Annotated in this window: 34 protein-coding genes (1 of these 34 running past the window's edge); 26 read left to right on the top strand and 8 right to left on the bottom strand. The window is 65.1% G+C overall.

What is annotated here, in order from left to right; genetic code table 11:
* Positions 1–1,056, top strand: the 3' portion of a protein-coding gene (holA, locus tag ABXH26_RS18480) for a DNA polymerase III subunit delta (RefSeq protein WP_353568580.1). The gene continues 42 nt to the left of window position 1, outside the view; the window shows 1,056 of its 1,098 coding nt (coding positions 43–1,098); its start codon lies off the left edge, out of view; its stop codon occupies positions 1,054–1,056.
* 99 nt (positions 1,057–1,155) lie between these two features.
* Positions 1,156–1,428, top strand: a complete 273-nt coding sequence (locus tag ABXH26_RS18475; protein ID WP_353568579.1) for a type B 50S ribosomal protein L31 — start codon at positions 1,156–1,158, stop codon at positions 1,426–1,428.
* 99 nt (positions 1,429–1,527) lie between these two features.
* Here the strand turns inward: ABXH26_RS18475 and ABXH26_RS18470 are convergent, their stop codons facing one another.
* Positions 1,528–2,052 (bottom strand): hypothetical protein, encoded by a 525-nt coding sequence (locus tag ABXH26_RS18470; RefSeq protein WP_353568578.1) that lies wholly within the window; start codon positions 2,050–2,052, stop codon positions 1,528–1,530.
* Between the two features lie 262 nt (positions 2,053–2,314).
* Here ABXH26_RS18470 and ABXH26_RS18465 point away from each other — a divergent pair, with 262 nt between their 5' ends.
* The 4 genes from ABXH26_RS18465 (at position 2,315) to ABXH26_RS18450 (ending at position 9,285) form a co-directional block, all read left to right on the top strand.
* Positions 2,315–6,763, top strand: coding sequence for a chemotaxis protein CheB (locus tag ABXH26_RS18465; RefSeq protein ID WP_353568596.1), 4,449 nt, complete (start codon positions 2,315–2,317; stop codon positions 6,761–6,763).
* Complete coding sequence (locus ABXH26_RS18460) at positions 6,760–7,473, top strand: response regulator (protein WP_353568577.1); 714 nt, start codon at positions 6,760–6,762, stop codon at positions 7,471–7,473. Before ABXH26_RS18465 ends, ABXH26_RS18460 begins: the two co-directional genes overlap by 4 nt.
* An 82-nt stretch (positions 7,474–7,555) precedes the next feature.
* Positions 7,556–8,731 (top strand): GAF domain-containing sensor histidine kinase, encoded by a 1,176-nt coding sequence (locus ABXH26_RS18455; RefSeq protein ID WP_353568576.1) that lies wholly within the window; start codon positions 7,556–7,558, stop codon positions 8,729–8,731.
* Positions 8,728–9,285: a hypothetical protein gene (locus ABXH26_RS18450; RefSeq protein ID WP_353568575.1), complete on the top strand. Its 558-nt coding sequence runs from the start codon at positions 8,728–8,730 to the stop codon at positions 9,283–9,285. Before ABXH26_RS18455 ends, ABXH26_RS18450 begins: the two co-directional genes overlap by 4 nt.
* A 544-nt stretch (positions 9,286–9,829) precedes the next feature.
* Here ABXH26_RS18450 and rpsA read toward each other — a convergent pair.
* The gene (gene rpsA, locus ABXH26_RS18445) at positions 9,830–11,587 is read right to left on the bottom strand and encodes a 30S ribosomal protein S1 (RefSeq protein ID WP_353568595.1); all 1,758 of its coding nucleotides are present in this window, start codon (positions 11,585–11,587) and stop codon (positions 9,830–9,832) included.
* A gap of 469 nt (positions 11,588–12,056) precedes the next feature.
* On the opposite strand from rpsA, the gene ABXH26_RS18440 reads away from it, so the two are divergent.
* The 12 genes from ABXH26_RS18440 to ABXH26_RS18385 all read left to right on the top strand — a co-directional run bounded on the left by ABXH26_RS18440 (position 12,057) and on the right by ABXH26_RS18385 (position 37,058).
* Positions 12,057–14,600, top strand: a complete 2,544-nt coding sequence (locus tag ABXH26_RS18440; RefSeq protein WP_353568574.1) for an L-type lectin-domain containing protein — start codon at positions 12,057–12,059, stop codon at positions 14,598–14,600.
* 192 nt (positions 14,601–14,792) lie between these two features.
* A complete protein-coding gene (locus ABXH26_RS18435) occupies positions 14,793–17,336 on the top strand; it encodes a hypothetical protein (RefSeq protein WP_353568573.1) in 2,544 nt (847 codons plus the stop codon).
* Positions 17,337–17,415: 79 nt separating this feature from the next.
* Positions 17,416–21,393, top strand: a complete 3,978-nt coding sequence (locus tag ABXH26_RS18430) for a sulfatase-like hydrolase/transferase (RefSeq protein ID WP_353568572.1) — start codon at positions 17,416–17,418, stop codon at positions 21,391–21,393.
* Between the two features lie 435 nt (positions 21,394–21,828).
* Positions 21,829–22,716, top strand: a complete 888-nt coding sequence (gene hisG, locus ABXH26_RS18425; RefSeq protein ID WP_353568571.1) for an ATP phosphoribosyltransferase — start codon at positions 21,829–21,831, stop codon at positions 22,714–22,716.
* Positions 22,717–22,755: 39 nt separating this feature from the next.
* A complete protein-coding gene (locus tag ABXH26_RS18420; RefSeq protein ID WP_169454664.1) occupies positions 22,756–22,860 on the top strand; it encodes an AURKAIP1/COX24 domain-containing protein in 105 nt (34 codons plus the stop codon).
* A 165-nt stretch (positions 22,861–23,025) separates the two neighbouring features.
* The gene (locus tag ABXH26_RS18415) at positions 23,026–23,265 is read left to right on the top strand and encodes a DUF6922 domain-containing protein (protein ID WP_353568598.1); all 240 of its coding nucleotides are present in this window, start codon (positions 23,026–23,028) and stop codon (positions 23,263–23,265) included.
* Positions 23,180–23,605, top strand: a complete 426-nt coding sequence (locus tag ABXH26_RS18410; RefSeq protein WP_353568594.1) for a nucleotidyl transferase AbiEii/AbiGii toxin family protein — start codon at positions 23,180–23,182, stop codon at positions 23,603–23,605. The genes ABXH26_RS18415 and ABXH26_RS18410 overlap by 86 nt, the downstream gene beginning before the upstream one ends.
* 126 nt (positions 23,606–23,731) lie before the next feature.
* The gene (locus ABXH26_RS18405; RefSeq protein WP_353568570.1) at positions 23,732–24,301 is read left to right on the top strand and encodes an RNA polymerase sigma factor; all 570 of its coding nucleotides are present in this window, start codon (positions 23,732–23,734) and stop codon (positions 24,299–24,301) included.
* A 21-nt stretch (positions 24,302–24,322) separates the two neighbouring features.
* Positions 24,323–27,451, top strand: a complete 3,129-nt coding sequence (locus ABXH26_RS18400) for a YfbK domain-containing protein (protein WP_353568569.1) — start codon at positions 24,323–24,325, stop codon at positions 27,449–27,451.
* A 61-nt stretch (positions 27,452–27,512) separates the two neighbouring features.
* Positions 27,513–34,244 (top strand): hypothetical protein, encoded by a 6,732-nt coding sequence (locus ABXH26_RS18395; RefSeq protein WP_353568568.1) that lies wholly within the window; start codon positions 27,513–27,515, stop codon positions 34,242–34,244.
* Between the two features lie 107 nt (positions 34,245–34,351).
* Positions 34,352–34,873 carry a hypothetical protein gene (locus tag ABXH26_RS18390; protein WP_353568567.1) on the top strand — a complete coding sequence of 174 codons (522 nt, stop codon included), beginning with the start codon at positions 34,352–34,354 and terminating at the stop codon, positions 34,871–34,873.
* A gap of 70 nt (positions 34,874–34,943) precedes the next feature.
* Positions 34,944–37,058 carry a family 1 glycosylhydrolase gene (locus tag ABXH26_RS18385; RefSeq protein ID WP_353568566.1) on the top strand — a complete coding sequence of 705 codons (2,115 nt, stop codon included), beginning with the start codon at positions 34,944–34,946 and terminating at the stop codon, positions 37,056–37,058.
* Here ABXH26_RS18385 and ABXH26_RS18380 read toward each other — a convergent pair.
* Positions 37,053–37,589 carry a hypothetical protein gene (locus ABXH26_RS18380; RefSeq protein WP_353568565.1) on the bottom strand — a complete coding sequence of 179 codons (537 nt, stop codon included), beginning with the start codon at positions 37,587–37,589 and terminating at the stop codon, positions 37,053–37,055. The genes ABXH26_RS18385 and ABXH26_RS18380 overlap by 6 nt on opposite strands.
* A gap of 251 nt (positions 37,590–37,840) precedes the next feature.
* Between ABXH26_RS18380 and ABXH26_RS18375 the strand changes: the two genes are divergently transcribed.
* From ABXH26_RS18375 to ABXH26_RS18340, 8 genes are read left to right on the top strand one after another with little or no spacing between them, the layout of a single operon-like run.
* A complete protein-coding gene (locus ABXH26_RS18375; RefSeq protein WP_353568564.1) occupies positions 37,841–44,956 on the top strand; it encodes a hypothetical protein in 7,116 nt (2,371 codons plus the stop codon).
* 44 nt (positions 44,957–45,000) lie between these two features.
* Complete coding sequence (locus ABXH26_RS18370; protein ID WP_353568563.1) at positions 45,001–45,921, top strand: hypothetical protein; 921 nt, start codon at positions 45,001–45,003, stop codon at positions 45,919–45,921.
* Positions 45,922–45,963: 42 nt separating this feature from the next.
* The gene (locus ABXH26_RS18365; protein WP_353568562.1) at positions 45,964–47,304 is read left to right on the top strand and encodes a tetratricopeptide repeat protein; all 1,341 of its coding nucleotides are present in this window, start codon (positions 45,964–45,966) and stop codon (positions 47,302–47,304) included.
* Positions 47,305–47,357: 53 nt separating this feature from the next.
* Entirely contained in the window at positions 47,358–48,008 is a 651-nt protein-coding gene (locus ABXH26_RS18360; RefSeq protein ID WP_353568561.1) for a L,D-transpeptidase family protein, read from the top strand.
* Positions 48,009–48,065: 57 nt separating this feature from the next.
* Positions 48,066–50,336: a PAS domain-containing protein gene (locus tag ABXH26_RS18355; protein WP_353568560.1), complete on the top strand. Its 2,271-nt coding sequence runs from the start codon at positions 48,066–48,068 to the stop codon at positions 50,334–50,336.
* A gap of 47 nt (positions 50,337–50,383) precedes the next feature.
* Positions 50,384–50,773: a response regulator gene (locus ABXH26_RS18350; RefSeq protein WP_353568559.1), complete on the top strand. Its 390-nt coding sequence runs from the start codon at positions 50,384–50,386 to the stop codon at positions 50,771–50,773.
* Positions 50,774–50,825: 52 nt separating this feature from the next.
* Complete coding sequence (locus ABXH26_RS18345; protein ID WP_434783437.1) at positions 50,826–51,797, top strand: glycoside hydrolase family 43 protein; 972 nt, start codon at positions 50,826–50,828, stop codon at positions 51,795–51,797.
* 58 nt (positions 51,798–51,855) lie between these two features.
* A complete protein-coding gene (locus ABXH26_RS18340; RefSeq protein WP_353568558.1) occupies positions 51,856–53,784 on the top strand; it encodes a fructose-bisphosphatase class III in 1,929 nt (642 codons plus the stop codon).
* 710 nt (positions 53,785–54,494) lie between these two features.
* Here the strand turns inward: ABXH26_RS18340 and ABXH26_RS18335 are convergent.
* The 5 genes from ABXH26_RS18335 to ABXH26_RS18315 form a co-directional block, all read right to left on the bottom strand.
* Positions 54,495–54,707 carry an addiction module protein gene (locus tag ABXH26_RS18335; protein ID WP_353568557.1) on the bottom strand — a complete coding sequence of 71 codons (213 nt, stop codon included), beginning with the start codon at positions 54,705–54,707 and terminating at the stop codon, positions 54,495–54,497.
* Positions 54,708–54,883: 176 nt separating this feature from the next.
* Positions 54,884–55,186 carry a hypothetical protein gene (locus ABXH26_RS18330; protein WP_353568556.1) on the bottom strand — a complete coding sequence of 101 codons (303 nt, stop codon included), beginning with the start codon at positions 55,184–55,186 and terminating at the stop codon, positions 54,884–54,886.
* Positions 55,187–55,830: 644 nt separating this feature from the next.
* Positions 55,831–56,445: a transposase gene (locus ABXH26_RS18325; RefSeq protein ID WP_353568555.1), complete on the bottom strand. Its 615-nt coding sequence runs from the start codon at positions 56,443–56,445 to the stop codon at positions 55,831–55,833.
* 78 nt (positions 56,446–56,523) lie between these two features.
* Positions 56,524–56,961 (bottom strand): IS110 family transposase, encoded by a 438-nt coding sequence (locus tag ABXH26_RS18320; protein ID WP_353568554.1) that lies wholly within the window; start codon positions 56,959–56,961, stop codon positions 56,524–56,526.
* Positions 56,962–57,015: 54 nt separating this feature from the next.
* Positions 57,016–57,483 (bottom strand): hypothetical protein, encoded by a 468-nt coding sequence (locus tag ABXH26_RS18315; protein WP_353568553.1) that lies wholly within the window; start codon positions 57,481–57,483, stop codon positions 57,016–57,018.
* Between the last annotated feature and the right edge of the window lie 188 nt (positions 57,484–57,671).

Genomic DNA, 57,671 nt, shown 5'->3' with positions numbered 1-57,671 from the left:
GAAGCCCTGCGGCTCCATCGGGAGCTGACCGGCGGCAACGACGATGGTTTCACTCATGAGACGATCGACGGCACCGCGGACAACTCCGAGGGAGCCTTCCAAATCTGCCGGTCGGTCGTCGAAGCCCTGAACACGCTGCCGCTTTTCGGCGGCGAGAAGGTGGTCTGGCTGAAGTCGGCCACCTTTTTGATCGATGACGTGACCGGGCGCTCGGAGCGCACGCTGAGCGGAGTCGAGGCGCTGAAGGAGTGCCTCGACGCCGGCCTGGCGGAGGGCGTCACCTTTCTGCTCAGCGCGACCGGTATCGACAAGCGTCGCGCCTTCTGGAAGTTCCTCGAAAAGAGCGCCGAAGTGCGGAGCTACGACAAGATCGACACCTCGCGCGAAGGCTGGGAGGAGGAGGTCGCGCGGCTGGTGCAAGGCCGGGCGAAGGACCTTGGCCTGCGTTTCGAGGACGAGGCGCTGGAGCTGTTCGTGATGCAGGCTGGCGAGGCCACGCGGCAGATCGGCAGCGAGTTGGAGAAGCTCGACCTCTTCCTTGGGCCGGAGCGGCGGACGATCACCCTGGCCGACGTGCGGGCGATGGTGCCGATGAGCCGGGCGGGCATTGTTTTCGAGATCGGCAAGGCGCTGCAGACCGGCGACGCGGCGCGGGCCATCGAGCTGATCGACCGCTTGCTGACCAGCGGCGAGAGCGCGATCGGGCTGATGCGGGCCTCGATCATCCCCACGGTGAGGAATCTTTTCATGGCGCGGGTGGTGGCGGACATGGGCGTCCGCGGGGGCTCGTATTCCGCCTTTTCCGGCGCGCTCGACCGGCTGCCGGCGCTGAAAAAGGCGTGGCTGCCCCAGAAGAAATCCGGCGGCGTGAATGCCTACCCGCTGTTTCTGATGCAAGGGGCGGCCGGGGCCTTCTCGCAAGACAGCCTGCGTGGACTCATGGAATCCGCGCTGAAGGCCGACAAAGCGCTGGTCACGACCGGGCTCGATCACCGTCTGGTGCTCCACCGCTTCGTGGCGGAAATGAGCGCGGCGGTGGAGCGGAGGCGCGCCTGACACCGCGACCCGGGGCGCTGCCCTTGGCTTGACAGGGGGCCGGGGCCATGCATTCTCCCCGCCCCGCCGCGTTGGAACGTGGCGAACTCCCAACCTGCCATGAAAAAGGATCTTCATCCCAGCTACGCGCCCGCCTTGTTCGTCGACATGACGACCGGCGCGCGTTTCATCACCCGCTCGACCAAGACTTCCGACAAGAAGGAGACCATCGACGGTGTGGAATACAACGTCATCTCGATGGGCGTGACCTCGGACTCGCACCCGTTCTTCACGGGCCAGAAGCAGTTCGTCGATACCGAGGGCCGCATCGACAAATTCCAGAAGCGCTTCGGTTCCGTCCGCCGCGCCGGCAAGCCGAAGCTCAATGCCTGAGCCGGAAAGCCCGAAGGTTTTCATCAAAAAACGCCCGGTCGCATGCAGCGGCCGGGCGTTTTATGTTTTGGGGGGTGGGGGGCTTACGGGGAGAGGGATTTACCAGGGGCGCCCGTTGGCACGGACGAAATCGAGCTCGCCGATCAGCGCCAGGTCTTCGAGGAAGGCGGACATCTCGTGTTCGCCCGGCCCCCTGTCCTCGAAGTAGACGAGGGAACCGCCAGCGTTCGGCTGCTGGGTGATGACCGACCACAGCATGATCCGCCACATGGGCGGCAGATCGACGCTGGTGTCGATGCCGACGCAGATCACGGTCCGCAGCGCGCTCGGGCCGGGAAAGCGATCCTGAGACCGGGAGCGGAGGTCGTCGGCCGGCTCGGAGCTGCGTGCGTCCGGCAGGGTCGCGGCCTCTTCGATGGGATGGGAGCCCTTGCCTTCGGCGAGCTGGTTCAGCTCATAGCTGGAAAGCGAGGCGATCGGCCTGAGTGAGGATTCCACGAAGCTGCGCGCCATGCGCACGAAGCGGACGTGGTTGTGAAGGACCACCACGTTGACAGGTCCACCGGGGTTGCTGCGTCGAGACGGCTCGGGCCGGCGGTTTTTTGTCAGGAAGTCGAGGTTCACGTAATGGTTGGATGGACAGGCTTTCCGGGGGGAAGCGGCGTAGGAGAAGCATAGGCAGATGCCCACCCAACTTGTATATTGCCATCCCATCGGAAATTCACGCAGACAAAAACCTTAGATAACTAGTCAAACGTTTTAGTTATCGTAAAACTCGGTGGCCGGGCTGGCTTTTAGGCTGTTTCGGTGCGGTCCGGATTGCTAGGACGCCACGGTGACGAGCGATGAGGAGAATGCCGCCGACCGGGCGGCAAGCCACGACCCGATGGGGCAGCCGGACCGGCCGGAAACCGATTTCCCGGTGGTTGGGGTGGGCGCTTCCGCCGGGGGGTTGGAGGCTTTCCGCCGCTTGCTGTCAGCCCTTCCAGAGCGTCCCGGGATGGCGCTCGTGCTGGTCCAGCACCTCGATCCCGGCCGGCAGAGCCTGATGGCCGGATTGCTGGCCAAACACACGGCGCTGCCGGTGCGCGAGGTGGTCGATGACATGCTCGTGGAAAAAAATCACATCTATGCAATACCGCCCGGCAGGCGGCTGCAGGTCCGAGATGGGAAATTTCATCTCAGTGAGTTAGAGGGAAGCCGGGTGGTGCCCACCGTCATTGATCATTTTTTCTTCTCACTGGCGGAGGCTTGCGGTCCGCGCGCGATCTGCGTGGTGCTTTCCGGGCTGGGAGCGGATGGCTCGCGGGGACTGCGGGCGGTGAAGGCGGCCGGCGGATTGACGATCGCGGCGGATCCCGAGCAGGCCGCCTTTGATGGCATGCCGCGGTCGGCGATCGCGACCGGTCTGGCCGACTTCGTGCTGCCGGTGGAGAAGATCCCGCGTGTGCTGAAGCAGTGTGCGGAGCATCCGTATGTGGCGAGGGGGGGCGAGGAGCCGGCCGGGAATGGCGAAGGCCTGGAGACGGTGTTTTCACTGCTGCGGGCGAGAACGGGGCATGATTTCCGCAGCTACAAGCCGGGGACCGTCCGTCGCCGGATCGGCCGTCGGATGGGCATCTGCCACGTCGAGAGCCTGCGCGACTACTTGGAGGTCCTGCGTCGCGACTCGGGCGAGGTGCGCGCTCTGTTTCAGGACTTGCTGATCGGGGTGACGTCGTTTTTCCGCGACCCCGAATCGTGGGAGGTGCTGGAAAAGGAAGTGCTGGAACCCCTGATCCGGGACCTGCCGGCCGGAGAGCCGCTGCGGGTGTGGGTGCCGGGGTGTTCCTCCGGCGAGGAGGCCTATTCGGTGGCCATGGCGCTGGCGGAAGGATTCGAGCGGTGCGGCTGCCCGCCGCGGATGCAGGTGTTCGCCACGGACATCGACGACACCTCGGTGGCGCGCGGCCGGATGGCGGCGTATCCGAAGACGGTGCTGGCGGACATCCCGCCGAGCCGGGCCAGACGCTTCCTGGTGGAGGATGGCGAGCGGGTGCAGATTTCGAAAAGCCTGCGGGATTCGGTGGTGTTCGCGCGGCAGAACGTGATCGGCGATCCGCCGTTTTCCCGGCTGCACCTGATCTGTTGCCGCAACCTGATGATTTATCTGGATCAGGAAACGCAGCAGCGGATGGTCGAGCTGTTCCACTTCGCGCTGGTGCGGGGCGGCTGTCTGTTTCTCGGTTCGTCGGAATCGATCGGGCGCCAGGAGCGCTTGTTCCAGCCGGTGTCGAAGGTCGACCGGATCTTCCGCAGGCGGGAAACGGACGACATCCCCCGGCCGGGACTTCATTTCCAGCAGGGCGGGCCGCAGACATTCGAGCCGTCGAGGCCGAAGGACCCGGACCGGCCGCGAGGCGTGGCGGAGCTGGCCCGGCTGTCCCTGCTGGAGCACCACACGCCGGCGGCGGTGGTGGTGGACTCCACGGGCGAGGTGCGGTTTTTCCACGGGCCGGTCTCGCGCTACTTGGAGTTCCCGGTCGGCGAACCCACGCGGCAGGCGATCCGCTTGTGCCGCAAGAACCTCCGATCGGTGCTGCGGGCGGCGATCCACAGGGCCGAGACCAGCCTCCAGCCCGAGCAGATGACGGTGTGCCAGAAATCCGACCAGGGTGAGGTGGCCGTGACCTTGTCGGTCCGTCCGCTCGGAGATGGCGACGACGACCGCAAGCTGCTGATGGTCACCTTTTCCGAACGGCCGATGGAGGAACCTGAGGACGGCTTCGGACCGACGGGTGCCGAGGATTTGATCGGGCGGCTCGAGGCCGATCTGGAGGTGACGCGGGAGAGCCTGCAGAGCACCATCGAGGAGCAGGAAACGGCGAACGAGGAGCTGAAGGCCTCCCACGAGGAGGTGATGAGCATGAACGAGGAGCTCCAGAGCGCCAACGAGGAGCTGGAAACCAGCCGCGAGGAGCTGCAGAGCCTCAACGAGGAGCTGACGACGGTGAACGCCGAGCTGGAGGAAAAGGTGCGGGAGCTGGAGAGCGCCAATGACGACCTGGACAACCTGCTTTCCAGTACCGACATCGCGACCATTTTCCTCGACCCGGAGCTGGGCATCCGGCGTTTCACCCCGGCCACGCGGAAGCTCATCCACCTGATCCCGGCGGATGTGGGCCGGCCCTTGTCGGACATCGCGCCGCGGTTTCTGGACGAGCATATCTTTGAGGATGCGCGGCGCGTGCTGGAGACGCAGGAGCTGCAGGAAAAGGAGATCGCCGGCAGCGGGGGCGAATCCTACCTGCGCCGGATCGTGCCCTACCGGTCGGCCAGCGGGCGGATCGATGGGGTGGTGATCACGTTCTCCGACGTGAGCGACCTGCGCCGGCAGGCCCGCCAGCTGCAGGCCCGGGAGCGCCAGCAGGCGGCGATCGCGAAGCTGGGACAAAAGGCGCTGGCCGGGATGCCGCTGGCGGCGTTCTGCGGGGAGGTGGTGGAGGCGTGCGCCACCATGCTCGGGGTGCCGATGGTGAAGGTCCTGCGCAAGGAGGACGCGTCCGAGCTGCTGCTCTACGCCGGGATCGGCTGGCAGGAGGGCGCGGTGGGCGAGGTGCGGGTCGGCACCGACCTTGATTCGCAGGCGGGATACACGCTGAAGTCGAACGCTCCGGTGATCGTCCGCCGGCTGTCCGAGGAGACGCGTTTCCGGGGACCGGAACTGTTGCGCAGGCACGGGGTGGTCAGCGGGCTGAGCGTGATCATCGGCACCGAACAGGAGGCCTGGGGCGTGCTGGGCGCGCACAGCGATGAGGAGCGCGAATTCACCGGCGACGACATCCATTTCCTCCAAGCGCTGGCAAACATCATCTTCGAACTGGTGAAGCGCGACGAGGTGGTCGAGGAGCTGCGGGCGAGCCGACAGCGCTACCGGCTGGTCGCGGACTCGATGCCGGCCTTGCTGGCGATGTGCGATGCGGACGAGCGCTACGTTTTCGCCAACGCGGCCTACCGCGACTGGCTGGGGCTGGAGCCGGAGGAAATGATCGGCCGGACCGTGCTCGAGGTGGTCGGAGAAGAGGCCTACGCGGAGGTTGAAAAGCCGATCCGCGGGGTGCTGGCGGGTGAACGCCAGCGGTTCCGGGCGCACCTGGCCTATCGCCTCGGCAAGATCCACGACGTGGAGGTCGACTACCTGCCGGACATCCAGAACGGGGAGGTGGTCGGCTACTTCGCGATGATCCAGGACATCTCCGAGCGGCTGGCCGCGGAGCAGTTGATGGAGGACTCGAAGCGCCTCCTCGAATCCGAGGTGGCCAGCCGGACGGACCAGTTGCGGGTGCTCTCCGACAACGTGCCGGCCTTGTTCGCCTACATCGATCCCGAGCGCCGTTTCCGCTATCTGAACCGCCTCCACGAGGAGGAATTCCACATGAAGCCCGGCGAGTTCATCGGCCGGCCGGTGGCCGAGGCCTTCGGCGAGGAAAACTACGCCGCCATCGAGCCGTACCTCGAGGTCGCGCTGACCGGTGAGGAGCAGCATTTCGAGGTCTCGGTGGACCTGCCGCGCGATGGCGTGCGGGCCTACCGCGTCCACTACGTGCCGCACCTCGGCGGGGCAGGCGAGGTGCGGGGGATTTTCGCCTTGTCCGACGACGTGACGCGCATGCGGCAGCTCCAGAAAGATGTGCTGGAGGCCGCCGAGCGGGAGAAGGAAAGGATCGGCCGCGAGCTGCACGACAGCTTGTGCCAGGATCTCAGCGGGGTGGGGATGCTCGGCCAGGCCCTGAGTAAAAAACTGAGCCGCAACGATTCGCGCTACACCGCCGAGGTCGAGGGCTTGGTCCGGCGGATCAACAAGATCACCCATCAATCGCGGGAGATCGCCCGCGGCCTGTGTCCGGTGGCGCTGCAGGATCGGGGGCTGGGCACGGCCTTGGGTGAGTTCTGCGAGGTGGTGCCGGATTTGTTCGACGGCCTGAGCTGCGATTTCGAAGACCGGTTGGGCAATTTCACCGTCGAGGAGCCGGTGGCCACGCAGCTCTTCATCATTGCGCGGGAAGCCATTTTCAACGCGGCCCGCCATGCCAACGCCGAACTGGTGACGGTGACCCTCTCCCGCGAGGACCGCAAGCTGCTGCTGCGGGTGTGCGACGATGGCGATGGCCGGCTGGACGAGGTGACGGAGGGCCTCGGCATCCGGTCGATGCGCTATCGCGCGCTGACTTTGGGCGGGACTTTCTCGCTGCAGGAGGTCGAGCAGGGGACCGGCCTGCAAATGGACTGCACAATCCGGCTGGAAAGTGAACCGGTCCCGGCCGAGGATAGCGAAAACCCCGACCCCAACTCGTGAAATCCACCATGGAAATCCCCGGCTTTTCCCCTATCCGCGAACGCCAGGCCGGTATCTTCGTGATCGATGACCACCCGCTGATGCGCGAGGGGCTGGCCAAGGTCGTCGAGCTGGAGCCGGATATGCAAGTCACCGGGGAGACCGGCCAGGCCCGCGGCGCGGTCGATCGGCTGTTGGATGCCAAGCCGGACGCGGTGCTGCTGGACCTGTCGCTCAAGGACGGCAACGGGCTCGAGCTCATCAAGGACATCCGGGCCGCCGGCATCTCGGCGCCGATCCTGGTGTTGTCGATGCACGATGAGTCGCTTTACGCGGAGCGGGCGCTCAAGGCGGGAGCGAATGGTTACCTGATGAAGGACGAGGCCACGGATCAGGTCGTCGAGGGCCTGCGGCTCGTGTTGAGCGGCGAAGTCTATCTCAGTCCGCGCATGAACCGGCTGTTGCTCAAGCGCCTGAGTGGCGGGCGCGGGTCGGCGGACCAGGACCACGGGGTGACCCGGCTGACGGATCGGGAGCTGGAAATCCTGGAGTTGATCGGCCGCGGCCAACCCTCGGGGGCGATCGCGCAGACGCTCGGCATCAGCCCGCGGACGGTGGGCGCGCACCGCTCGAACATCCGTGAAAAGCTCGGTCTGGCCTCCGGTAGTGAGGTGGTGCGCTATGCCGTGCAGTGGGTGGATGCGGAAATGCCGGACTCTTTCCGGCCCTAACCGGGGGTGGGAATGATCCGGAAATTCCGCAGATTCTAGCACTTGCCCCGGGTGGGATCGTGGATCTAATAGCCACCCCACGATGGCATCCCGTCCCACACCGCCGGACCCGGTCCAAGATCCCTCACGGATCGAGGCGCTCCGCCGCACCGGTCTCCTCGGCATCCGGCAGGTCGATGAGTTCGATCGCATGACCGAGCTGGCCTCGGGGCTGTTGGACGTGCCCGTCTGCCTGGTGTCGCTGGTCGATGCCGACTGCCAGGTGTTTCCCGGCGCCTGTGGTTTGCCGGCGCCCTATGACGACGAGCGCCGGACCCCGCTGAGCCATTCCTTCTGCCAGCATGCCGTCCGCGAACGCGCCCCGCTGGTCATCCGCGATGCCACCCAGGACCCCCGCGTGGCCGATAACGGCGCGGTCCGGGACCTCGGCGTCATGGCCTATCTGGGATTCCCGATCGTCGGCCAGGACCATCACGCCTACGGCTCGTTCTGCGTCATCGATACCGAGCCCCGCGAGTGGACCTCGCACGAGATCCGGCTGGTGAGGGACTTCACCGCCATCGTGGCCGACCTGCTCGACCACTGGGTGGAGCGCGAGCGATTCCGCACGGATCTGGACCTGATCATCCACGATTTGAAGAACCCCCTGTCCGGCGTGACCATGGCGGCCTCGATCCTGGAATCCCGGACCGAGGACCTGCCCGTGGACCTGCGGCCGCTGGTCGATGCGCTGACGGATTCGGCGCGCCGCGGCGGAGAGCTGCTGTCCCGGATCGCGGCGGCGGACCGCGACCACGGGGAGGTCTGCGACGACCTGCTGGCGCGGATCGAGGAGGTGGTGGCCCGGCACCGTGGCCCGGCTTCGGAAAAGGGGCTCAACCTTCAGTTCATCCCCCCGCCGGAGAACCGGGCGGTGGCGGTGGCCGGCTGGGCGGTCGCGCAGATCGTCGAGAACCTGCTGACCAACGCCCTGAAATTCACGCCGACCGGCGGCACCGTGAGCATTTCGGTGGTGGAAACCACGCGCGACAGCCGGATCGAGATCGCCGACGAGGGGCCGGGCTTCTCGGACACCGACCGGGCCCGGCTTTTCAAGCGCTACGCCCGCCTCAGTGCCGAGCCGACGGCCGGCGAGGAATCGACCGGCCTGGGTCTTTCGATCGTGAAAAAGCTGGTCGACCAGGAGGGCGGCAGCATCGAGCTGGTCAGCAGACCGGGTGAGGGCGCCCGGTTCCGTCTGGTGTTCCCCCACGCATGAGCGGGCGGGTCGGTTTCTGGAATCTTTCCGGCGAACGCCGGGCCGTGAGCTACGGAGTGATCTTCGGAGTGTGGGCGGAAATCCTCGTTTACTGCGAGCTGCACGATCTCTTTCTGGCGCCCTTCGCGCCGGAGCATTTCACGGTCTATCATCCTCCGCTGTGGGGGATCGAAAACATCCACCTGCTGGGTGCGGCGTGGGCTTTCCGGGCTTCGATCGGACCGGGGATCCCGCTGGGCATTGCGGCCTTGTTCATCGGCCGCTCGGGCAAACGTCCGCCGCTGCCGGTGAAGACGATCCTGTGGAGGGTCTGGCCGGCGCTGGCGCTCACCGAGCTATGCGGGCTCGCGGCCGGGGCTTGGTCGTGGGTCACGGGAAAGCCGGTGTTTCCGGAAATCCTCTACCCGGGGCTGACGCGGGCACTGATCACCGCGCAGTCGATCCAGCTCACCTGCTATCTCGCCGGTGCCGTGACGGGGGTCGCCTACCTGATCGGACTGTGGCGAGCCCGGGGGGCGATGGCTCGCTTGCAAGCGCGCGGGGACTCCAGGTGAGGAACTGATCCACCCGGCGATGCGACGTCGGGATTTCCCCAGGTGCCTCTGCCAGGTGGCGGAAGGCGTTCGGGATTTTCCGAAGTGCCTTTTCCATGTGGCGGAAGGCGTTCGGAATTTTCCGAAGTGCCTTTTCCAGGTGGCGGGAGGCGTTCGGAATTTTCCGAAGTGCCTTTTCCAAGTGGCGGGAGGCATTCGGGATTTTCCGAAGTGCCTCTGCCATGTTGGGGGGAGTCGTTCGGAGTTTTCCGAAGGTCAAAGCCGGGATGGAAGGGGTGGGCGGGGAGTTTGGAATCAGGATGGAAAGGATTTTTGGGATGACGAATTGAGGAGGGCTGAGAAATGGAGGTGCGGGCCATCGGGTGGACAGGCAGGCGAGGGATTTCATTCTCACCTCCCACCCATCCGGGCCCATGATTCTCCCGAGCTTGATTGCCGTGGAAAGGTCCTGAATCCGGGGTTCCGAGCGGCAACGCAGGGATGAAAAAAGCCGGCCCCGACTGGCGGGACCGGCTTTTTGGGAAACCTTGCGGTTTTTCGAGGATCAATCCTCGTCGGACGGGCTCCACTCCTCGGCCGCGGCGGCAGCGAGGTTGAAGGCCTGTTCGAGGCCGACCATCTCGGAGGACGGGCGCAGGCTTTCGAAGCTGGCGCTCTCCTTCTTGAGCTCCTCTTCCGAGTAGCTGACGGCCTTGATCGAGAGACCGATGCGGCGCTCGACCTTGTCGACCTTGATGACGCGGGCTTCGATTTCGTCGCCGACCTTGATGACGTCCTTGACCTTCTCCACGTGATCCTCGCTGAGCTGCGAGATGTGGATGAGGCCGTCGATGTCGCCATCGAGGTTCACGAACGCGCCGAACGAGGCGATCTTCGCGACGGTGCCCTTGACCAGGTCGCCGACCTTGAAGCGGTCGTCGATGTGGCTCCATGGATCGTCCTCAAGCTGCTTGAGGCCGAGCGAGACACGCTGGTTGGCCTTGTCGATGGAAAGCACGATCGCCTCGACCTCGTCGTTCTTTTTGAGGACTTCGGACGGATGGTTGATCTTGCGGGTCCAGGACATGTCGGACACGTGGACCATGCCGTCGATGCCTTCCTCCAGCTCCACGAAGGCGCCGTAGGCGGTGAGGTTGCGGACCGGGCCCTTGATGGTGGCGCCGATCGGGTAGCGGACCTCGATCTCGTCCCACGGGTTGGGCTCGAGCTGGCGGACGCCGAGGGAGATCTTCTGCTCTTCGATCGAGATGCCGAGAACCACGGCCTCGATTTCCTGATCGAGCTCGAGCACGTCGCTCGGGCGGGTGATGCGCTTGACCCAGGAAAGCTCGGACACGTGGACCAGGCCTTCGACGCCGCGCTCGATTTCGACGAACGCACCGTAGGGCAGGAGCTTGGTGACCTTGCCGCGGACGGTGGTGCCGATGCCATACTTGGCCTCGATGTCCTCCCACGGGTTGTCGGTCATCTGCTTGAGGCCGAGGGAGACGCGCTCCTTCTCGCGGTCCACGTCGAGGATCATGACTTCGACCGACTGGCCGATCATGAGCATTTCCGACGGGTGGTTGATGCGGCCCCACGACATGTCGGTGACGTGAAGCAGGCCGTCCATGCCCTGCAGGTCGACGAACGCACCGAAGTCGGTGATGTTCTTGACCGCGCCGGTGACCTTGTCGCCGACCTTGACGGTGCGGAGGAACTGCTGGCGCAGCTCGGCGCGCTCGGCCTCGATGACCTCGCGGCGGGAAAGCACGATATTCTTCCGGTCGTCGTTCACCTTGACGATCTTGAACTCGTAGATGTTGCCGACGTACTCGGTGAGGTCCTTCGGCGGGATGATGTCCACCTGGGACCCCGGGAGGAAGGCTTCGACGCCGACGTTGACGGTCAGGCCGCCCTTGACGACGGACTTGACCTTGCCGCGGACCAGGCCGCCGTCCTCGTAAACGCGGACGATCTTTTCCCAGTTCTGCTTGTGGGCGGCCTTTTCCTTGGAAAGGACGACCATGCCTTCGTCGTTCTCGAGCTTCTCGAGGAGGACTTCGACTTCGTCGCCGACTTCGATTTCCTCGTCCTCGAACTCGGACGCCATGATCGTACCCTCGGACTTGTAGCCGATGTCGACGAGGACGACCTGCGGGCGGATCTCGATGATCGTGCCCTTGACGATGGTTCCTTCCTTGAACTCGACGAACTTGGAGTCGATCAGGTCGCTCAGTTCGGAGTTGGTGTTTTCAAGCACTGCAGTGCTCATGGTGGTTAGGGGTTGGTTGGTTTGGTTGACTCGCTTGCCTTTCCGAATTGCCCCGGTTTTTCGACTGGCGCGCTACGGGGCTCCGGCTGCGCGTCAGCTTCAGGAAAGAGAAACGGGCGGCGAACCTAGGAGGTGGCAGGCCGATGACAAGCGGAAAAGCCCGGTTTTCAGCGGGTTGCGGCCGATTGGGGCCGGCTGGGGCTCCATCCGGAGGACCGCAGGGCCGTTGCGCACCCGCGGGAGATCGTCGAGGAGAGGGGCCGCGGCGGGTTCGTGGGTTCCTCAGGAAAAAGTGCTACCTTGTCTGAGTCTGCGTATTTTCCGACAAAGAAAGGCTTCGTTTGCGCGAAATTGCCTCCTTCAAATGAAGGCCATTGATGGAGATCGGCCCGTTTCGGGAGTGAGGTAAATGGATTGGCGATGGAGAGCTCCCGGCATTGGCACATGGAGTGATACCCGCCCTCCATCCCACCGCCGGACCTCCTGGGTGGGGAACGTATCAACCCGATTGCAATACATGATCAGAAAACAATTCTACGAAGTGATCCGTCGAATCACCGCAGCAGTCGCTGTTCCGACTGTTGTGATCGGGACGGCGCACGCCGTTCCCCAAACGATGAGTTACCTTCGGTTCACTCCGCTGGGTATTCGAGGCACGGGGAACCTGATGCAGATTTCCGAACTGCTGCTTTACGACGCCTCGGGGAACCCGATTCCCACGGAAAACTCGGAGGTCGTTTCCGCCACCGGAGATTCTCCCGCGGCTGAAGTGCCGGCCAACGCCTTTGATGGGGTCACCACCAACAAGTGGTTGGATCCCACGTTCAGCGACGCTGAATTGATCATCAAGTTCCTCGATCCGGAAGGCACCTCGGGAGAAACGCGCGAGGTCACGGTAGGGAGCTACAACTATGTGACGGGAAATGACGCGACCGGCCGCGACCCCGTCAGCTGGACGATCGAGAAGTCGGACGACGGCTTCACCTGGGAGCCGATCGATGTGGTCTATGGCTTCGTACCGGACACGGGCCGGAACGTCGAGGCAACGGCGACGCCGCGAGAGTTCCCAACGGCGTTCCCACCGGTTCTGGACACCCTGTGGTTCGACAATCCGGACTTCATTTCGCCCCTGGCGGTGGTGCCGAACGGAAGCGTCGACTTCTTCGTGGACGCCATGTTTGCCACCGACCTCTCCTTTATGGTGGAGGGGGGGGCAACGGTCCCGGCCGTCGATGAGGACGTCACCTCGGTTCCCTTCCCGGATGATAGCGACTCGAAGGTCACGCTGACCCTTTCACGGGACGGAGCTTCGATCCAAGCCCCCCCCATGACGGTCCGCACGGTGACGCCCGTGACCCGCACCGTGAACCAGGTGAGGTTCACGCCGGTGAAAAGACGGTCTTCGGGTGACATTCAGTTGAGCGAATTCCAATTTTTCGATTCCTATGGTGACTTGGCGAACCCGGTTACGCCGACTGACGTTCTCGATGACAATGGAACCAACGCTCCCGATGCCGGTGAAGGGGCGCTGAAACTCATTGACGGAGACATCACGACCAAATGGTACAGCGGCAACTCGGCTCCCATCACCTTCGTGTTTCCTGAAGGGACGACCATTGGTGCCTACTCGTTCGCAACAGCCAATGATTTCGATGGTCGAGATCCAATTCAGTGGGTTCTCGAGGGTAGTTCTGACGGCGGACTGACTTGGGACTACATTGATTCGATGCTTGGGCTGTCCTATCCGACTCCGACCGCGCGGAACACATTCACTCAAGAGTTCCCGCTACCGGCGGATGGCACAATGACGCCTTGGATCACCTGGTTCACCATCGACTTCAGTTCGGTGGCCACGGTCACCCCAGGGGGAGTCGCCGAGCTGGACTGGACGGTTGAAAATGCCGACACGGTGACCATTCTGCCGGAGCCGGGTGAGGTGGCGAATCATGACGACTTCGCAGAGGTGACGGTGAATGAGGAAACCACCTACACTCTGACCGCGAGCGCCGCCACGGGAAACCGCAAGGCGACTGCAGCGGTCAAGGCCTTCCTGCCTTTGCCCTACGACGGGACTCTGGATTATCCGAATTTCGACAACGGAGGGGGCATCATCGTTAATGGCACCGCGGAGATCCTCAATGCCTTCGGGAACTTCCCCAATGATCCGGATGCTGCACGGCTTCGCATCACCGGATTGGCCAATGGTCAGAATAACTCAGCCTTCTACTATGAACCGGTTGATCTCTCGGGAGGTTTTTCGACCAGCTTCACGGCGGAAATCACCGCCAGCGGGCTCAACGGAGCGGACGATCTGGTCTTCCTCGTTCAAAACACCACACAAGGAGAGTTTTACGTTCCGAACGGTCAAACTCCTGATCCCACCACTTCGGGACCGTCAATGGCGGTGGTGATTGATACCTACAAGAATGACGGGGATCTCGGCTTCTCCACCGTGAAGGTCATTGTCAATGGAGAGCTGATCCAACAGGTGGATCTCTCAGAATTCACCGACGACATCAACATGTATTATTATGCGGGAACACCCGGTGAATTTTACAGCGATGCCTATTTCCTTCACGATCCGGTTGGCGGAGGAACCGGCTACGACCTTCAGATCGATTACTACCCAGGTGCGCTCACGGTGACGATGGAGGGAGCGACGATTCTCGACCGGGTTCCCGTCGATCTCGGCGCCACGGGGTCGGCGGTGCTCGATTCCGAAGGCAAGGCCTATGTGGGCTTCACCGGCCGCACCGGGGGGCTGTCGCAGAATGGAGATATCTTGAATTGGTATTTCACCACCGAGGGCATCGTGCCGCCGGCCAATGGCTTGGCGCTGACCGGCTACACCTTCGACATGGCCGCCACTCCGGCGACGCTGACGCTGACCTGGGATTCGACCACCGGGATGTTCTACGACGTGACTTCCTCGACCACTCTGGGCGATTGGTCGCCGGTGATGGAGGACATCGAGGCCACCGGTAGCTCGACTTCGGTGACCATCGATCTGCCCGGCGGTCCGGCCGGGTTCTTCCGGGTGGAAGAGGTGCCGGCACCTTGAGGCCGGTCTCCCTCGAGTCATCATCATTCCAAGCCCGGCGGGAATTCTCCCGCCGGGCTTTTTCGTGCCCGCGGCCGGGGACTTTGGAGGGACTGGCGAAAATGGAGGTAACATCCCGGCCGCCCGGAAGATTACCTGATGCTCCGGGGCGTGATCATGGCCGTGGGGCGAAAACCCACTTCTTCCAAACCCATGAAAACACCCCGACTTCTCCTTGTCGCGGCCTGGTGGACCTGTATCGCCGGCAGCGGCTCGGCCCAGGTTCTGTTCTCGGACAGCTTCGACCGCGCGGACAGCCGCAATATCGACGCGACCCTCGACGGCATCACCGACAACACCGGTTCGAACCTCGCCGCGGGTGGCGTCTATTCCCTGCCCCACCTCGATCCCAACAACGCCGCGCCGACCTTCGGGGAGCCGGATGCCGATGCGGCCAATGGCGGCGGCGCGCGGATCATCGGCAACGCCCTCCAGCTGGCGACCGGGCCCGGCACGTCGAACGCCGCCATCAACCACAACTTCATCAATCCGGAAATCCTGGCCGCGGGCGGCTTCAGCGTGAGCCTGGACGTCACCGCCTATCCCAACACTCTTTTCGAATATGGCGGGGCCTTCGCGATCGGCATGTCGCAGACGGAAATCGCGACCGCAGGGGATGCCATCACCGGCACCTCCCGCATGACGGGCGCCTTCGGCCAAGGGATCGGGGCCGCCGTGCCGACTGCGGCGCTGGCGGATTTCTGGATCGCCGTCCGCGGCAACAACACCCTGGCCTGGGGATCGAACACCGGACTGGTGCAGGGCGTGACCGGCCTCGGCACCCGCACCGGAACGATCCGGGTGAAATTCGAAGTTCCCGACTTCAACCTCGGGAGCACCGTGAACTACGAGGTTTTCTTCAACGGCGTCTCCCGGGGCATCGGCAGCTTCGTGTGGAGCGGGACGGACGAAAACTACATCGGCATCGACTCGCGCGATGGCACGGGCGTGACCTTCGATAACCTCGAGATCAAAACGCTCAGCACGGAGATCTTGATGTCGGCCGCGCCGCTCACGGTCTCGAGCTTCGGCGCGAGCGAAACGGTGCTGCTGGACTGGTCGGTCGATGGCGACCTGCCGAGCGGCGCCACCTACCGGATCCTCAATGGCGATCTCGCGTTGATCGACTCGGGTTCCGCGGCCACGGGTTCCGGGTTTTTCGAAACGCAGATCGACGGCCGTGAGGGCGACGAAACGTTCACCATCGAGCTCCTTGATACCTCGCTGAGCCTGGTGGCCACCACCACCGCGACGGTGATCGCCACGGCGCCGCAGATCGACGTCACCCAAAGCGCGGTGCGGCTGGACGCCAACGGTCCCGCCGGACTGGTCACGATCCTCTACGATGGCTCCCTTTTTCCCGCCGACGGCAGTTATGAAATCACCGACGACAACGCGGCGGCGGTGGAATACCTCATCCCGACCACCGGAGCCCTCGAGCCGCCATTGTATTTCGACATGAACGTCGATCCCGCGCAGGGCTCGGTGACCTTCACCGTCGTGTTCAAGGATGTCGACGGAACCGTCTTCGACACGCGCGAGTTCACGGTGGCCGCCGCCGCCTCGGCACCGGCGGTTTCGACCGTGCTGTTCGCCGATGACTACAGCCGCTACGCCGACTCGCCGGATCCCTTCGACATCGATTCCTCCACGACCGGCATGAGCGGTTCCCTCGCTCCGCTGGATTACCTCGAAGTCTATGAGGCCAACGACCAGAGCGCCGAGGGCCTTCCCAAGCCGGATTCGATCCAGATCTCCACCTTCGACTCGCTGCAGGTCGCGTCCGGACCCGGCATGTCGTGCTGGGCGTTGGACCACAACTTCATCGACTCTCAGATCGCGGCCGATGGCACGCTGAGCATTTCCGCCGTGACCTATTCGATCGTGCAGGACCCGCCGGACGACATGCCCGACCGCTATTTCGGATTCGGCATGGGGATGAGCGCCGACGAGGTGGCGTTGATGGGCGACGAGGCGGGGACCGCCAACATCGGTCCTCGTGGAAGCGTCGCCGTCAACGTAAGCCGGGGGATGTCGGACTTCCACGTCTCGGTCGCAGCCACCGACATGGTGCAGGTGTTCGCCAACGGGATCCTGGTCGCGGACTTCCCGGTCGATGGCGACGGAATTTTCGGAAACGGTGGCGTCGAGCCGTCCGGCGTGGCCTTGCGGGCCGACATCGCGTTTGAGGATCCGGTGAATCTCGCGGCGGGGACTTTCGCTTTCTACAAGGTGTATTGCGACGGGTTGCTGGTCACTTCCGGCTACTTCAAGCTCACCCATTCCGCCGCCAACTATGTGGTCTTCAGCGGTCGGGCGATGAGCCATGTGGAAATGGACGACCTGGTGATCGGCACCGTCTCGTCCGCCGACCTCGCCTATCCTGGAAATCCGGCGGACGACCTGCCGGCGGTGGCGATCGGCAATGCCGTGACGGCCGGTGGCGTGGTGACCGGCTTCGATCTCGCGGTGGGTGGCGCGCCCGGTGTTTTTTACGAGCTTCAGAAAAGCCCGGACCTTGCCGGATTCACCGGCTGGGGCACGCCGGGAGACGGCGTGGGCGGGTATCCGAGCGCCACCATTTCCGGCGCCGCGGACGGATCCGGGGAGCTGCTGTTTCCCAATGTGGCGCCCCGCGCGGGAGCCGGGACCACCGGCTTCATCCGCGCGGTTTCCTTCCACTGGCCCGCGCCCTGAGCGAAGCCGCTTTTTCCATCAACCCAAGACGGGCGGCCGGGCCTGAAAACCCCGGGTTCGGTCGCCACACCCCGACTCCATGAAGTTCCTGATCCCCGCCTTGATCGGGCTCTCGCTCGCGCAGGGCCAGACCGTCCTTTTTTCCGACACCTTCGACCGGCCGGACAGCCGCCACATCGATGCCACACTCGGCGGCATCACTGACGCCACCGGTTCGAACCTGGTGGCGGGCGGCGTTTATTCGCTGCCGTATGTGGACCCTAACAACGCCGCGCCGATCTTTGGTGCCCAGGATGCCGACTCGACCAACGGCGGCGGCACCCGCATCCTCGGCAACGCGCTGCAGCTTGCGGTCGGGGCCGGGACCTCGAACGCCGCCATCCGGCACAACTTCATCAACCCTGAAATCCTCACCGCGGGGGGCTTCAGCGTGAGCCTGGACGTGGTGGGATTCGCGAACACGAGCTTTGAATTCGGCGGAGCGTTCGCGATCGGGATGTCGGAAAACGAAGCCGCCTCGGCCGGCGATGCCCTCAGCGGCGCCGCGCGCATGACGGGCGCCTTCGGCCAGGCCATCGGGGCGGCGGTCCCGGCCGCGGTGGTCTCGGATTTCTGGATCGCGCTGCGCGGAAACAACTCGCTCGCCTGGGGTTCGGGCACCGGCCTGGTTCAAGGGTCCACCAACCTCGGCGTCAAAACCGGCACCGTGCGGATCGAGTTCGCGGTCGAGGACTTCAACGCGGGCAGCACCGTGGGCTACGAGGTTTTCCTGAACGACGTCTCGCGCGGATCGGGGACCTTCACCTGGAGCGGGACGGACGAGAACTTGATCGCCCTCGATGCCCGCGATGGCACCGCGGTGTCATTCGACAACCTGGTCATCGCCACGCTTCCCGCGCCGCGGCCGACCGCTTCCTTGGAAGCCTTGCCGAAGCAGGTGCCCGGCGACGATCCTGCCGCGGCCGTCACGCTGAGCTGGTCCGGCGAGCGTTTGCCGGCCGGCACGACCTACGAGATCACCGCCACGCCGTCGGCGGTGTTTCCCAACGACGACGCGTCCGGCGACGCGAGCGCCGGCTCAGGTACGGTGGATGTCGTAGTCGACGGCACCGCGGGCGACACCGAGTTCGGCCTGCGTTTCCTGAACGGCGGCTCCGAAATCGCCGCGGCCACCTTCACCGTCCGCCGCCAGCGCACCAACGTGTTGCTCATCCTGCTCGATGACATGGGCTTCTCGGACTGGGGCTGCTATGGCTCGGAGATCCGCACGCCGACGATCGACTCGCTCGGCGCCACCGGCCTGCGCTACCGGAATTTCTACAACACCGCCCGCTGCTCGACCACCCGCTGCGCACTGCTTTCCGGCCTCTACACCCAGCAGGTCGCGGCCAATCCAGGTGCCTCGCTGCCGGACCTGCGGGAGGACAACAACGTGTCCATCCCCGAACTGCTCTCGACCACCGGCTACCGCAGCTACATGGCGGGGAAATGGCACACCGGCACCAGCGACACCCGCTCGCCGATCGGTCGCGGCTTCCCGAACGTCTTCGGCCACCGCGGCGGCGGCAACTACCCGCACAACCTCGTCGATGGCAGCAATCACGACTCGTTCTGGAAGGAGTCGAACTTCGGCTTCTACTCGGAGAACAACGAGATCCCCGCCATCGATTACTCCGGCACGCAGTTCCACCAGACCACCGCCATCGGGGATTATGCAGTCCGTTTCATCGATCATCATGTGTCGAAAAACGATGGTGCCCCCTTCTTCCTCTATCTTCCCTTCAACGCCCAGCACTGGCCGATCAACGCGCCGGCGGAAATGGCCGACCGCTACACCGATTCCGGAGATTTCACGCCCGACGGACTGACCGCCGACGACGGCAGCGATGGCGGCGATTATTTCCACTATGAAGTCGGCTGGGATGCGGTGCGTGCCGGCCGCCTGGCGAAACAAAAGGCGCTCGGCGTGCTGCCGGCCGCCACCACCCTTTCGCCGCGCAGCCCGGCGATCAACTCGGATGGCACGGACAGCCCCGATCCGAGCATCGTCGTCGACATTCCGGCCTGGGACACGCTTTCCAGCGACCGCCAGGGCGACCTGGCCCGGCGCATGGCGGTGTATGCGGCCATGCTCGAAATGATCGACGACAACATCAAGAAGGTCGTCGATCACCTGGCCGAGACCGGCCTGCTGGACGACACCCTCATTTTCGTGCTGGCCGACAACGGCGGCAACTACGAGGGCGGGCTCTACGGGCGCACGCGGGGCGTGATCAATGCCGCGCCGCTGACCACTACCGCCGACCTCGCCTCGATGGGCCAGCCCGATCATCCCGACCTGCGCCTCGGCGGCGGCTGGGCGAACGTCAACAACACGCCCTTCCGGCTGTTCAAGCACTACCAGCATGAAGGCGGCATCCGCACGCCCTGCATCATCCACTGGACCAACGGCATCAGCTCACCGGGGCGCTGGATCGATGACCGCGGTCACTTGATCGACATCATGGCCACCATTTCGGAAGTCACCGAAACCCCGTGGCCCGGCACCTGGCCCGGCCGCACCCTGCTGCCCTGGGAGGGCGAGTCGCTGGTGCCGCATTTCAAACCGGAGACCGTCGCCGACTTCCCGGAGCGCTCGATCGGGTTCGAGCACGAAAGCAACCGCGCCTGGTTCAAGGGCAAATACAAGTTCGTGACCAAGCACTTCTCGTATCCGGATGGCTCGTCGCCGCAGAACGAGCTGGAACTCTACGACCTGAGCGTGGATCCGACCGAGCTGAACAACCTCGCGCCCACCAAGCCGGTGCTGTTGGCGGAGATGATCGATGAATGGAACGCCTGGGCCCAGCACGTCGGGGTGCCCGCCGCGCGCCTGATCGCGCCGCCGGTGCCCCAGCTCGACCCCGCGCCGCTGGCGGGCGACTTGTTCGTCGATACGTTCAACCGCGCCGATGACGGCGATCCGGATGCTTCGGCCACCGGCATGTCCGGGGCGTTCGTGCCCCCGCTGGGAGTCGGCGCGGCGTATTACGATTCCTGGGAAGAGGGCTCGACCGAGGTGTCGGGAAGCAACCTGCTGATGGCCAATGGCTCCGGCATGACGGAAGCCGCATTGCGGCACAACTTCGTGGATCCTGAAATCCTGGCCGCCGGGGGATTCTCGATGCAGGTCAGGATCGATGAGATCAATTCGACCGGCGGCGATGAGGCCAATCGCTACGCCGGCCTCGCGCTCGGCCTCAGTGCGGGCGAGGCGCAATCGTCGAATGACATCGGACAAGCGGGCCCTCCGACCTCCTTCCGCGGTACGCCGGGCAGCGTCGCCGGCACGGCCGATGCCTTCATCGAGCTCGATCAGAACGGCAACGTGAAGTGCTGGATCGGAGGTGCCGTCGTGGAAACCATCCCGGTCGGAAGCCTTCGCGGCACGCTGCTCGTTTCCTGCGAAACCGCCTCCTTCGCCGCCGGCGGCGGGGCCACCCTGCGGGCTTGGTTCGATGGCCGGCCGCTCGATCTCGACAGCGCCTCGTCCGCCATCACGCGGAGTTTCACCTGGAGCCGGACGGATCAGAACTACCTCGGCCTCAGCGCCCGCGCGAGCGGCTACGTGAAGCTCGACAACTTCGCGGTGCGCCTGCTGCCGCTCAGCGCCACCCTGGCCAGCGAGTATGCGATGGCCGCCGGGCTGTCCGGAAGCGACACCGCCCCGGAAGCCGATCCGGACGGCGACGGCGACGACAACTTCGTCGAGTGGCTGAAGGCCGGCAGCCCGGATGGCTCGGATGCCGGAACCCGCCTGTTGTCGGTCGCGCCGTCGGCGGACGGCGTCTTCCGTTTCAGCTACGCGCACCTGAATGATGCCGAGGCTGCCGGCCTCACCTACACCTTCCACTACTCCGCGGATCTCAGCGGGGAAATCAGCACCTGGCCGGAGTTCACGCCGCAGCCGGTTTCCTCGCAGCCGCTGGGTGACCGCCACGAAGTCCGTCTCGTTTCCCTGCCCGATGAGCTGGCGGCGGGAAATGCCCAGCTGTTCATCGTGGTGGAGGTGAAATGACGGAGGTTTGCAAATGGAAAGTTGTCGTCGATTGGGTTGCGACGGGTCCGTCGGGGGTGGCCGTGCCGCCGGCGGGCCGACTTTTCCGCCATCGCGGAATGGTGGCATGACCGACGGCCGGGCAGCTTCACAGGCCTCCCGGCGAGGAAGGGGAGCGGATCCTACGCGATCCCGTAGGCGTGATCGCGGAATGGGAGACATGGCGGATTCCCTTATGTTGAGTCCAGAACTGAGCGCCAAGGCGCTGCCGGAACCTCCGGCATCAGCACGGCAGTTCGGTTCGGGACAACAAAACAAAGGGAATAAAGGGGTGGCTCGATGACTTCCGGGGGGATGTCGCTGGGCCACCCCCTTTGTTTTCAGGGATTTCCGGTCGATTCGGACCAAAACTTCCCTTGCGTCCGGCGCTCCGCGGCGCTATCCCCGCCGCCCGCGATGTCCGAGACCGCCGAGAAATCCCTGAAGCTGGCCTTGCCGAAAGGCAGCCTGCAGCAACCGACCCTCGACCTGTTCGAGAAGGCCGGATTCAACATCTACGTCTCGTCCCGCGGCTACCGGCCGTCCTCCGACGACAACGACCTCGACCTGTTCCTGATCCGGGCGCAGGAAATCGGGCGCTACATCGGCCAGGGCTTCATCGACTGCGGCATCACCGGGCTCGACTGGGCTTCGGAAGCCCGCACCGAGCTGGTCGACCTCGCCGAGCTGCCCTACTCCCGCGCCACCGTCCGGCCGACCCGCTGGGTACTGGTGGTGCCGGAAGATTCGCCGATCAAGAAGCCCGAGGATCTCGAAGGAAAACGCATCGCCACCGAAGGCGTCGGCATCACCGAGCGCTACCTCGCGGAAAAAGGCATCAAGGCCGAGGTCGAGTTCTCCTGGGGCGCGACCGAAGTGAAGGTCCCCGAGTTGGTCGATGCCATCGTCGACGTCACCGAGACCGGCTCCTCGCTCAAGGCGAACAAGCTGCGCATCGTCGATACGCTGCTCACTTCCTTTCCCCACTTCTACGCCTCTCCGGCGGCCGCGGCCGACGAGTGGAAGCGTGAGAAAATGGACCGCATCTGCATGATGCTCAAAGCCGCCCTCGATGCCCGCGACAAGGTCGGCCTGAAGATGAACCTGCCCGCCGACAAGCTGTCGAAGATGCTCGAGCGGCTGCCCTCGCTGCGCCGGCCGACCGTTTCCCAGCTGTCCGAGGAGGGCTGGGTCGCCGTCGAGGTGGTGATCGAGGAAAAGGTCGTCCGCCACATCATCCCGGAGCTGAAGCTCCTCGGAGCCGAAGGCATCATCGAGTATCCGCTGAACAAGCTCGTCTCCTGAATTTCCAAGCCAAACACGTAACCCCAACCTGTCACGATCATGGGATCGCTCAAAAAGCGCCGTAAGACCAAGATCAACAAGCACAAGCGCAAGAAGCGCATGAAGCAGAACCGCCACAAGAAGCGGCTCCGCTACAAGTCCTGACCTGAGCGTCAGCGACCGCTTGTTCTGATCCAAGCCAACCAATCCAAGCAGGGGTCCGGGAAACCGGGTCCCTCGTTTGGCGTACGGACTTGGCAATCAGCTGGTAGCATGGCGGGTCGCACGTGTCAGCTTGAGATGGGACTGGCGCCATGGCATGAATTCGCCATGCCGCCGTTCTCACCGCACCTATTCTGGGACACCGACCCGGCTGGAGTCGATGTGGAGCGGCACGCCCCGTGGTTGGTCAAGCGAGTGCTGGAATATGGTCGGTGGCGTGACTGGCAGCTTCTGCTGGAAACCTACGGCAAGCCCCGTGTTCATGAGATCGCAAGCGGGATCCGATCGCTCGACTCCAAGGCCGCCGCTTTCGTGCGGGCTTATTTTCCGCCTCCTACCACCGACTGAGATGCTTCATTTCGAGTCGCTTCCTGGACCTGTCGAAAAGTCAGGGCCGGCTCGATTGTTGTCTCTCGCCGACGTTGTTGCGATGAAGCTCAATGCGATCACCAACCGTGGAGCCAAGAAGGATTTCTTCGATCTGGTCAGGATCCTTGACGAGATGAGTTTGGAACAAGCCCTCGAACTCTTCGAGGGGAAGTATTCCAACACCGATCGCTTCGTCGCGATCCGCTGCCTCGCTTGGTTCGCGGACGCCGAGTCCGAACCTGATCCCGTGACGCCAGCGGGACCGACGTGGTTGGAGGTGAAGCGGCGAATCTCCGCTGCTCTCGCCCGGTTGACCTAATTCCTTTTACCTGCGGAAATCGCGGATGCTTGGCTGATGGTGCATCGACAAAAAATGTCGGAAATCTTCCAAGGGATTCCGCGGCGGGGTGTCATCCCAGTGAAACGATGAGCCTGAAACGCCGTCATGAACTCCGTCAGCCAGCCGATCGCCACGCCGGGAGCTGACAAGCTGCTCTCCTTTTCCCCCATGAAATCGGAGAAGCCGACCCTGCGCGAAGTCTTCGAGTCCGAAGAAGGGCCGCTGCTCCGCTTCGCGTGGGGGATGCTCGGCCGGCGCGAGGTGGCGGAGGATCTGGTGCAGGAGGCCTTCCTGCGGCTGCACGCGCATTGGGACGAAGTCGCCAACCCGCGAGCCTGGCTTTTCCGCTCCGTCCGCAACCTCGCCCTCAACCATCTGCGGAACCACCGCCGCGAAACGGTGACCGACGAACCGCCGGAGTGGGATGCCGCCGGCGGCCCCGGGGAGCAGCTCTCCCGACTCGAGGCCGCCGGCGCCGTCCGTCTCCTGCTCGCCGAGCTGGGCGATGACGACCGCGCCCTGCTTTCCCTGAAGTACGATGACGACCTGAAATACGCCCAGATCAGCGAACGCACCGGCCTCACGGTCGGCAATGTCGGCTACAAACTCCACCACCTGCTCAAGGGCCTCGCCGACAGCCTGCGCCGGATGGGCATCGAGAGTGCCGAGGGATGAACTTGCACCTTTTCCAATCCGATGAGTGATCACGATAAACCGCTCGAAGCCTTGGGCGACGAAGCCTTGGAAGCAAGGGTCGTCGCCTGGGTGCTGGGCGAGGCCACGGACTTCGACGCGGAAGAGCTGCAGCAACGCTGCGACCGCGAGCCCGAGTTGGCCCTTTTCGCCAAGCGCGTGCGCGAGGTGCATGGACTGATCGGGGAAAGCCGCCAGCCCGCCGGTGAGGAGTGGCGGCTTTCGGAAGCGCGGCGTCGCAAGGTGACGGACTTGCTGGGCGTCGATCCGCCGCAGCGGAAAACATCGGCGCCGTGGCGGAAAGCCGTGCTTGCCCTCGCTGCGTGCGTGCTGGCGGCGCTCATCGCTTCACCGCTTTTCATGAGGAAGGTGTCGGTGACGCGCGAAGCGCCGGTCATCGCCAGCTACTCCGCGCCGGCGTCGCCGAAACCCAGTGAGCCCGCTTTGGAACAGCCACGCGTTGCTGGCCGGCCCATGGTCGAAACGAGGTCCGTGTCCAGGTATTCGACCTTGAACGATGATTCGGCGTGGGACGAGAAAGAGATCAGCTCGCCTTCGGACATCACCTTGGACATGAAGCCGGCTCCCGCCTTGGCGACTCCGGAAGAGCTTCCGGCGCTGGGGCAGTTGTTCCGCAAGCAGGAGGTGGGCAAATCTCCCGCGATGGCGGACGTGCTGGGTCGGGCGAATCGGGCGGACGACCATGTCGAGTCGACCCCCGCAGGCATGGCAGGAGGAAGCTTCGGAGTCGCTTCCGATGCAGGTTTGGGAAACCCCTTACTGGAAGGGTTCCAACAGCCGGATGTGGCGACTTACGGTGGCTACCAGTACTCACGTGGATTAGAGTCCAGTCCCGAGGTGATTGACGATCTCGGATTGGCGGGCGTCGAGCTTGGAGAGCAAGCCAAGGACGAGCATGACATCCGCAAAGATCTTTACCAGGCGCAGAGTTATTATGATCTGGGACAGCTTGAGGAGGCGAACCAAGCCTACGAGAAAGTCCTCGAGAAGGATCGCTACAACACCGCGGCCCGCCGTGGGATGGAGCAGGTCAATGCTGCGAAATCCAGTTATGACCGGGCCGCCTATGATCAGACTCGGGCCGAACTTTTGGCCGAGGTGGATAAAGCCTGGCAGCTCGATCTTCCAGCGGACAAACCGAATCAGCTCGACGAAATCCATGATCGGGTCGTCGCCTTGGAGGACTTGGTGGAAGAGAAACGGCAGGCTCTGACGAGGCTGACGCGGACTGAGACAATCCCTTATGTCCCGAATCAGTCCGGCGTGGATGACGCCAGAGGTGCTGCCGAGCGATATGCTAACCTTGAGGCAGAGAAGATCCGCTTGCAGAGCCAAATCGAAACACTGCTTCGCTCTGATGGAGATCAACTGATGACCTACGCTTCCGGTCTCAACGTTCCCGAGAACGTGGTTCGCACCCTTTATCCGAAATACTTGGAAGCACGAAGAGCCCTCAATGCTTTGGAGGTGACGGGTCTGGGGGAAAATCACCCTGGCTACAAACAGCAGAAGGAGATCGTTGATCAGTTGGAAACTCAGGTCACCGAAGGAGTCACCGCTTTACGAGAAGTCCTGCGCACCGAACTTGATACGGTCCGTAAGCAGACCCGCCGCCACAAGGAAGCTGCTGAAACAACCGGGGAGGCGGGAATCGCCCGGAAGGGTTTCGACGAGGCTCGGCGAGAGTTCGAAGAGGCCCGGGAGGCACTCGAAGCATTGCAGGCTCAGCAGATACAGATCGAGCACGAGTCGAGAAACAAACCCGATCCCGCAGTCGCTTTCCGCGTGCTGGATCTGATGAAGGAAACGCCGGCGGGTGAGGAACCCTATTCCACCTTCTCCCTGAATGTCAGCGATGCCTCCTTCAAGCTCGCCGCGGCGGCGATCGAGCGGGGCGAAGTGCCCGCCCCGGAAAGCATCCGCCCGGAGGAGTTTTACAATGCCTTCGACTACGGCGACCCCTCGCCGGCGACCGGTGAGCCGGTGGCCTGTGCGATCGAACAAGCGGCACATCTGGTTTTTCCCCAGCGCAACCTGCTGCGGATCGGCGTGAAGACCGGCAGCGAAGGGCGCCTGCCGACCAGCCCTCTGAACCTCACGGTGCTGATCGACAACTCCGGCTCGATGGAGCGGCCGGATCGCCAGCTCGGCGTGCAGCAGGCGGTGGCCAGCCTGGCTTCGTTGCTGAAGGCCGGCGACACGGTGACGCTCGCGTCGTTCGCGCGTCAGCCGCGCTTGCTGGCGGACCGGATCGATGGCGCCGATGCCGCCAAGCTCAACGAAGCGGTGCTGCAAACTCCGAGCGAGGGCGGCACCAACCTCGAAGAAGCGCTGAAGCTCGGCGAGGAGTTTTCCGTCCGGCAGTTTTCGCCGCAGGCGCAGAACCGGCTGGTGCTCTTTACCGACGGGGCGGCGAATCTCGGCGATGCCGACCCGGAATCGCTCCAGAAGATCGTGGAAAACCTGCGCCAGCAGGGGATCGCTTTCGATGCCGCGGGTTTCGGCGCCGATGGCCTGAACGATCGCCTGCTCGAACGCCTGTCGCGCGATGGCAACGGCCGCTACACCGTGATCGACGATCCCGCCGAGGCTGGGCCCGAGTTCGCCCGGCAGCTGGCGGGCGCGTTCCGTCCGGCGGCGGAAAACGTGAAGGTGCAGGTGAAGTTCAATCCCGCCCGGGTTGGTCGCTACAAGCTGATCGGCTTCGACGAGCACCGGCTCAAGCAGGAGGATTTCCGCAACGATGCGGTGGATGCCGCGGAAATGGCGGCCGAGGAGGCAGGCGTGGCGCTCTATCAGGTGGAAGTCCTGCCGGAAGGCAGCGGCGAGGTCGGCGAGGTGAGCGTGCGTTTCCGCGACGCGGCCGATGGCTCGATGGTCGAGCGGAGCTGGACGATTCCCTACGACCCGCAGGCCCCGGCTTTCGACCAGGCTCCGGCGAGTCTCCGGCTGGCCGGCGTGTCGGCGATGTTGGCGGAAAAGCTGCGCCAGGCACCGATGGCGGAGGCGATTGATCTCGAACCGCTGCGGGCGGTGCTGGCCGGCGTGAGCGAGGATTTCGACAAGAGCGGGCGGGTGGCCCAGCTAGCCCGGATGCTCGCCGCGGAGTGAGCGGATTTTACCGAGCGTTTACCCCGCTCCGGCCGGAGGTGGCGCTACAACCCCAGATACCATGAAGACGAAAAGGATCGGATGGATGCGGTGGATGGCGATGATCGCGGCCATGGTCGGCACGGTCGCCGCCCAGCAGCTCGGCAACGGACTGGCCGTGGTGCCGGTGGATCGGGTGAAGCCGGAGGTGCCGGTGTTTTATACCGTGGATGGCGACACGACGGCCGCCGTCTCGGAAGGTCGGGCGGAGGTGACGATGCAGCTTGGGGCGCACCTGCTTCAAGGACGGCCGGAGACGATCACCGTCGGTCTCTCGGGTGAGGGGAAAGTGACCGAGGTGACCGGTCCGGAGCTGGTTTCCTGGGCGGTTCGAACCGAGTCCGATGGATCGCGCTTTCTCGACCTGAAACCACGGCTTCCCGAGCTGCCGGCGTGGAACTTCGCCGCCCCGACGCCCTTGGTGGACCCGGCGCAGGATTTTTCATTTACGGTGAAAATCGTACATGAGGGCGATGAGTTCGCGCTGGCTCTGCCGGGGCCCGGCAAGGCGGTGGGCTTCACGTCGATGGTGTCGATCCAGGAAACGGAGTGGTTCAAGGCGCGGCTGTTGGAGGTCGGCGGGCTGAGCCGGATCGAGAACGATCGCTTCGAGGGCAACGGCGAGGCGAAGCTGCGGATGAAGATCATCCCCGTGGGTGGGGAAACGCCGGACATCGAGCTGGTCGATCCGGTGCTCGTCGGTCGGTTCGAGGGCGATGCCATGGATTTCGTGCTGCGGGGAAACGTTCGGGTTTCAGAAGCGGGCGCAGCGCTGGAGTTGTTCCGCGGCGTGGCGCTGGGACCGGTGACGTCGGGGGCGAATTGGTTCGTGCGGGTGGTGAAGAAGGGCGACGACTGGGTTCACGAACTGGTCGGCACCGGACCCGGCGAGTCGGGTCTCGAGCTGCCCTTCACGGCCGACGTTTCGCCGCAAGGCGACGCGCGGAAGATCGGCTTCGCGCTGCCGGCCGGAACGATCGTGCCGGTGCGGATCGAGGGCCTCGGCGAGCGGGTCAGCTTCGAAGCCGACCATGCGCTGCGGCCGGTGTGGCGGGACGGCGCTTGGCAGGGTTTCCTCAATGCCGAGGGCCGGGTGGAGATGGCGTGGAAGGAGGGAGGCAGCGAGGCGGATGGCACCTTGTTCTTTTCCTCGAATGAAACGACCGACATCCGGGTCGGGGCTGGCTTGCTACGGCAAACGTCGGAGTTGGAGCTGCGGGTGTTGCAGGGCAGCCTCGACCAACTCGATCTTGAACTCGGCGGCGAAGGTGAGGTGCTGTCGGTTTCCGGCGATCCGGTGCTTGGCTGGAAGGTGGTCGAGGAGGAGGGGAAAAAACGGCTTCGCATTGACCTCAGCCGCCCGATCGAGGACCTCGGTGCATTGACGATCCGCTCGCAATCGCCGCTCGGGGGCTTCCCGGCGCAGGTCGAGCCGTTGCGTTGGACGCCGGTGGGAACGATCCGCCACAGCGGCCACGTGCGCATCGCCAACGAAGGCGCGGTGCGGCTGGAGGTGCCCGGTTCGGAAGGCATGATGCAGCTCTCGCCGGATCAATTTCCGGGTGAGGCGATCGACCGCCGACAGGTCTTCGTATTCCGCTTTCCGTCGGCCGAGCATGCTTGCCGGATCGCGGCGGATCGCGTGCTGCCCGAGGTGTCGGTGTCGGAGGTGACCGTCCACGAGATGGGCGAAACCGACCGGCTCATCACGAGCGAGATCGAACTCGATGTCCGCGAGGCACCGATCCGCGACTGGACGCTGCGCATCCCGGCCGACTTCGCCGTGGCGGCGGTCGGCGGCGCGGCGGTGGCCGACTACAGCGTGGCGAGCGAGGCGGAGGATGGCTCACGGAGCTTGAAGATCCTGTTCAGCGGGCCGGTTTCGGGCCGGCAGTTGGTTTCCCTGCGGCTGGAGAAAAACGAGCCGGCGGCGGCGGGCGAGTGGGCGTTGCCGGTGTTGCGTTTTCCCGGGGCGAGGTCGTCGCGCGGCTATCTCGGTGTCGCGACCGCGCCAGGCTATCGGGCCGTGACCGCCAGCAGCGAGGGCCTCGCGGAAACGCCGGTCGATTATTTCCCGCGCAAGCAGGCGCGCCTGCAGCAGGCTTTCCGCATCCGTGAAGCCGAGTGGTCGGCCGCGATGCAGGTCGAGGCGCTCGGCCAGAGCGTGCAGGCCGATGTTTTCCACCTCTACTCGCTCAAGGAAGGCGTGGCGTATGGCAGCGTGGTGGTGAACTACTTCGTGGTCGGCGCGCCCTCGAACGAATGGCGGCTGCGGCTGCCGGAGGGCGTCGGTAACGTGGCGGTGACGGGCCAGGGCGTGGGTCGCGATTGGCGGCAGGAGGGGGAAACCCTGATCGTGCCGCTAGTGCGTGCGGCGCTCGGGGCCTCGACGCTGCTGGTGACATTCGAGCAGCCGATGGGCGCGCAGGGCGGCGAGATCCGGCCGGGGCAGGTGAGGCCGCTCGGCGTGCAGTCGGAGCGGGGCTTCGTCCAGGTGACCAGCCCGCTGCAGATGAAGACCAGCGTGATCACGAGCGAGGGCTCGGTTTTGAAAATCGACGCCTCCGAGCTGCCAACTGAATACCGTCTGCTGTCGAGCGCGCCGACCCTGCAGGCGTGGCAATACACGGCCAGCGACGTGGATCTGGCGATGAAGGTCGAGCTCTACGAGAGCGCGGAAACGGCGGGCGAGATCATCGACTTCGCGGCGCTCGAAAGCCATGTGTCGCGCGACGGACAGGTGGCGACGACGGCGCGGTTTTTTGTCCGGACGAAGTCGACCCCGAGCCTGGAAGTCTCGCTGCCCGCAGGCGCGAACCTGTGGGAGGCCGAGGTGGCGGGCGAGCGGGTGAACGCCCGCCAGGATGGCGAGCTGACGCTCGTGCCCTTGCCCGCCGGAGCCGATGCCAACGAGCCGGTCGAGGTGGTGCTGCGCTACGGCCAGGCGCTGGGCGAAGGGAAGATCGAGCTGGCCGCTCCGCGGATCGGCACGGCCACGGCGGTGACCCGCTGGGAAATCACCGGCGACGATGGCAGTCGCCTGGTTCCCACCGGTGGCACGGCGGAGCTGGTGCGGCCGGTGAGGACGGAGACCGGCTTCGAGTGGCTGGCGGTGCGGGGGCGGATGGCGGCTTCGCTGGTGCTGTTCCTCGCGGCGCTCGGGCTGGTGCTTCGTCGGGTGAAAACGGTGGCCGTGCTGGGCTGGATCTCGCTCGCCGGGGCGGTGGCGTGGTCGTTCGGTCTGGCGTGGAAGGCGTGGGTCGAGCGACGCGCGAATCTCGGCACGCTCGAATTTACGGCGCCTGCCGTACTTCCGGGCGAAGGCCTGACGGTCGGCCTGAAGATCACGGACCTCTTCGGCGCGATGGTCCATGGCACCGGCGTGGTGCTGGCGGTGCTGGGCGTTGCCTTGCTGGTCTGGGCGCTGCTGCGTGCGGTGGGCCGGGATCGATTCGTCGGGCTCTGCGTGACCGGAGGGCTGGCGCTGATCAGCTACGGCCTGCTCGCCCAGCATGGCGGGGCGGTGCTGTTCTTTGCGGCTTTCGGGCTGGCGCTGCTGTTCGGGCTGCTGCTGCCGTGGACGGTCGGGTTTTTCCGCGGTCGCGGAAAGGTGCCCGTCGAAGCCGCGGCGGTGCTGCTGCTGCTGGCATTCATGCCGCGGGTCGAGGCGGCGGACGCGGTGGAGTCGATGACGCACCGCTGGACGCTCCATGAAACACGCCTGAGCGGGACGATCGAGGTCAAGATCCGCGCCGACGAGGCGGGCGAACGTTTCCTGCTGCTGCGTCCGCCGGCGGTGTTGACCGGGTTCGAGGGCGAGGGGCTGAAAGTCACCAAGGAGCAGGATGGCTACTACCTCGTGGCCGGGGCCGCCGGCGTGGCCGCGGGCGTGGCGGACTTCGAGCTGGCGATCGCGAATCCGCGCGACGGCTGGACGGTGCCGACCGGGCCGGCGGCGGCCCAGCGGATCGAGATTTCGACGGCGGGAAATGGCTGGGAGTTCCACGCCGATCCGGCGGCGAGGGTGGAGAACGTGGTGGTCGAGGGCGCCACGCAGGCGCGCATCGACCTGCTACCCGGAGCTGAGGCGAGGGTCTGGGTCGAGCCGCGGCAGCGCGATGCGGCGCAGGAGGAAACGCGGTTCTACAGCGAGTTGGCGGATCTTTTTGTGCCGGGTCCGGGCGTGGTGAACGGTGTGCTTCGGGTGAAGATCCGTCCGGCCCAGGGGCGGGTGAAGGAGCTGCGGTTGCAGGTGTCGGAGGGGTTCATGATCGGCGAAGTCGCCGATGGTCCGGTCGGCCGGTGGCGTTTCAATCCGGAGAGCCGCGAGTTGCGTGTGACGATGGATCCGGCGCAGGAAACCCCGTTCGAGTTCACCGTTTCCAGCCAGCGCGCGATCGGGGCGCTGCCCGTGGACACGCAGCTCGCGCCGCTGCGCGTGATGGACACGGCGGGCGAGGTCGGCCTGCTTGCGCTCGCCTTCGGCGGCGAGGCGCAGCCGGAGAATCTGAAAGTCGCGGGCATGAGCGAGGTGAACCCGGACGACTTCGATGCCAGCTTGCTGCCCGGCGACGGCGTGGTGTTGCAAAAGGTCTATCGCTATGGCGCGGACGAGGCCTCGCTGATGCTGCGGGTGGCACCGGTGGCCCCGGAAATCCGGGCCGTGTGGGCGCAGACCCTTTCGCTCGGCGAGGACCGGATCGTGCTGGCGGCGGACCTTTTGGCGAACATCACCCGGGCCGGTGTGTTCAAGTTGGCGATCGAGCTGCCGGAGTCACTGGAAATCGAGGCGGTGACCGGCGGCGCGCTGTCCCACTGGACGGAGTCGCGGGACGGCGATCGCCGGCTGCTGACGCTGCACCTGAACGGCAAGACCCTCGGCGAGCAGAAGTTTTCGCTGTCGCTCACCGCACCTGCGCCGGGCGACCAGGACTCGTGGCCGGTGCCGCGGCTGACCTTGCTCGATGCCGCGCGCCAGCAGGGTACGATGACCGTCGTACCCGGCCGCGGCTTGCAGGTGCGGGCGGTTTCGCGGACGCATGCCTCGCAGCTCGATCCAGGCGAGGCCTCCGTGCCGCAGCCGGGCGCGCTGGCTTTCCGGCTGCTACAGGACGACTGGGCGCTCGGCCTGGCGATCAAGCGGCTCGACGCCTGGGTGACGGCGCAGGTGCTGCATGAGGTCACGCTGCGCGAAGGCCAGTCGCTGACGCGGGCCACGGTCGTGTTCAAGATTGAGAACGCGGCGGAGAAGTCGCTGCGGGTGCGGGTGCCGGGCTTGGATGAGGCGGCGGCCTCGACCGTGCGGGCCAGCGGGCCGGCGGTGGGGGATTTCGTGCCGGTCGAGGGCGAGGACAGCTTGTGGGAGATCCGCTTCCAGCGCGGCGTGGCCGGGGAAACGACGGTCAACATCGAGTTCGAGCAGGTCACCGATGCAGAGACGCGCGAGGTGGCGGTGATCGGGCTGGAAGAAGTACGGCAGACGACGTATTTCGTGGGCGTGCGGACGGCGGGCCGGCTGGTGGCGGACGAGCCCCCTCCGCCACGCGGCTGGCGCAAGGCGGAATGGGCGATGGTGCCGGGCTCCCTGCGGGCGGATCATCGGGGCGAGCTGCCGGAGTTCGTTTATCGAGTGGCCGAGTCCGAGGGGCCGCTGTCGGTTCCGGTCGCCTGGCACGAGCTGGCGGGCGCGGAGAGCCTGCGGGTGCTGGACGGCCGGCTGGCGACCTTGATTTCCGTGGAGGGCAGCTCGATCACGCGGGTCGAGCTGAGTCTCGATGCCAAGGTGGAGTCGACCCTTTCCCTGACGCTGCCGGACGGCGCGGTGCCCTTCAGCCTGCTGGTCAATGGCGAGGGCGTGCCGCTGGTGCGCGATGGCGAGGCGTGGAAGTTCTACGTGGCGCCGTCGCCGCTGCCGGACCAGCCCGCGGTGGTGCGTTTCGCCTACGGGCTGGAGAGCGGGGCGCAGGGCCACCTGTTGGCGCCGAGCTTGAGCGTGCCGCTCACGAACCTGGTGTGGGACGTGTATGTGCCGGAGGGCTGGAAGCTTGCCGACAGCGCGGGGGATTTCGAGCCGGCCGGCTCGGGCGCGGTGCCGGACACCGGGCTGGAACCGTATCTGGCGGCGATGGCCCGGCGGAAAAAAGAGGGAGAGGCGCTGGCGGTTCGCGAGCTGGACCAGGGGATCCAGTGGTTGAATGCCGGCCGCCAGGACAGGGCGGGCGAGGTGCTCGGCAAGGCGGCGCGCAATGGTTTCCTCGACGAAGCTTCGAACGAGGACGCGCGGGTGCAGTTCCGCAACCTGAGGATGCAGCAGGCGGTGCTGGGGCTGAACACGCGCCGGCAGCGCATGTATCTCGACAACCGTTCGAACGGGCTCGATTTCGGCAACGCGCAGATCGAGCAGGCGGCGGAGGAGAACCCGATCCTGCGCGGCGATGCCAACTACGATCCGCGCGAATTCGACCGGCTGATGGTCGGGAACTCGGCCGAGGAAACGACCTCGCTGAAGGCGATCGCCGGCCGCATCGTCGACCAGCAGATCCAGATCGACGGCGCGCGCGAGGCGCTCGATGTCGAGCTGCTCGAACTGGGCACACGCTACCGTTTCACCCGCAGCCTGCAGGTCGAGGGCGGTCGGCCGATGGCGCTCGACCTCGACCTCGAGCGGGACCGGAGGCGCGGCTGGTGGTTCGGCGGGATCGTCGGGTTGCTGGCTTCGGGCGTATGCGTGGTGGGGGTGAAACGCCGGCCCTGATCCGAGCTTTCGACTTCCCTTGGCCCATCGGTTCCGCTAGATGATCGGCGATTGGGCCGGTGGCGTTGTCCTCGGCCCGACCTTGTCATCCCAAGCTGAGAAAAATCATGAAGACCCTCGCGTTGTTTGCCGCCTCGCTTTTCCTCGTCGCGCTGCCCGCCGGGGCGGCGGAGAAGACCGCCTTTCCGAAGTCGGACCCCATGATCACGCTCGAGTTTCCGGAAGGCTGGGAGACGACCGCGGAGGGCGACTACCTGATCGCCAATCCGAAGGACGACGAGGATTTCTTCGTCGAGCTGACGCCGCTCGAAGCCGCGCCGGACGATGGCGAGGCGGTGCTGAAGGAGGCGAAGGAGTCGATATCCGAAAGCTTCGAGGACGCCGAATACGGCGAACTGAGGAAGGCCCGCTACACCGATCTCGGCGTGGTGCTGATGGACGGCACCGCCAAGGACGAGGATGGCGAGGTGACGCTTTCGGTGGCGCTATTCGTGGATGAAAAGGCGGGCAAGGTGGTGATGATGCTGCGGGTCGCCTCACCGCAGAGCCTGGAGAAACACAAGGACGCGTGGGGGAAGATCGTCTCGTCGGTCGCCGCGGCCGGGAAAGCCGGCGAAGCGGACGAGTGAGGCGCTGCTTTCCCCCGAACGCGCTGTCCGGGGGTTGCCACGACTGGCGGGGTGTCGGATGCTCACGGGCGTGGCATTTCCTGATGACTTCCTTTTCGGCACCGCCAATGCGGATCATCAGGTCGAGGCCCACGATCCCCGGCGCGAGGACGTCTGGGACATGTGGGAGCGGTCGCAGGACCTGACACCGCGCGGGCGGGCGACGGATTTCGAGAACCGCTACCGGGAGGACATCGCCAAGGCGGCGGCGATGGGCTGCAGGTTGTTCCGTTTTTCCATCGCCTGGGCGCGGGTGGAGCCGGAGTGCGGCCACTTCGATCCCGCGGCCCTGGCGCACTACCTCCGCCTCGCCAAGTGCGTGGAAAGCCACGGCATGCAGGTGATGGTGACGCTGCATCACTTCGTCTGGCCACTGTGGCTGGAGCGCGACCACGGCGGGATGATCGGCGAGTCGTTTCCCGATCTGTTCGCGCGCTACGCCGACCGCGTGGCGGAAACGATGGGCGATCGGGTCGACTGGTGGATCACCTTCAACGAGCCGAGCCAGCTGGTTTTCGGCTACATCAAGCCGTGGTGGCAGAGCCGCTACTACATGCCGCCGGGGATGCCGCGCGGGTCGTCGGTCGATGCCGAGGCCGAGGCGGTGGGAAGGCTGGTGCCGAACCTGTTCCGCGCGCATACGCGGGCGCGGCGGCTGATCCGCACCCGGCGGGCGGGGGCGCGGGTGGGGGTGAACCCGCTGGTCACCGGCTTCCCCGGCTGGCTGCAGCACCTCATGGACTGGGGCGCGTGCCACCGCGGGCTGTCGGAGGCCCTTTTCAAGTTCACCACCCGCAGCGCGCTGGTGCCGGAGCGCTCGCAGGTGGACCTGGTCATCGGCGGCATCAGCGGCGCGGACCAGACGCGGTATGAGATCAGTCATCCCTATCTTCACACCGGCAAGGCGGTGTTGGTGCGGCATGACTTTGCCGGAGGGGAAAAGGAGCTGCTCGCAGGCCGTCGGGTCGGTGTGGTGGGCGTGGGAAACCAGGAAGTCTCGTGGCGCCGCGATCTGCCCGAGGGCGTCAGGCGGATCATCTTTTCCAACTACGATGACGCTCGTACCAGCCTGCGCGAGGGTACGGTGGATGCGCTGTATGGGGATGCCTTCTACCTGCAGCCGGAGGGGCTCACGGATGCCGGCCATTTCCGCTGGCTGGCGGAGAGGCTGACGGATGAGCACTACGTGGTGGCCGCGTCTCACGGCCACTCGCGGCTGATGAAGCTGGTCAACAAGGTGGTGGCCGAACTGCGCGGGGCGGAGGGCGTGTGGCCGGATCACCCGGGAATGCCCGCGACCTCGCTGCATGAGGTTTTCCGTGGTGGCGATAGCCTGCCGGACCGCATGTCGAGTGCCCGCGGCTTGCGGAAGGTGAAACGCCGGGGGCGGCTGAGGGTCGGCTTCCGCACGGATGCGGCCGGGCTTTCCCCGCAGTGCCCGGAAGAGGGCACGGAAATGGAGCTGGCCCGGCGGATCGCGGAGGCCATCCTGGGCGACCGGACGGCGGTCGAGTTCATCCCGCTGGAGCCGGCGAAACGGCTGGAGGTGCTGGAGTCGAAAACCACGTGGCTGAACTGGGCGTGGCGCTTCTGGGGGACGACGAGCCTGATCGCCAACGCCAACTGGTGGTACCTCGGAATGCTCGGCCGCCTGCCCGAGGAACTGTGTCCGCAGGAGGCGGTGGGCGCGCAGGACTTCATCGGGCTCGACTACTATTGGGGGCTGCCGACGTGGAACCTGCATCAGTTCCGCCTGCTGGAAGAAGCGGCGCACGGCCGTTTCCTGAGGGCGCCGGTGTGGCCGCGCGGGCTGCGCAACGCGTTGCGCCGGTTCTCCGAGTGGTTTCCCGGCAAGGAACTGCTGATCGTGGAGAACGGTTGCCCGCCCGAGGCCGGTGGCATGAAACGCGGCGACTACATGGATGCGCACCTGCGCGAGGTGGAGCTGGCGATCGAGGAAGGCGTTCCGGTAAAAGCCTACAACTGGTGGTCGGTCACCTCCAACCGCGAGTGGGGCCACGCCTTCGATCCGAACACGGATTTCGGCCTGTATTTCGTGGACCTCGACAAGGACCCGGAGCTGGAACGCCGGGCGACGCCGGAGGTCGAGCGCTACCGGCAGTGGATCGCGGGGGAGCGATCATAATCCGGCCAGATCCGCCTCGCCGGGCCAGCCGAGGAATTCCAGTGAACGTCGTACTTCGTCGCGGTCTGGAATGGTGATGCTCTCGCGCTGGATCTGGTGGAGGTCGCGGGGAAATTCATCGGCCGGCAGGATTTCTTCGGCGAGGTGCAGGCAGGCCCATGCGCGGGCCGAGCGCACTTCACGTCGCACGCCCTTGACGCGGGTGGCGAGGTGCTGGAAATGCCGGACCGGATTGCCGAGGAAGCGGCCGTCGGGGCGGTGTTCGAGCATCCAGCGCAGCGCGGCGTAGGGCGGGGGGAGCGGGGTGAGCACGGCGGCATCGCCGGCGAGATCGGCGCCGAAGGCGCGATCGATCTGGAGAATCGCCTGGGCCGGCAGGCCGCGACGCCAGAGAACCTGCGCGTAGGTGAGAGCGGTGTGGTAGAACCGGCCGTCGCGGTTTTTTCCAAGGATCCGCAGGTCATGGAAGCTCATGCCAGGCCGCGCCTTGGGAAGGTGCGGGCACGGGTCGCAGAGCCAGGGCGCGGACATGGGTCCAAGCGATCATCTCTCGCCGTCAGGTAAAGCGCTTTTCCAGAGTCCCGCCTCAATCCGCGCGGAGCTTTCCGCTGAATCCGCGTGGCGCATGGCATGGGATTTCGCAAACGTGCTACGCGAAGGAGACGGCGATGAAGGCGGATGATGGACTCGATCCGTCCGCGGACTGGCGAGGCGCGCACCCCCGATGCCAGTGGCTGCGGACGAGGGACGGACTTTGGGCGCGGAGGTGCGGACGCGCATTGATGCTGGCCGCGGGGCTGTGGGGCCAGGCGGCTTCGGGCTGGACCGACGACTTCGAGGCGGGCGCGGGAAACTGGAGCTTCACGGGCACCTGGGGTGTCTCGTCGGAGACGGCCAATTCGCCGACGCATGCGCTCAGCGATTCGCCGGGAAGATACTATGTGAGTAGTAGCGACAGCGCGGCGGCGATGGCGGTCGACATCGACCTGTCGGCATCGCTGCGGCCGGTGCTTGCGTTCCAGCACCGGCATTCGCTGGAAATGGGCTACGACTTCGGCCGGGTCGAGGTTTCCACGGACAGCGGCGCGAGCTGGGAGACGGCGGCGCTCGCGGAATTCACGGGTGACCTGGCATGGATGAAACGCGAGCAGTTCGACCTGTCGGCCTACGCCGGCGAGCCGCTGGTGCGCTTCCGTTTCCGGCTGCTGACCGATGGCTCGGTGGTGAAGGACGGCTGGTGGATCGATGACGTGGTCGTCGGCGAGGCCCCCGCGCCGGTGACCTTGGCGACGCCGGGCGCGGCGGAGATCGGACGCAATCATGTGGATCTCTCCTGGACCCAGGCGGCGGGCGACTTCGCGGCCTACGTGGTGATGCGCGGGATGCCGGGCACGGAGCCGGTGGAGATCGGCCGGATCGAAGACGTGGAGACGGTTTCGTGGACCGACATTTCCGCCAATCCGAAGTCGAGCTACCGCTACCAGGTGTGGGTGGAAAGCGCGGCCGGCTTGGTCGGGGCGAGCAACGAGGTCACGGCGGTCACGCCGGCGGGAATGGATTTTCCTTTCATCGACGATGGCGAAGGCGGTGGCGGAACCTGGGTGGCGGATGCGCCTTGGGCGCTGAGCGACGAGGCGGCGAAGCGCGGCGCGATGGCGTGGTCGGACTCGCCCGGGGGCGACTATGCCAGCTCGCTTTCCGGGCAGTCGCTGACGCTCTCGGCCCCGATCGATCTCAGTGCGACGGTTTCACCGGCCCTCTGTTTTGCCCACCAGCTCGCCCTCGGCAGCGGCGATAGCGCACTGGTGGAGGTGTCGGACGACCTCGGCACCTCTTGGGCGACCCTGGCGAGCTACAGTGCCGCGACCGCGCCGGTCGACTGGCGGTCGGTAAGGCTTTCGTTGTCGGACCACCGGGTGGCCGCGGTGCTGGTGCGCTTTCGCCTGACCACCGACAGTTCCGCGACGGCGGACGGCTGGCACGTGGATGACATTTGCATCGCCGAGTCGCCCGCGGCGGTGCCGACGCCGGTGGCCGGCGAGATCGGCTCGTCGTCGGTGCGGGTCCACTGGGCCGCGAGCAGCCATCCGCAGGTGGCTTTCTACGAGGTGTATCGTAGCAACGGATCGGACGTGGGGTTGAAATCCAGGCCCGCCGGGGAAACGACGGGCACGAGCTATTCGGACGGCGGGCTTTTCCTGAACACCGACTATTTCTACCGGGTGTTCGCGGTGACGCACTATCGTTGCTACTCGGCACCCACGGAGGCGGCGTTGCCGGTGCACACGCTGAGCAATCCGATTCCGTGGGGTGACGGCTTCGAGGCCCCGCTGGCGAACTGGGTGGCGGACGGTAACAGCGGCACAAGCGCCTGGGGCATCGGACCCGGCGAAGGAGCGGGCGGGGGCGCGGCGCTTTCCGACAGTCCCGACGCGGCCTACCTGGCCGGCAGCGACACATGGATGGAAACCTCCATCGACCTGACCGGCGCGGAGTGGCCGGTTTTGAGCTTCCACGACAAGCTCGAGCTCGGCGCGGGCGACTGGGTGAGGCTGGAGGTGAGCGCGCCGGGGTACCCCGCGGAAAACCTTTATGGCTGCTACGAGGGCGGACATGCCGAGTGGCGCGAACAGCGGGTGGATCTTTCCCGATGGAAGGGTTCGCCAGCGGTGAAGCTGCGGTTCCGGCTGTATGCCAACTCCGACGCTTATCTCGGCGACGGCTGGCGCCTGGACGACCTGGAGGTGGTCGAAAACCCGGAAGGCTCGACGCCGATGAACTTGCCAGCCACGGAGGACTTCGAGGGTGGCCTCGATGGCTGGCTGGCAGCCGGCTGGCACGTCGCGGACGACGCGGCGGCCGCCGACGGAACGAAGTCGGTGAAGTCGGTCGATGGCACGCGGATCCCGGCGGACACGATCCACTGCCTGGTCCTGCCGCGTCCGGTCGAGCTGGCCGCTGGCTCGAAGGTGCAGGCGACTTACTGGATGAAGGGCAAGGCCACCAATTATGGCTATCTGCGATTCCAGTATTCGCAGAACGGGGGAACGAGCTGGAGCGATCTTTCCGCAGTCAACGTGAGCAGCAGCTGGGACTACCCGGACTACGTGCGCTACCAGGCGGATCTCAGCTCGCTGGCGGGAAAGACGGTGCGGCTGCGGATTTACGCGAACGGCGACTATCACGCGCCGACGCTGGACCTGAGGATCGACAAGCTGACCTTGGCGGAAATGCCGGCGGCGGTGAACCTGCTCTCCGCGGTGCCGGCCCTGCGCTCGGTGGATCTCGGGTGGAGTGAAACGACGCTCGGTGGCGAGTTCGTGAGGTATGAACTGTGGCGCTCGACCAGCGCGGGCGTGAGTCTGACGAACGGCGAGAAGGTGTTCGAAACCGCCAATCCACTGGAAACGTCGTACATCGACACCGGTCTGAACATCGGCGGTGCCTACTACTATAAAGTGTTCAGCGTGGACCAGCGCGATACCTACATCCCCTCGAACGAGCTGGGGACGACCACGGTGCCGGTGGAGCTGCCGTTTGCCGACACCATGGACACGCTGGAGAACTGGGTAAGCGGGACCAACAACACGCTCGCGCCGACCTGGGGCATTGACGCGGACGATCCGCACGAGGGCACGGGCTGCGTGGCGGTGGCTCCGGACGGGCACTACGTCGCCGGCACCGACAGTTATGTCGAAACGGCGGTCGATCTGAGCACCGCGGCGTGGCCGGTGCTGACCTTCTGGGACAAACTCGATCTGAACAGCGGCGACTGGGTCCGGCTGGAGGTGAGCGCCACGGGCTATGCCACGGAAAACCTCTACGGCAGCTACGAAGGCGGGCATGTGGATTGGCGCGAGCAAAGGGTGGACCTGTCGCGCTGGAAGGGCTCGTCGAACGTGCGGCTGAGGTTCCGGTTCTACAGCGACGCGCAGCCGACCACCGCGACAGGTTGGTTCATCGACGAGGTAAGCGTCGCGGAAAACCCGGACGGCAGCGTGCTGGCGACCTTGCCGATCGAGGAAGACTTCGAGGCCGGCCTTGATGGCTGGCTGGCGGCCGGTTGGCATGTGGTGGGAGATGAGTCGTTGAAGTCGGTCGACGGCACGCGGATCTCGGCGGACACGATCCACTGCCTGACCTTATCGCACCCGGTGGCGCTGGCGGCGGGGTCAAATGTCCAAGCGACTTACTGGATGAAGGGCAAGGCCACCAATTATGGCTATCTGCGATTCCAGTATTCGCAGAACGGGGGAACGAGCTGGAGCGATCTTTCCGCAGTCAACGTGAGCAGCAGCTGGGACTACCCGGACTACGTCCGCTACCAGGCGGATCTCAGCTCGCTGGCGGGAAAGACGGTGCGGCTGCGGATTTACGCGAACGGCGACTATCACGCGCCGACGCTGGACCTGAGGATCGACAAGCTGACCTTGGCGGAAATGCCGGCGGCGGTGAACCTGCTCTCCGCGGTGCCGGCCCTGCGCTCGGTGGATCTGGGGTGGAGTGAAACGACGCTCGGCGGCGAGTTCGTGAGGTATGAGCTGTGGCGCTCGACCAGCGCGGGCGTGAGTCTGACGAACGGCGAGAAGGTGTTCGAAACCGCCAATCCACTGGAAACGTCGTACATCGACACCGGTCTGAACATCGGCGGTGCCTACTACTACAAGGTGTTCAGCGTGGACCAGCGCGATACCTACATCCCCTCGAACGAGCTGGGGACGACCACGGTGCCGGTGGAGCTGCCGTTTGCCGACACCATGGACACGCTGGAGAACTGGGTAGGCGGGACCAACAACACGCTCGCGCCGACCTGGGGCATTGACGCGGACGACCCGCACGAGGGCACGGGCTGCATCGCAGTGGCTCCGGACGGGCACTACGTCGCCGGCACCGACAGTTATGTCGAGACGGCGGTCGATCTGAGCACCGCGGCGTGGCCGGTGCTGAGCTTCTGGGACAAGCTCGATCTGAACAGCGGCGACTGGGTCCGGCTGGAGGTGAGCGCCACGGGCTATGCCACGGAAAACCTCTACGGCAGCTACGAAGGCGGGCATGTGGATTGGCGCCCGCAGCAGATCGACCTGTCGCGCTGGAAGGGCTCGGCGAACGTGCGGCTGAGGTTCCGGTTCTACAGCGACGCGCAGCCGACCACGGCGACAGGTTGGTTCATCGACGAGGTAAGCGTCGCGGAAAACCCGGACGGCAGCGTGCTGGCGACCTTGCCGATCGAGGAAGACTTCGAGGCCGGCCTTGATGGCTGGCTGGCGGCCGGTTGGCATGTGGCGGGAGATGAGTCGTTGAAGTCGGTCGACGGCACGCGGATCTCGGCGGACACGATCCACTGCCTGACCTTGCCGCACCCGGTGGAGTTGGCCGCGGGCTCGAAGGTGCAGGCAACCTACTGGATGAAGGGCAAGGTGACGAACTATGGCTACCTGCGCTTCCAGTATTCCGAAAACGAGGGCGTGAGCTGGAGTGATATCTCCGCCGTCAACGTCAGCAGCAGCTGGGACTACCCCGACTACGTCCGCTACCAGGCGGATCTCAGCTCGCTGGCCGGCAAGACGGTGCGACTGCGGCTCTACGCCAGCGCCGACTATCACGCGCCGACGCTGGACCTGCGCATCGACAAACTGACGATCGCAGAAATGCCGGCGCCGGTGCTGGCGCTGCCGATCGATGAGATCGCGGCGACCTCGATGCGCCTGCGCTGGCAGCCGACCACGCTGTCATCCTTTGCGAACTACCGTATCTATCGTAGTTCGACTGCCACGGTGACGCCGGACGCGACGCTGGTGGCGGAGATTTCCGATCCGTCGGTGGGCGAGTTCACCGACACCGGGCTCGATACGCGGACGACCTATTATTACAAGGTGTTCGTCATCGATGACCGGGACACCTACAGCCCCTCGGGCCTGATGACGGGGATGACGCTCGGAGTTTCCCTGCCGCTGGCGGAGGACTTCGAGGACGGGCTGCCGGGCTGGACGGTGACCGGCGATTGGCAGGCGATGCCCGGCACCGGGCGGGGCGGCGGCGCGGCTTTGGTTGACTCACCGGGCGACTACCTGGCCAGCACCGACACGAACGCGCGCTTCGCGGTCGACCTGCGGGGGATGGATTGGCCGGTGCTGCGGTTCTGGGATCACTTCGCCTTTGCGGGAGGGAGTTATGGGGAAATGGAGGTTTCCACCAATGGCAGCAGCTGGACGGTGCTCTATGACGCCACCGGCATCCGCACCGCGTGGCGCGAGCAGGCGATCGACCTCTCGACGTGGAAGAACGAAGAGCGGCTCTTCATCCGTTTCCGCCGCGCGGCGGACGGCAATGTGGCGGACGGCTGGACGATCGACGACCTCAGCGTGACCGATCACGACTCCGCGCCGGGCTATCCGGTGTGGGCCGATGCGGACACCGACGCCGGGCCATGGCTGGCTTCGCGCTGGACCAGCGTGGCGGGCGAACTTCACGACAGTCCGGAGGATCGCTACGGCCCGAACGGCAAGCGGCAGCTGGTGCTTTCCCATGAGCTCGACCTGACCGCGGCGGTCGATCCGAAGCTGACCTTCTTCCTCCGCGGGACTTTGGGAAACTATAGCTACTTCCGCGTCCACGTCTCCACCGATGGCGGCGTGACCTGGTCGGAGATCTCCTCGCTCAACCGCAACTCCGGCTACAACCAAACCACCGCGGAAAAGATGCAGGCCTCGCTGGTGCCGTGGCTCGGCCAGCGGATCCGACTGCGTTTCGAGACCAGCAACGACTACCACCAGCCGACCTCGTGGATTGATGTCGACCGGATCGGAATGGGCGAGGAGCCGCCGGGAGCGCCCGTGGCGGTGTCGCCTGTCGATCAGGCCATCGTCACCGAGCTGCGGCCGACCTTGACCCTCGACAACGCCATCGACCCGCAGAGCGACCCGCTGACCTATCGCTTCGAGGTCTATGCGGACGAGGCGCTGACCCAGCTCGTCGCGCAGGTGCCGGCGGTGGCGGCGGGTAGCGGGACCAGCTCGTGGAAGGTCGACATCAACCTGCCGGACAACCATTTCTACTGGTGGCGTAGTAGGGCGGACGATGGCGACGACCTCGGCCCGTGGAGCGAGGTGGCGACCTTCGCGGTGAACGAAATCAACAACCTGCCGGACGTGCCGGTGCTCGTCTCGCCGCTCAACGGGACCACCATCTACAGCCTGAGCGAACTGCTGATCTGGCGCACGACCGAGGATCCGGATCCGGGCGACCGGATCATCGACTACCACCTCCAGATCGCCGGCACGGCCGATTTCGCCACGCCGCTAGTCGATGTGGAGGGCATCGAGGTGCTCGGTTTGCCGGAGGGCGCCGGCTATCTGGTCGGCGTGCCGTTCGCGGAGCTGGCGGGGATCGAGGGCGTGCGAGCCGGCGGCTGGTTCTGGCGGATCCGCGCGCGGGACAGCCGCTTCGGCTACGGCGATTGGTCCGGGCAGGAAGGTTACTTCCGGATGATCAGCGACTGGGAACGCTGGCTCAACGACGCCTTCACGCCCGCCCAGCGGCTCGATCCGCAGGTCAGCGGGGAAAACGTCGATCCGGATGGCGACGGCTTCGGCCTGATGATCGAGTTCGCCTGCGGGATGGACATGGAAACGAACAGTCGCGAGGGCGGTCCGGCGATGACTGAGGTCGAAGGCGAAGACGGGCGGCACCTGGCCTTCGAGTTCGACCGCAAGATCGGCACCGACCTCGTCTTCACGCTGCAGCGCACGATTCACCTCGGAGACGGCTGGAGCGACAGCGGCGCGGCGGTGGAAGTGCTCGGGCCGATCGATGCGCAACGCGAGCGCTGCCGGCTGACGGATCCCGATCCGATCGGCACCGGCCGGCGTTTCCTGCGCGTGGCCGTAGACGTGCCGTGATGGCGGAATGACCGGCAGGCCCGGCTGCGGCTAGCCTGCCGGACATGGAGCAGTGCACGATCGTTTCGGCCGCGGACGGGAACTATTTCTGGGGCCTGCTGCTGCTGACCGCCTCGGCGCGGAAGGCGGGGCTGAAGTGCCCGGTGCACCTGCTGGTGCGCGATCTGAGCGCGGCGCAGACGGCGTCGTTGAAGGCGCTGGGAAATGTCAGCATCGAGGAAATGGACCCGGCCAACCGGCGGAATCCCTGCACCTGGAAGCCGGCGGCCCTGCGCGGCGCGAAGACGGACTACATCGCCTGGATGGACGCCGACTGCGCGGTCATCGGCGACATCAGCGAGCTGCTCGTGCCGGACAACGACGAGTTCCAGATCCGGGTCCGTGATGCGGCGGAAAACGCGCGCGCTTACTCGCGGCTCTACGCCGAGGGCGATCCGCGCGGACCGGTGCCGGCCGGCGTTTTGGAAACGTGGCGCCGGGACGTGGCGGACCTCGACGAGCCGCACCTCGACAAGGCGGTGGTGACGAACTGCCTGGTGCTGCACCGGCGTCACCTGCCCTTCATCGAACTGTGGCACGAGCAGATCGAGAAAGTCATGCCCGCTGGTGATGGCGGCGTGGTGAACCGCGACCAGCCGGCTTACTTCATGACGGACGAGTCGGTGTTTTCCTCGCTGCTGGCCTTTTCCTCGCTGGCACCACCGATCGCGGAGTTCCAGCTGAACAAGATCCCGGAGAAGCACGTGGCGCATTTCGGCGTGCGGCCGAAGCCGTGGAACGGGTGGACCAAGCCGACCTGGTATGCCTACGACGAGATGATGGCGGTGGTGGATTTCGCGGTGCGGCACTGCCCGGAGCTGCCCGAGCTGCCGCCGGCGCTGCGCCGGAAGAATCGCGGTCGCTACCTGCTGGAGTCGCGCGGTCGCGACATCGTCCAGCGGGCGAAGCAGCTGGTGCGGGGGTAGTCGGGCCTCGCCAAGCCGCGGTGGCGGGTCGATGATCCGGCTGTGAATGGCCGGCTGCTGCTGATCTTGCTGTCCGCTCCGCTGATGGCGGGGCCGCGGGAGGATTTCGCGCGCGGCGTGCTGGAGGCGGCGCGGGGAAAGGATCCGATCGACTGGTATCAGAAGGCGCTGGCGGCGGATCCGGAGGCCTGGCCGCTGGTGCGGAAAGTGGCGGGGCTGGAGACGGCGCGGGGCGGGATCGAGGCGGCGTCGACGCTCTACCGCGAGTTCGCCGCACGGCATCCGGAGCGGTTGGAGGCTCAGCTGGCGTATGCGGACTTTCTCGGGGAGGTTTCGCCGCGCGACGACTTCGCCGCGAAGCTGGCGGGCGAGAGTTTGGAAAAGGCGCTCGTGCGTTTTCCAGGCAGCATCGGCGTGCGGCGCCGGCTTTTCCGAAGCTACGAGCAGCGCGGGATGCGCGAGCGCTCGCTGGCGATGTTTGACGAGGTGGAAAAGTCCGAATCGCCGGGCATGGCGCGGTTCGGCCTGGAGCTGGCGCGGAATCTTTTCGAGGCCGACGACCAGCAGGCCCAGTCCCGGGTGGACGCGATGCTCGACCGGGCGATGGCTTCATTTCCGGGAAACGCGGGCCTGGCCAAGGCGGCGAGCGAGTATTTCCGGACCTCCGGGCGGCTCGATCGGGCGGTGGCGGTGCTGGAGCAGCACGTGGCTGCCGCGCCGTCGTCGCTGGAGCTGCGGACGCGGCTGGGCATCCTGCTTTTCGCGGCCGACCGCGGTGAGGAGGGCGTGCGGGTGCTGCGGGAGGTGCTGGAGATCGATCCCCGCCGCTGGCTGGCTCATCAAGCGCTGGCGAAGTATTTCCGCAAAGTCGATCGTCCCGAAGAAGCCCGCGCGCATGCGGCCGAGCGGCTGAAGCTGCGCGGCGGCGATGCCTCGGAGTTCGCCGAGCTGGCGCAGGAGTGGCTGGATGCGGACGAGCCGCGAAATGCCCGCCTGCTGCTGGAGAAGGGGGTTTTCGATGCCCCGGAGGACGCGGAGCTGGCGGCTTTGTTGGCGGTGGCGACGCGCCGCGATCCGGAGACCGCCTCGCGCGCGGCGGGTCGTTTCCGCGAAGCGGAGGCCCTGTCGGGAAACGATGGCCCGGCCGCCCAGCCGGACTTCCAGCTGGCCTTCGCCGGCTACCTGATCGAGTCCGGCAAGCCCGAGCTGGCCGAGGCGAAGCTGCGGTCGGCGATCAAGGGCTACCCGCCGGAAGCGCGCGAGGAAACGGCCGCCGCGCTGCGCCAGCTGGCGGATCTGTGGGACGCGCAGGGGAAGAACGAGGCGGCGGCGAAGTCGCTGCGGCGGCGGGCGGAGGCCCTGATTCCCGCCGAATCCAAATGATTGCCACCCCGGGCGGGGGAGGCTATAGCCCCCGTCCAACCCCCGGTTGACCTATGAAGAAATTGTGGATCAAGGCCTTGTCGCTCGCGTTTCTTTCCCTCCTGGTGGCGAACTGCGCCAAGGAGCCCGAGGTCAAGCTCGGTGCGGACGGCAAGCCCGTGAACGACAAGGGCGAGCCCGTGAACCCCTACGAGCCGGGTACCTACGAGCACTTCAAGGCCGAGCGCAGCTACCCGAAGACCTCCAAGGTCTGGAAAAACGAGGCGCTGCTCTCGCTGACGACCCCCGAGAACTCCCACCTCATCATTTCCCGCAAGCTCCAACGCGCGTTCCTGATGAAGGGCGACGAAGTGGTCGTCGACTACCCTGTTTCCACCGGCAAGAGCGGCTACGCCACGCCGGCCGGGGACTACACCATCCTCGAGAAGACGATCGACAAGAAGTCGAACTCCTACGGCAGCGTCTACGATGAGAACGGCGACCGCGTTTCCGGCGTGGAAAAACCGTCGCAGGTCCCCGAAGGCGGACGTTTTTCCGGCGCGCCGATGCCCTACTGGATGCGCCTCAGCAACGACGGGGTGGGCCACCACATCGGCAACGTGCCCCGCTACCCGGCCTCCCATGGCTGCATCCGCGGCCCGCGCGCGATCATGCCCACGATCTACCGCAAGGTGAAGATCGGCACGCCGGTGACGGTCGAGTGACCCGCCGCGCGTTCGCGCATTGCGCGTTCCTCCCCGGCGTGGTTGGTTAGGGAGGGTATGGATGAACCGGATGCCGACACGGTGGCCGACCGCGACGATCCTTCGCGGTCGTTCCGGATGGCGCTGGCCTTCTGCGGGCTGCTGGGAATCGGCATCCTGGCGACCATGCCCGATCATCCCGCGGTGCGCGTGGCCGCAGCTTCCGTGGGCGCGCTTTCGATCGTGACCCTCTCGTGGAACCTCCGCCGCAAGGCCGGCGTGACCAGCCGCGAGGCGGAAATCCTGGCCGAAAAGCTGGTCGAGGACGTCGATGAGCTGCAGACCAAGCTGGCCATCGAGCGCGACGAGCGGATGGTCATCGAGCGCTATTTCGATGCCCTGATGGAGCACGTGCCCTCGAGCCTGTATTTCAAAGACCTCGACTCGCGCTTCCTGCGGACCAACCAGAAGATGGCCGAGTGGTTCCGGTGCGGCCACCCGGGCGACATGGTCGGCAAGTCCGACCACGATTTTTTCGGCAAGCACGCCGACGACGCGCTCAAGGACGAGCGCGAGATCATCCGCACCGGCCTGCCGATCGTCGGCAAGATCGAGTTCGAGGAATTCCAGGACGGCAAGCAGGGCTGGGTGCTGACCAACAAGATGCCCTTCCGTGACCAGGGCGGGAAGATCATCGGCACCTTCGGCATGTCCAGCGACGTGACCGAGCTGATGGAGACCCGCAACACGCTCGAACGGGAGCGCAACATGCTGCGGTCGCTGATCGACAGCTTCCCGGACCGGATTTTCGTCCGCGATCCCGGCCGCCACTACGTGCTGGTGAACCGGCCGCTCGCCGAATGGGCCGGTGTTTCCGATCCGAGTGAAATGGTCGGCCGCAAGCCGGAGGAGTTTTTCCCCCAACGGGTCACCGGCAGGGGCTCGCAGGAGGACCTCGATCTGCTCGCCGGCGAGCGCGAAATGGTGATCCGCGAGTGGCTGATGGTGGATGCCAACAACGAGGAGCGGACCGTGGTGACGACCAAGGTGCCGTGGTTCGACCACGACGGCCGCTGCGTCGGCATCGTGGGCATGGACCGCGATGTGACCGAGGAGCGCCGCGCCCGCGCCGAGCTGGCGAAGATGCAAAAACGGCTCCAGGAGGTCGTCGATAACAGCCCGGCGGTCGTTTACATGAAGAGCCGCGAAGGCCGCTACCTGATGGTGAACCGGGGCTTCGAGGAAATGTTCGGCCTCCAGCGCTCCGACGTGCTGAGCCGCTCCGACGAGGACATCCTGAGCGACAAGGAGGCCGCGGATGCTTTCCGTGGCCGCGATCTGGAGGTGATCGAGCAGGCCGCCCCGCTGCGGCTCGACGAGCGCTTCTACGTCGATGGCGAGGCGCGCTGGTACTCGACGGTGCGCTTCCCGCTGCGCGACGATCGCGGCGAGATCTACGCGGTGGGCGGGATTTCCACCGATGTGACCGACCGCCGCGAGGCCGAGGATGCGATGCGGCGGCTGAACAAGGACCTGGTGAAGGCCAACGACGACCTCCAGCGCGCCCAGGAGCAGCTGATCCAGGCGGAAAAGATGGAGTCGATCGGCCGGCTTGCCTCCGGCGTGGCGCACGAGGTGAAAAACCCGCTGGCGATGATCGGCATGGGCCTCGAACTGCTGGCGCGGAAGATCCCGGATGAGGACGAAACCGCGAAGGAAACCATCGAGCGGATGAAGCGCGGCATCGAGCGCGCCAAGCGGATCGTCAAGGGCCTGGTCGATTTTTCCTCCGCGCGCCAGTTCAAGCTGGAGCCCGTGCCGGTGAATCAGGTCGTCCGCGATGCGCTGTCGCTGGTGGAGTACCAGCTGAAAAGGGAGAACGTCACCGTGGTGGAGGAACTCGGCGAGGACCTGCCGCAGGTGGAGGTGGACCTGCCGAAGCTCGAGCAGGTGCTGGTGAACCTGATCATCAATGCCCAGCAGGCGATGGAGAGCGGCGGCTCGATCACCTTGCGGACCTATGCCACGCGCTTGTCCGACGTGAAACGCGACCAGGGGCTGCGGACCAGCCGCCACCTGCGGATGAACGACCACGTGGTCTGCATCGAGGTCGCGGACACCGGCCCGGGCATTCCCGTGGAGAACCTCAAGAAGCTCTACGACCCGTTTTTCACCACCAAGCCGACCGGCGTGGGCACCGGCCTCGGGCTGGCCGTTTCGCGGAAAATCGTGGAGCTGCACCAAGGCCGCCTGGAGCTGCTGAACCGCGAGGACGGCCAGGGCGCGCTGGCCCGGATCACGCTCAATGCCTGCCGGCCCGCCCCCGAGGCTGCTGCCGCCGATTCCTGAACCGGCCGCTTGAATCCTCCGCGCGGACAAGGGATAGTCCGGATGTTATGAAAGCGACGCGCCTCCTGATCATCGATGACGAACCGGACTTCACCGCCCTGCTCAAGGCCAACCTGGAGGAAATGGGCAGCTTCGAGGTGATGGAGATCAATGATTCGTCGAAAGCCATGGATGCCATCTGGTCGTTCAAGCCGGACTTGTGCCTGATCGATGTGGTCATGCCCGGCATGGATGGCGGCGACGTGGTCGCGAAAATCCGCCAGGACCCGGCGCTGCGCGACCTGCCGGTGATGATGCTGACCGCGCTGGTCGAGGAAAACCCGGACTCCGACGATGGCGAGACGATGACCGGCGGGCTGCCCTTCGTGAGCAAGACGGCGGATTTCGAGCGCATCCTGGCGTGCATCGAGAAGCACCTCGAGGAAGCGGGCGTTTGACCTCATTTTCCGGAAGAGCACGGCCCCCCGGCACGTAAGGCTGCCAACCGAGATGAACGTGAAACCGCTGCTCCGCTCCCTTGTCCTGCCGACGCTTTTGGTCGGTTCCGCCGTGGCCAAGAACCCCGTGTTCGAAGGTCACTACGCCGATCCCGAGGCGCTGATCTTCGGCGATACCTGCTGGATTTTCCCGACCTACTCGGCGCCCTACGATCAGCAGCTCCACTTCGACGCCTTTTCCTCGAAAGATCTCGTCCATTGGAAAAAGCATCGCAAGATCCTCGACAACAAGGACATCAAGTGGGCCAAGCGAGCCATGTGGGCGCCCTCGGTGATCGAGAAGGACGGCAAGTATTTCTTCTTTTTCGGCGCCAACGACATCCAGAACGACGAGCAGGAGGGCGGCATCGGCGTGGCCGTGGCCAACAAGCCCGGCGGACCCTACAAGGACCACCTCGGCAAGCCGCTGGTCGACAAGTTCCACCATGGCGCGCAGCCGATCGACCAGTTCGTCTTCCACGATCCCGACGGCACCTACTACCTGATCTACGGCGGCTGGCGGCACTGCAACATCGCCAAGCTCAACGACGACTTCACGGGCTTCGTGCCCTTCGAAAACGGCGAGACCTTCAAGGAGATCACGCCGCAGGACTACGTCGAGGGCCCGATCATGTTCGTGCGCGACGGGAAGTACTACTTCATGTGGTCCGAGGGCGGCTGGACCGGCCCCGACTACCGCGTGGCCTACGCGATCGGCGACTCGCCCTTCGGGCCCTTCGAGCGCATCGGCACCGTGCTCCAGCAGGACCCGGAGGTCGCCACCGGAGCCGGGCATCACTCGGTGATCCAGGTGCCGGGCAAGGACGAGTGGTTCGCCGTCTATCACCGCCGCCCGCTGGGCGAAACGGACGGCAACGCCCGCGTCACCTGCATCGACAAGATGGAGTTCGACAAGGACGGGCGCATCAAGCCGATCAAGATCACCTTCGAAGGCGTCGAGGAGACCGATCTCAGCGGCGGCTGAGCGGCCTTTTCCCGCGCTGCGCGCTTGGGTTCACCGTCGACCTGACTGAAGCTCGGGCATGTCCGGATGGATCCAACGCGCGCTGGCCGAACGTTTTCCCACCATTGAGTCGGCCGTCTCCGAGATCGCCGCGCTGAAGGCCCAGCTCGAGCTGCCGAAGGGCGTCATTCACGTCATTTCCGACGTCCACGGCGAGGCCAAGAAACTGCGCCACGTCATCAACAACGCCTCCGGCCGGCTGCGGCCCCTGGTGGCCGAGTTGTTCGAGGACCAGCTCGGCGAAGCGGAGTTCGACGAGTTTCTCAACGTCCTCTACTACCCGGCCGAGATCCTCCAGCTCAAGGACGACGCGCTTTCCGATGACGACGAGCGCTTCCGCTGGGTGCTGGCGACGCTGACGCGGCAGTTCGACCTGATCCGCATCATGGTCCGCGAGCGGCGGCGGAAAACGGTGAAGCTGCTCGCGCCGAAGGAGCATCGCGAGCTGTTCGAGGTGCTGCTGAACTACCCCGCTGGCGGGCACGATCCCGTGTTCCTCGAGGTGCAGCTGCGCGAAATGGTCCGCCGCCGGCTGGCCTTTTCCGCCATTCGCAGCGCCTCGCGCTTCATCCGGAACCTGACGGTGGAGGAAACCATCGTCGCCGGCGACCTCGGCGACCGCGGCCCGCGGCTCGACCGGGTGGTCGATTACCTGATGCGCCAGCCGAACGTCTCGCTGGTGTGGGGAAACCACGACGTCAGCTGGATGGGCGCCTGCCTCGGCAATGAGGCCCTGATCGCTCTCGTGCTGCGCATTTCCCTGCGCTACCGCCGGCTCTATCAGCTCGAGGAAGGCTACGGCCTGCTGACCAAGGCGCTGGAGCAGCTCGCGGAAATCGCCTACGCCGACGACCCCGCCGAGCACTTCCTGTCGAAGCGCGAGGGCGAGCGCGACCCGCGCCTCATCGCCCGCATGCACAAGGCCGCGGCCATCCTCGAGTTCAAGCTCCAGGGACGGATGATCGAGCGCCACCCCGAGTGGGAAATGAACGACCGCAACCTGCTGCCGAAGATTGATTTCGAAAACGCCAGCATCGAGCTCGACGATACGACCTATCCACTACGGGACTCGTACTTGCCGACGGTGGACCCCTCCGATCCCAACCGCCTGTCACCGGAGGAAAGCCAGTGCATGGACCGGCTGAAGGAATCCTTCACCTCCTCGCCGCGGCTGTGGCAGCACATGAAGTGGGTGTCCGACCGCGGCCGCATGGCGGTGGTCCGGGATCGGGCGGTCATCTTCCACGCCTGCCTCGCGGTCGATGAGGAGGGCGGCTACCTGCCGCTTGAGATCGATGGCAACGAATGCCGCGGGCCGCAGCAGTTCCCGGCGCTCAACCGCGTCATCAAGCGCGCCTTCCGGGCCGGGGCACAGGTCGATCGCGATGACCTCGACTGGTTCTACTACCTGTGGGCCGGCCCGAAGTCGCCGCTCTTCGGAAAGGACCGGATGGCCACCTTCGAGACCTACTTCATTGAGGATGCGGCCACCCACGCGGAGACCAAGAACGCGTGGTTCCGCTGGATCCACGACTTCGATTTCTGCGACCGGATCTGCCGCGAAATGGGCGTCGAAGAGGGCGGCATCGTCGTCAATGGCCACGTCCCGGTAAAGGTCGAGGAAGGGGAGAGCCCGCTCAAGCGTGGCGGCAACGCGGTCACGATTGACGGTGCCTTTTCCGAGGCCTACGGCGACCGCGGCTACACCTTCATCCTCGCCCCCGAGGGGGAAGTGCTGGCGGAGCATCACGCCTTCCCGGACCCAGTGGCCGCCGTCCGCGAGGGCGGCGACCTCATCCCGGACATGACCCTCGTCCGCGCCTACGACCGCCCCCGCATGGTCGGCGATACCGAGCAAGGCGAGGGCATCCGCGCCCAGATCCGCGCCCTCGAGGAACTCGTCGCCGCCTACCAGGACGGCGAAATCCAGGAGCGGTCCGAGGCTTGAGAGCCGGCCATCGGGAGCTCACTAGGCCCCCTTTCGGGCCCCCGAGATCTCCGAACCATGGAAGTGCAATGTCGCCATCGGCGCGGCGCGGGGCAGGCGCACCATCCAGGCGGGGCGCTCGAAACCCCGCGAAGCTCTCTACATGGCCGCTCTCGCCGCCGCCCACCGCAATCCCATGTTCGCCCGCAATCCAAGCAGCTCATTGCACCCGGAAAACCGGTCAAAGTGGCCCTCTGCGCCATCGCCCGAAAACTCCTCATCTACCTCAACACCCAGCTCAATGATGAATTCGTAACGACATAGCGTCGAAGTGGTGGCACCCCCTACCGGGAGCGCCAGTTCGACACGGGGTAAAGGGTTCTCATCACGGTTCAATCTCCGACTCGCGGCGGGGTAGCGGGTTGCCACCCACGCATCTTGTTCTGCTTTCATTTGAACCTTGTTGTCCCAAAGCTCGGCTTCCGCCGATCATGCCTGAGGACCCAGACCCGAATCGCACCGCCCCGAATGTCGTAGAGAAAGTGGTAGGGGAAGCGATCAAGATTGCACCTCCGTAGCCAGTGGCATCGAAGTGGAAGAACCGGGGATGCTTACACGCCTTGGCAAGCCCTAGCTGGAACTCGGCGAAGAAGTCCTCCCCAAGTGCCTCCGAAATCTCGTAGTAGCGGTTCAGCGCCTCGTTGAGGTCGTGCTGAACCCGTCGATGGAATCTAAGCTCCACGGCTGCGGATGCCGGACACCAGGTCCTCGAAAGAAATCATGACCGAAGGATCTTTCTCGGCTTCGTTGATGCGCCGGAACACTTCCTCATCCGACACGTCGTATACCGGTGTCTGCAGCCCGTGAATCAATCGCGAAGCAAGGGCGGCCCGCTCCTCTTCGGGGAGTTTGACCGCCTCCTCGGCAATCTCATCAAGCTTCATACGCGCGAAGTCTAGCCGACGGGATCGAACTTCGCCATCTCGATTTTTCTGGCGAACGACTCAAGCTCAGCGACGACCTCGGCGGCGCGGGTGGAGCGCACGGCGCGCTCCCCAACTCCCTCGACGCTCGAACGGACGGCGCGGAGGCTGTTCGCTGCAGCGCATGGTTAGGCGTATCAATATGTGTCTCCATCAAAACTCTTTCCATCCCACGAACGATAATACTGAACCCACTCGCCGCGCCACATGCCAACCACAAAATCCCTGTCCGGCGTCCCCCAATCTGACATGAACGATGGCCGCTCCGTGAAATACCACACTGCCTTGTTCTCGCGGTTGGTGTCAGCCCAACGCTTGAACTCGTCCTCGCTCGGCAACCGATGTTGGGAATCGCGAAAGCCCTCAACATACCTCGCTAGCGGAACAAGCTCGGTCTCAACAAACGCTCTGTCCTTACGCGACTGCTTGAGCGTCGCCAAGCAAACGAGGCAAATCAACAGGAGGACGAGGCCGCCACAAAAATATGACCACCACTTCCATACAGAGCGAGCAATGTCAGCAGGGTAACGCATACGCCTAACGTCGAAGTCCTCTCACACCTGCCCGGGGGCGAGGCTTCGACTGTGGGTTGAGGGTTGAATGGTCATGACGGATTGAACTCGCGGCGGGGTAGCGGGTTGCCACCCACGCCTTCCATGAGAAGGCAGTCAAATCGAATTTGAAGTTCACTTCAAGTGGTCATGTCTCGGTGGTTGGTTTTCTGCGGCTTGCAGACTTGAAGAGATATCCCCCCGCTCCCCTGGGGGGACGGGAGGGGCGAAGCCCCCGGACGGGGGTTGGGGGGCGACTCGTTGGTGATCGAGCTGACCCCAGCTCGGCGGGGTGCGGGGCGGCAGCCCCGGCTATCGGATTGAAACAGTGGATTCAGGCTTCCATCCGCACTCTTCGTCACGACGGGATCGTCGCTTTCATCGACGTGGTGCACGCTTTGATCCGGTGTTTCCATAAAAGGGAGGAACGTCACTTTCTTGTTCACGCACTCGGCGCATGGCCGGTGCTGGCGCAGCACCGTGATCGTTCCAAATCGTTTCGAACTTGTTTCATCGGAAAATGGGTTGGTGCTTCAGGCAGCGCGGTGGCGCAGCGGTTTGTAGATCTCCTCCTCGCGCCACAAGGCGAGCATCAGCACGGCGAGTTTGCGCGCGATGGCCACCACCGCCTTTTTCTTGGCTCGGGGCCCGCCCCGTTCCGCAAGCTTTAGACCGTGCCTCTTCAGCGTGGTGTCCGGACCGAAGGGTCCGAGCACATACTGCGCGGCACCCACCAGCAGCTTTCGAAGATAGGTGTCGTCGGCCTTGCTGATGCGCATCTGCTTGTCGGTGTCGCCGGACTGGTGGCGCTTGGGCACCAGTCCGAGATAAGCTCCAATGTCCCGCGGTCGTCGAAAGCGCTCCGGGTCACCGATGGTCAGGATGAATGTCAGCGAGGTGATCGGGCCGATGCCAGCGATCTGAGTAAGAAACTCTGTCTCGGGGTAAGACTCTGCGGCGAGTTCGGCAAGCGCGCCGTCGAGCTTCTTGATCTGAGCGGTCATGGTCTCAATGACCATCAGCGACGGCTCAATCAACGCGAGAATCCCGGCGTCTCCTTCCGCAAGCTCGCGCCGTGCGTGGCGGGCGAAGCAGTTCGTATTCGGCGAGCCCAGGCGGATACCCAGGCTCTTGAGGGTGAAGCGCACCGCGGAATACCGCGGAGCGGGATGGACAGGAGCGAAGCGACGTGCCCCCGCAGGGGGGCGAGCCGTGAGGCGGCGAGATCAAATCACATTGACCCGCTGGCGCACCAGATTGTCCCGCAGCTTGACCTGAAGCAGGTCGAGCTGTGCTTGCTCGGTGCCGTGCTCGATCGGAGCCAGCAAGGTTTCGTCGGCCCGGGCCAGCTTGGCGAGCATCGCCGCGTCCTTGCGATCGCACTTCCGGTCGTTTTGATAGATCGCGCGGACTTTGCGGGGATTGGCCACCAATACACGGTGGCCAAGATCAGTAAAAAAGCGGCTGATCCAAGGACTTTGCATCCCAACCTCCATCACGACCAAAGCGCCAGGGTATTTCTTCGAGAAACGAGACATGGCTTCCCGCGTGTTGGTGAGGGTGGTCTCCGCCAGGATTTCTCCATCAACCGCGAGCACGCAAATCGAGTGCTTCCGATCGCCGAGGTCGATTCCTATGGTTGTCGTAGATGAGTTCGTTTTCATGGCAAGGGGTAGTATACACCATCGGGCCAGTCATGGTCCTCCCTGCCTTCTCATCTAATCTTGTTCGGCTTCTTGCTTCCCGCCCATGCCCACAATGATCCCGCTCTTATCGCCTGTCACTTGGAACGATTCGTAGCCTGACGAAGAGGCAATCAACTCGATCACACCGCCAGCTATCGTAAGCCGGAGATCACCAGTCTTGGAGCAAATGTGGGCTTGGTCGATCACCTTGCCGATGACTTCATGGGATATTGCTGCTTCAGCGTCAAATGGCTTCGGAAGCCCAAACTTCTGATTGTGATCTTCTACTGTGATGAACTGCCCATCATCACCAACAAATCTCAACAATCCTTCGCACGAGATAGCTCGCTGCCCATCCAGCCCGATCGAACTCCACCGACCGTTGTCGCTGATCTGAAAGCTTTGGATTGTGCGCCCACGGATTGCTCTCTCAATCGCAGTCATTTCTTTGCCGAACGTCGAAGTCCTCCTACGCCTGACCGGGGGCGCGGCTTCGATCATGGGTTGAAGGTGGAATGGTCATGACGGATTGAACTCACGGCGGGTCAGGCGTTAGGAGCGCCGCCTTGTTGAACAGAGCCGCTGCGCGGCGACTCCGCGCTGCGGCGTTGAAAGGGTTGAAGCGATCTGTCAGGCTTGTTCCTGCTATGAAAAAAAGATGACGCGATCACTTCAGCCGCTTGGTATCA

It is taken from the genome of Haloferula sargassicola (assembly GCF_040362925.1).
GTDB lineage: Bacteria > Verrucomicrobiota > Verrucomicrobiia > Verrucomicrobiales > Akkermansiaceae > Haloferula > Haloferula sargassicola.
The sequence above is the reverse complement of the archived record's forward strand: the minus strand, read 5'-3'. Positions and strand labels throughout refer to the sequence as shown.

Excerpts from the sequence above, each read along its gene's own strand:
- ABXH26_RS18475 (WP_353568579.1), top strand. The coding sequence starts at position 1,156 with ATGAAAAAGGATCTTCATCCCAGCTACGCGCCCGCCTTGTTCGTCGAC.
- ABXH26_RS18465 (WP_353568596.1), top strand. The coding sequence starts at position 2,315 with ATGGGGCAGCCGGACCGGCCGGAAACCGATTTCCCGGTGGTTGGGGTG.
- ABXH26_RS18455 (WP_353568576.1), top strand. The coding sequence starts at position 7,556 with ATGGCATCCCGTCCCACACCGCCGGACCCGGTCCAAGATCCCTCACGG.
- ABXH26_RS18450 (WP_353568575.1), top strand. The coding sequence starts at position 8,728 with ATGAGCGGGCGGGTCGGTTTCTGGAATCTTTCCGGCGAACGCCGGGCC.
- ABXH26_RS18440 (WP_353568574.1), top strand. The coding sequence starts at position 12,057 with ATGATCAGAAAACAATTCTACGAAGTGATCCGTCGAATCACCGCAGCA.
- ABXH26_RS18435 (WP_353568573.1), top strand. The coding sequence starts at position 14,793 with ATGAAAACACCCCGACTTCTCCTTGTCGCGGCCTGGTGGACCTGTATC.
- ABXH26_RS18430 (WP_353568572.1), top strand. The coding sequence starts at position 17,416 with ATGAAGTTCCTGATCCCCGCCTTGATCGGGCTCTCGCTCGCGCAGGGC.
- hisG (WP_353568571.1), top strand. The coding sequence starts at position 21,829 with ATGTCCGAGACCGCCGAGAAATCCCTGAAGCTGGCCTTGCCGAAAGGC.
- ABXH26_RS18420 (WP_169454664.1), top strand. The coding sequence starts at position 22,756 with ATGGGATCGCTCAAAAAGCGCCGTAAGACCAAGATCAACAAGCACAAG.
- ABXH26_RS18415 (WP_353568598.1), top strand. The coding sequence starts at position 23,026 with ATGCCGCCGTTCTCACCGCACCTATTCTGGGACACCGACCCGGCTGGA.
- ABXH26_RS18410 (WP_353568594.1), top strand. The coding sequence starts at position 23,180 with ATGAGATCGCAAGCGGGATCCGATCGCTCGACTCCAAGGCCGCCGCTT.
- ABXH26_RS18405 (WP_353568570.1), top strand. The coding sequence starts at position 23,732 with ATGAACTCCGTCAGCCAGCCGATCGCCACGCCGGGAGCTGACAAGCTG.
- ABXH26_RS18400 (WP_353568569.1), top strand. The coding sequence starts at position 24,323 with ATGAGTGATCACGATAAACCGCTCGAAGCCTTGGGCGACGAAGCCTTG.
- ABXH26_RS18395 (WP_353568568.1), top strand. The coding sequence starts at position 27,513 with ATGAAGACGAAAAGGATCGGATGGATGCGGTGGATGGCGATGATCGCG.
- ABXH26_RS18390 (WP_353568567.1), top strand. The coding sequence starts at position 34,352 with ATGAAGACCCTCGCGTTGTTTGCCGCCTCGCTTTTCCTCGTCGCGCTG.
- ABXH26_RS18380 (WP_353568565.1), bottom strand. The coding sequence starts at position 37,589 with ATGTCCGCGCCCTGGCTCTGCGACCCGTGCCCGCACCTTCCCAAGGCG.
- ABXH26_RS18375 (WP_353568564.1), top strand. The coding sequence starts at position 37,841 with ATGCTGGCCGCGGGGCTGTGGGGCCAGGCGGCTTCGGGCTGGACCGAC.
- ABXH26_RS18370 (WP_353568563.1), top strand. The coding sequence starts at position 45,001 with ATGGAGCAGTGCACGATCGTTTCGGCCGCGGACGGGAACTATTTCTGG.
- ABXH26_RS18360 (WP_353568561.1), top strand. The coding sequence starts at position 47,358 with ATGAAGAAATTGTGGATCAAGGCCTTGTCGCTCGCGTTTCTTTCCCTC.
- ABXH26_RS18355 (WP_353568560.1), top strand. The coding sequence starts at position 48,066 with ATGGATGAACCGGATGCCGACACGGTGGCCGACCGCGACGATCCTTCG.
- ABXH26_RS18350 (WP_353568559.1), top strand. The coding sequence starts at position 50,384 with ATGAAAGCGACGCGCCTCCTGATCATCGATGACGAACCGGACTTCACC.
- ABXH26_RS18345 (WP_434783437.1), top strand. The coding sequence starts at position 50,826 with ATGAACGTGAAACCGCTGCTCCGCTCCCTTGTCCTGCCGACGCTTTTG.
- ABXH26_RS18340 (WP_353568558.1), top strand. The coding sequence starts at position 51,856 with ATGTCCGGATGGATCCAACGCGCGCTGGCCGAACGTTTTCCCACCATT.
- ABXH26_RS18335 (WP_353568557.1), bottom strand. The coding sequence starts at position 54,707 with ATGAAGCTTGATGAGATTGCCGAGGAGGCGGTCAAACTCCCCGAAGAG.
- ABXH26_RS18320 (WP_353568554.1), bottom strand. The coding sequence starts at position 56,961 with ATGAAAACGAACTCATCTACGACAACCATAGGAATCGACCTCGGCGAT.
- ABXH26_RS18315 (WP_353568553.1), bottom strand. The coding sequence starts at position 57,483 with ATGATCGAAGCCGCGCCCCCGGTCAGGCGTAGGAGGACTTCGACGTTC.